This is a genomic window from Variovorax sp. PAMC26660, assembly GCF_014302995.1.
GTDB lineage: Bacteria > Pseudomonadota > Gammaproteobacteria > Burkholderiales > Burkholderiaceae_C > Variovorax.
In genome coordinates this window covers 7,281,718-7,337,266 of the sequence record NZ_CP060295.1, presented here as the reverse complement: position 1 = coordinate 7,337,266, position 55,549 = coordinate 7,281,718, and the positions used below count along the sequence as shown (strand labels likewise).

General features: G+C 67.0%; 50 protein-coding genes and 1 riboswitch (2 of these 51 running past the window's edge). Of the genes, 22 read left to right on the top strand and 28 right to left on the bottom strand.

The features are described 5' to 3' along the window. Both H7F35_RS34405 and H7F35_RS34400 read right to left on the bottom strand, forming a co-directional pair. A protein-coding gene (locus H7F35_RS34405) for a dienelactone hydrolase family protein (protein ID WP_187110933.1) crosses the window boundary here: on the bottom strand, positions 1-1,173 show its 5' portion. 42 nt of this gene lie to the left of the window's left edge; 1,173 of the gene's 1,215 nt are visible here — the first part of the coding sequence; it begins with the start codon at positions 1,171-1,173; its stop codon lies beyond the left edge, outside the window. 24 nt (positions 1,174-1,197) lie between these two features. Continuing rightward, positions 1,198-1,695, bottom strand: coding sequence for a GNAT family N-acetyltransferase (locus tag H7F35_RS34400; protein WP_187110932.1), 498 nt, complete (start codon positions 1,693-1,695; stop codon positions 1,198-1,200). A gap of 47 nt (positions 1,696-1,742) precedes the next feature. Between H7F35_RS34400 and H7F35_RS34395 the strand changes: the two genes are divergently transcribed. After that, on the top strand, positions 1,743-2,411 hold the full coding sequence (locus tag H7F35_RS34395) for a DedA family protein (protein ID WP_187110931.1): 669 nt from the start codon (positions 1,743-1,745) through the stop codon (positions 2,409-2,411). 77 nt (positions 2,412-2,488) lie between these two features. Here H7F35_RS34395 and H7F35_RS34390 read toward each other — a convergent pair whose 3' ends face one another. From H7F35_RS34390 to tsaE, 3 genes are all read right to left on the bottom strand, one after another. Then, positions 2,489-2,776, bottom strand: coding sequence for a glycine zipper domain-containing protein (locus tag H7F35_RS34390; RefSeq protein ID WP_187110930.1), 288 nt, complete (start codon positions 2,774-2,776; stop codon positions 2,489-2,491). A 153-nt stretch (positions 2,777-2,929) separates the two neighbouring features. Next, on the bottom strand, positions 2,930-4,456 hold the full coding sequence (locus H7F35_RS34385; protein WP_187110929.1) for an N-acetylmuramoyl-L-alanine amidase: 1,527 nt from the start codon (positions 4,454-4,456) through the stop codon (positions 2,930-2,932). Next, positions 4,453-4,959, bottom strand: a complete 507-nt coding sequence (tsaE, locus tag H7F35_RS34380) for a tRNA (adenosine(37)-N6)-threonylcarbamoyltransferase complex ATPase subunit type 1 TsaE (protein ID WP_187110928.1) — start codon at positions 4,957-4,959, stop codon at positions 4,453-4,455. Before tsaE ends, H7F35_RS34385 begins: the two co-directional genes overlap by 4 nt. On the opposite strand from tsaE, the gene queG reads away from it, so the two are divergent. Then, the gene (queG, locus tag H7F35_RS34375; protein WP_187110927.1) at positions 4,945-6,018 is read left to right on the top strand and encodes a tRNA epoxyqueuosine(34) reductase QueG; all 1,074 of its coding nucleotides are present in this window, start codon (positions 4,945-4,947) and stop codon (positions 6,016-6,018) included. The genes tsaE and queG overlap by 15 nt on opposite strands. Before the next feature lie 3 nt (positions 6,019-6,021). Here the strand turns inward: queG and arsC are convergent, their stop codons facing one another. From arsC to H7F35_RS34345, 6 genes are all read right to left on the bottom strand, one after another. After that, positions 6,022-6,402 (bottom strand): arsenate reductase (glutaredoxin), encoded by a 381-nt coding sequence (arsC, locus tag H7F35_RS34370; protein ID WP_187110926.1) that lies wholly within the window; start codon positions 6,400-6,402, stop codon positions 6,022-6,024. A gap of 26 nt (positions 6,403-6,428) precedes the next feature. Further along, positions 6,429-7,112 (bottom strand): glutathione S-transferase family protein, encoded by a 684-nt coding sequence (locus H7F35_RS34365; protein ID WP_187110925.1) that lies wholly within the window; start codon positions 7,110-7,112, stop codon positions 6,429-6,431. 32 nt (positions 7,113-7,144) lie between these two features. Continuing rightward, on the bottom strand, positions 7,145-7,657 hold the full coding sequence (locus tag H7F35_RS34360) for a 6,7-dimethyl-8-ribityllumazine synthase (protein ID WP_187110924.1): 513 nt from the start codon (positions 7,655-7,657) through the stop codon (positions 7,145-7,147). 97 nt (positions 7,658-7,754) lie between these two features. Then, positions 7,755-7,920: riboswitch (FMN riboswitch) on the bottom strand. A 98-nt stretch (positions 7,921-8,018) separates the two neighbouring features. Then, complete coding sequence (locus tag H7F35_RS34355; protein ID WP_187110923.1) at positions 8,019-10,199, bottom strand: TonB-dependent siderophore receptor; 2,181 nt, start codon at positions 10,197-10,199, stop codon at positions 8,019-8,021. 293 nt (positions 10,200-10,492) lie between these two features. Beyond that, positions 10,493-11,584 carry a DNA glycosylase AlkZ-like family protein gene (locus H7F35_RS34350; RefSeq protein WP_187110922.1) on the bottom strand — a complete coding sequence of 364 codons (1,092 nt, stop codon included), beginning with the start codon at positions 11,582-11,584 and terminating at the stop codon, positions 10,493-10,495. A gap of 356 nt (positions 11,585-11,940) precedes the next feature. Further along, positions 11,941-12,981, bottom strand: coding sequence for an AraC family transcriptional regulator (locus H7F35_RS34345; protein WP_261803468.1), 1,041 nt, complete (start codon positions 12,979-12,981; stop codon positions 11,941-11,943). A gap of 142 nt (positions 12,982-13,123) precedes the next feature. Between H7F35_RS34345 and H7F35_RS34340 the strand changes: the two genes are divergently transcribed. Beyond that, positions 13,124-13,924, top strand: a complete 801-nt coding sequence (locus H7F35_RS34340) for a crotonase/enoyl-CoA hydratase family protein (RefSeq protein ID WP_315970465.1) — start codon at positions 13,124-13,126, stop codon at positions 13,922-13,924. 6 nt (positions 13,925-13,930) lie between these two features. Here H7F35_RS34340 and H7F35_RS34335 read toward each other — a convergent pair whose 3' ends face one another. Both H7F35_RS34335 and H7F35_RS34330 read right to left on the bottom strand, forming a co-directional pair. Next, positions 13,931-15,343, bottom strand: a complete 1,413-nt coding sequence (locus tag H7F35_RS34335) for a GTPase/DUF3482 domain-containing protein (RefSeq protein ID WP_187110920.1) — start codon at positions 15,341-15,343, stop codon at positions 13,931-13,933. Then, a complete protein-coding gene (locus H7F35_RS34330) occupies positions 15,340-16,734 on the bottom strand; it encodes a DUF2868 domain-containing protein (protein ID WP_187110919.1) in 1,395 nt (464 codons plus the stop codon). The genes H7F35_RS34335 and H7F35_RS34330 overlap by 4 nt, the downstream gene beginning before the upstream one ends. Positions 16,735-17,183: 449 nt before the next feature. Between H7F35_RS34330 and tssE the strand changes: the two genes are divergently transcribed. Both tssE and tssF read left to right on the top strand, forming a co-directional pair. Then, positions 17,184-17,771 carry a type VI secretion system baseplate subunit TssE gene (tssE, locus tag H7F35_RS34325; protein WP_187110918.1) on the top strand — a complete coding sequence of 196 codons (588 nt, stop codon included), beginning with the start codon at positions 17,184-17,186 and terminating at the stop codon, positions 17,769-17,771. Between the two features lie 55 nt (positions 17,772-17,826). Next, a complete protein-coding gene (tssF, locus tag H7F35_RS34320; protein ID WP_187110917.1) occupies positions 17,827-19,707 on the top strand; it encodes a type VI secretion system baseplate subunit TssF in 1,881 nt (626 codons plus the stop codon). 329 nt (positions 19,708-20,036) lie between these two features. Here the strand turns inward: tssF and H7F35_RS34315 are convergent, their stop codons facing one another. Continuing rightward, entirely contained in the window at positions 20,037-20,633 is a 597-nt protein-coding gene (locus tag H7F35_RS34315; protein ID WP_187110916.1) for a TetR/AcrR family transcriptional regulator, read from the bottom strand. An 84-nt stretch (positions 20,634-20,717) separates the two neighbouring features. On the opposite strand from H7F35_RS34315, the gene H7F35_RS34310 reads away from it, so the two are divergent. After that, entirely contained in the window at positions 20,718-21,146 is a 429-nt protein-coding gene (locus tag H7F35_RS34310; RefSeq protein ID WP_187110915.1) for a VOC family protein, read from the top strand. A 7-nt stretch (positions 21,147-21,153) separates the two neighbouring features. Here H7F35_RS34310 and H7F35_RS34305 read toward each other — a convergent pair whose 3' ends face one another. Both H7F35_RS34305 and H7F35_RS34300 read right to left on the bottom strand, forming a co-directional pair. After that, complete coding sequence (locus H7F35_RS34305) at positions 21,154-23,010, bottom strand: ABC transporter ATP-binding protein (RefSeq protein ID WP_187110914.1); 1,857 nt, start codon at positions 23,008-23,010, stop codon at positions 21,154-21,156. Positions 23,011-23,095: 85 nt separating this feature from the next. Continuing rightward, positions 23,096-24,040, bottom strand: a complete 945-nt coding sequence (locus tag H7F35_RS34300; RefSeq protein ID WP_187110913.1) for a LysR family transcriptional regulator — start codon at positions 24,038-24,040, stop codon at positions 23,096-23,098. Between the two features lie 111 nt (positions 24,041-24,151). On the opposite strand from H7F35_RS34300, the gene H7F35_RS34295 reads away from it, so the two are divergent. After that, positions 24,152-24,979, top strand: a complete 828-nt coding sequence (locus H7F35_RS34295) for a DODA-type extradiol aromatic ring-opening family dioxygenase (protein ID WP_187110912.1) — start codon at positions 24,152-24,154, stop codon at positions 24,977-24,979. A gap of 341 nt (positions 24,980-25,320) precedes the next feature. On the opposite strand, the gene H7F35_RS34290 is transcribed toward H7F35_RS34295, so the two are convergent. After that, positions 25,321-26,793, bottom strand: coding sequence for a glycosyltransferase family 2 protein (locus H7F35_RS34290; protein ID WP_187110911.1), 1,473 nt, complete (start codon positions 26,791-26,793; stop codon positions 25,321-25,323). Positions 26,794-26,921: 128 nt separating this feature from the next. Between H7F35_RS34290 and H7F35_RS34285 the strand changes: the two genes are divergently transcribed. Next, a complete protein-coding gene (locus H7F35_RS34285; protein ID WP_187110910.1) occupies positions 26,922-27,482 on the top strand; it encodes a cytochrome b in 561 nt (186 codons plus the stop codon). After that, positions 27,479-28,339: an alpha/beta fold hydrolase gene (locus tag H7F35_RS34280; RefSeq protein ID WP_261803467.1), complete on the top strand. Its 861-nt coding sequence runs from the start codon at positions 27,479-27,481 to the stop codon at positions 28,337-28,339. Before H7F35_RS34285 ends, H7F35_RS34280 begins: the two co-directional genes overlap by 4 nt. A 10-nt stretch (positions 28,340-28,349) precedes the next feature. Here the strand turns inward: H7F35_RS34280 and H7F35_RS34275 are convergent, their stop codons facing one another. Next, entirely contained in the window at positions 28,350-29,354 is a 1,005-nt protein-coding gene (locus H7F35_RS34275) for a Bug family tripartite tricarboxylate transporter substrate binding protein (protein ID WP_187110909.1), read from the bottom strand. Continuing rightward, entirely contained in the window at positions 29,351-30,346 is a 996-nt protein-coding gene (locus H7F35_RS34270) for a Bug family tripartite tricarboxylate transporter substrate binding protein (RefSeq protein ID WP_187110908.1), read from the bottom strand. The genes H7F35_RS34275 and H7F35_RS34270 overlap by 4 nt, the downstream gene beginning before the upstream one ends. A 164-nt stretch (positions 30,347-30,510) precedes the next feature. Here H7F35_RS34270 and H7F35_RS34265 point away from each other — a divergent pair, with 164 nt between their 5' ends. The 7 genes from H7F35_RS34265 to H7F35_RS34235 all read left to right on the top strand — a co-directional run bounded on the left by H7F35_RS34265 (position 30,511) and on the right by H7F35_RS34235 (position 38,634). Then, positions 30,511-31,962 carry an FAD-dependent oxidoreductase gene (locus tag H7F35_RS34265; protein WP_187110907.1) on the top strand — a complete coding sequence of 484 codons (1,452 nt, stop codon included), beginning with the start codon at positions 30,511-30,513 and terminating at the stop codon, positions 31,960-31,962. A gap of 82 nt (positions 31,963-32,044) precedes the next feature. Next, positions 32,045-32,896: an IclR family transcriptional regulator gene (locus H7F35_RS34260; RefSeq protein ID WP_187110906.1), complete on the top strand. Its 852-nt coding sequence runs from the start codon at positions 32,045-32,047 to the stop codon at positions 32,894-32,896. Between the two features lie 52 nt (positions 32,897-32,948). Continuing rightward, a complete protein-coding gene (locus H7F35_RS34255; protein ID WP_187110905.1) occupies positions 32,949-34,244 on the top strand; it encodes an aconitase X in 1,296 nt (431 codons plus the stop codon). Beyond that, positions 34,241-34,696, top strand: a complete 456-nt coding sequence (locus tag H7F35_RS34250; RefSeq protein ID WP_187110904.1) for an aconitase X swivel domain-containing protein — start codon at positions 34,241-34,243, stop codon at positions 34,694-34,696. The genes H7F35_RS34255 and H7F35_RS34250 overlap by 4 nt, the downstream gene beginning before the upstream one ends. Next, positions 34,693-36,393 (top strand): dihydroxy-acid dehydratase, encoded by a 1,701-nt coding sequence (locus H7F35_RS34245; protein WP_187110903.1) that lies wholly within the window; start codon positions 34,693-34,695, stop codon positions 36,391-36,393. Before H7F35_RS34250 ends, H7F35_RS34245 begins: the two co-directional genes overlap by 4 nt. 118 nt (positions 36,394-36,511) lie before the next feature. Then, positions 36,512-37,639 (top strand): porin, encoded by a 1,128-nt coding sequence (locus H7F35_RS34240; RefSeq protein ID WP_187110902.1) that lies wholly within the window; start codon positions 36,512-36,514, stop codon positions 37,637-37,639. Positions 37,640-37,662: 23 nt separating this feature from the next. Next, positions 37,663-38,634, top strand: a complete 972-nt coding sequence (locus H7F35_RS34235; RefSeq protein WP_187110901.1) for a Bug family tripartite tricarboxylate transporter substrate binding protein — start codon at positions 37,663-37,665, stop codon at positions 38,632-38,634. Here H7F35_RS34235 and H7F35_RS34230 read toward each other — a convergent pair. Together H7F35_RS34230 and H7F35_RS34225 are read right to left on the bottom strand one after the other, a co-directional pair. Beyond that, complete coding sequence (locus tag H7F35_RS34230) at positions 38,621-39,448, bottom strand: aldo/keto reductase (protein ID WP_222621995.1); 828 nt, start codon at positions 39,446-39,448, stop codon at positions 38,621-38,623. The two genes, H7F35_RS34235 and H7F35_RS34230, sit on opposite strands and share 14 nt — an antisense overlap. A 163-nt stretch (positions 39,449-39,611) precedes the next feature. Then, positions 39,612-40,748 carry an ABC transporter substrate-binding protein gene (locus H7F35_RS34225; RefSeq protein WP_187110899.1) on the bottom strand — a complete coding sequence of 379 codons (1,137 nt, stop codon included), beginning with the start codon at positions 40,746-40,748 and terminating at the stop codon, positions 39,612-39,614. Positions 40,749-40,862: 114 nt separating this feature from the next. On the opposite strand from H7F35_RS34225, the gene H7F35_RS34220 reads away from it, so the two are divergent. Continuing rightward, positions 40,863-41,783, top strand: coding sequence for a LysR substrate-binding domain-containing protein (locus tag H7F35_RS34220; RefSeq protein ID WP_187110898.1), 921 nt, complete (start codon positions 40,863-40,865; stop codon positions 41,781-41,783). On the opposite strand, the gene H7F35_RS34215 is transcribed toward H7F35_RS34220, so the two are convergent. Both H7F35_RS34215 and H7F35_RS34210 read right to left on the bottom strand, forming a co-directional pair. After that, entirely contained in the window at positions 41,769-42,392 is a 624-nt protein-coding gene (locus tag H7F35_RS34215; protein ID WP_187110897.1) for a 2-hydroxychromene-2-carboxylate isomerase, read from the bottom strand. The genes H7F35_RS34220 and H7F35_RS34215 overlap by 15 nt on opposite strands. Next, complete coding sequence (locus H7F35_RS34210) at positions 42,389-43,222, bottom strand: CmcJ/NvfI family oxidoreductase (RefSeq protein WP_187110896.1); 834 nt, start codon at positions 43,220-43,222, stop codon at positions 42,389-42,391. Before H7F35_RS34210 ends, H7F35_RS34215 begins: the two co-directional genes overlap by 4 nt. A gap of 169 nt (positions 43,223-43,391) precedes the next feature. Between H7F35_RS34210 and imuA the strand changes: the two genes are divergently transcribed. The 4 genes from imuA (at position 43,392) to H7F35_RS34190 (ending at position 49,856) form a co-directional block, all read left to right on the top strand. Continuing rightward, positions 43,392-44,198, top strand: a complete 807-nt coding sequence (gene imuA, locus H7F35_RS34205) for a translesion DNA synthesis-associated protein ImuA (RefSeq protein WP_187110895.1) — start codon at positions 43,392-43,394, stop codon at positions 44,196-44,198. Then, positions 44,167-45,513, top strand: coding sequence for a Y-family DNA polymerase (locus H7F35_RS34200; RefSeq protein WP_187110894.1), 1,347 nt, complete (start codon positions 44,167-44,169; stop codon positions 45,511-45,513). The genes imuA and H7F35_RS34200 overlap by 32 nt, the downstream gene beginning before the upstream one ends. Then, entirely contained in the window at positions 45,506-48,862 is a 3,357-nt protein-coding gene (locus H7F35_RS34195) for an error-prone DNA polymerase (protein WP_187110893.1), read from the top strand. Before H7F35_RS34200 ends, H7F35_RS34195 begins: the two co-directional genes overlap by 8 nt. A gap of 73 nt (positions 48,863-48,935) precedes the next feature. After that, a complete protein-coding gene (locus H7F35_RS34190; protein ID WP_187110892.1) occupies positions 48,936-49,856 on the top strand; it encodes a hypothetical protein in 921 nt (306 codons plus the stop codon). 18 nt (positions 49,857-49,874) lie between these two features. On the opposite strand, the gene H7F35_RS34185 is transcribed toward H7F35_RS34190, so the two are convergent. From H7F35_RS34185 to H7F35_RS34170, 4 genes are all read right to left on the bottom strand, one after another. Beyond that, complete coding sequence (locus H7F35_RS34185; RefSeq protein WP_187110891.1) at positions 49,875-50,888, bottom strand: phosphotransferase enzyme family protein; 1,014 nt, start codon at positions 50,886-50,888, stop codon at positions 49,875-49,877. 69 nt (positions 50,889-50,957) lie between these two features. Continuing rightward, positions 50,958-51,554, bottom strand: a complete 597-nt coding sequence (locus H7F35_RS34180; protein WP_222621994.1) for a 2'-5' RNA ligase family protein — start codon at positions 51,552-51,554, stop codon at positions 50,958-50,960. Between the two features lie 36 nt (positions 51,555-51,590). After that, the gene (locus tag H7F35_RS34175; RefSeq protein WP_187110890.1) at positions 51,591-51,812 is read right to left on the bottom strand and encodes a hypothetical protein; all 222 of its coding nucleotides are present in this window, start codon (positions 51,810-51,812) and stop codon (positions 51,591-51,593) included. Between the two features lie 128 nt (positions 51,813-51,940). After that, positions 51,941-53,224 (bottom strand): SGNH/GDSL hydrolase family protein, encoded by a 1,284-nt coding sequence (locus tag H7F35_RS34170; RefSeq protein WP_187110889.1) that lies wholly within the window; start codon positions 53,222-53,224, stop codon positions 51,941-51,943. Positions 53,225-53,327: 103 nt separating this feature from the next. Between H7F35_RS34170 and H7F35_RS34165 the strand changes: the two genes are divergently transcribed. Then, entirely contained in the window at positions 53,328-54,245 is a 918-nt protein-coding gene (locus tag H7F35_RS34165) for a LysR family transcriptional regulator (protein WP_187110888.1), read from the top strand. Here the strand turns inward: H7F35_RS34165 and H7F35_RS34160 are convergent. Next, positions 54,238-55,549: the 3' portion of a DUF6351 family protein gene (locus H7F35_RS34160; RefSeq protein ID WP_187110887.1), read on the bottom strand. 932 nt of this gene lie beyond the right edge of the window; the window shows 1,312 of its 2,244 coding nt (coding positions 933-2,244); the start codon falls outside the window, past its right edge; the stop codon is at positions 54,238-54,240. The two genes, H7F35_RS34165 and H7F35_RS34160, sit on opposite strands and share 8 nt — an antisense overlap.

Genomic DNA, 55,549 nt, shown 5'->3' with positions numbered 1-55,549 from the left:
CTTGCGCGCCGTCTCGATGCCCGCCACCGGCAGCAGCTTGGCGTCGAGCAGGCCGACCTGCACCAGCACGCTGGCCTGGTCCCAGTAGATGTGCTCGTGATAGAGCTTGTTGCCGCGGAACTTGATGACCGCGAGCAAAGGAATTTCCACGCGCTTGCCGGTGGGCTTCACGCCCGGCAGCATCCACGGAATCTCGGTGGTGTGCGTGAAGCTGAAGAGCAGTTCATCAACCACCTGCGTGGCGCCCACGGTGCGCGAGATCGACGTGAGCGCGGTGTCGGGCGGGTTGCTGTTGACGAAGTGGTTCGTATAGAAGGCGTGCAACGCCTTGTAGCCCACGCCGCCGGTCATCGTCGGGATGTGATTGACGTAGGGCTCGGCCACCATGGTGCTCATGGTGTCGTCGACGTTACGCGTGCCGAACTCGTATTCGCAGTGCTTGTCCCACAGCGCCGACAGGTCGTAGTTCGGGCCGATGGCGTCCTTCAACGTGGCGATGCTGCGCTCGTGCGCCATCAACGCCGAGGGCTTGTGAAAGTGTTCGCCACCGGCACGCGCGAAGGCGTGGTCCATGCCGGGGTACACGTACAGCGAAACGCCCGGGCGGCCCTTGAGCGTCTGCACGATGCGGTCTCGCGCTTCGGGCGGGCAGAACTTGTCGAGCTCGGCCACGTGCAGCGTCAGCGGGCACTTGATCTTGTCGGCCTCGTCGAGCGCGGCATCGATGCCCACGCCGTAGTAGCCGACCACCGCATCGGCGTCGGTGCGGCAGGCCGACAGGTACGCCAGCTTGCCGCCCAGGCAGAAGCCGAGCACGCCGACCTTCTTGTCCGTCACTTCGGTGCGGCCTCGCAATGCATCGATGGCGGTCTGCATGTCTTGCATGCCCTTGGCTTCATCGAAGCCGCCGTACAGCGCGAAGGCGCGCTGCCAGTCGGCCTCGCTGTAGCCGAGTTCCACGTTCGGCTCCTGCCGCCAGAACAGGTCGGGCACCAGCGCCACATAGCCTTCTTCGGCGTAGTAGTCGGCCACCTCGCGCATGGTGTGGTTGATGCCGAAGATTTCCTGCGCGATCACCAGCCCCGGGCCGGTGCCGCCTTCGGGCAATGCGAGGTAGCCGCGAAAGCTGCCGCTGCCGTCAGCGGCTTTCATCTGGATGTATTGACCTGTCATCGTGTGTGTCTCCGGGTGGTTGTTTTATTGAGGTTGCAACTGCTTGAACATGACGAAGGCGTCCACGTAGCCGTGCTGCGGATGCCTGAATGCGCCGGGCAGGGTGCCGACGATGGCAAAGCCCATCTTGCGCCAGAGCCGCACGGCGCCTTCGTTGGTGGACACCACGAAGTTGAACTGCATCGCGCGAAAGCCCATGCGCAGGGCCTCTTGCTGCGAGTGTTCGCACAGCGCCGAGGCGACGCCCAGGCCGCGCGCGGCATCGGACACCACATAGCCGCAGTTGCTCACATGCGAGCCCTGGCCAGGCTGATTGGGCTTGATGACGTAGGTGCCCAGCACCGTGCCTGCTTCGTTGCAGGCCACGAAGGTCGCGGTGGGCACCTGGGTCCAGGAATGGCGCGCCTGCTCTTCGGTCACGTCGGTGGCGTAGGTGTAGGTGTCGCCACGGCGGAAGGTGGGTTCGAGGACGGCCCAGATGGCGGGCCAGTCTGCATCGAGGGCGGGGCGTATGTTCAACATGGGGGGATTCAGGGTGCGTTCGGGTTCAACAAGGATAATCCGCGCCCATGGAAATCATCAGCCTTCTCGTCGACTTCATCCTTCACGTCGACAAACACCTCGAGGCCTTCGTCATCGCCTATGGCCCGTGGGTCTATGCACTGCTCTTTTTGATCGTCTTCGTGGAGACGGGGGCGGTGGTGATGCCGTTCCTGCCCGGGGATTCGCTGCTCTTCATCGTTGGCGCGCTGTGCGGCGCGGGGCTCATGAGCTTTCCGCTGGCCTGCGGCATCCTGATCGCGGCGGCCATTCTGGGCGACCAGTGCAACTACTCGATCGGCCGTTACTTCGGGCCGAAGGTGTTCCATTGGGAAAACTCCCGCTTCTTCAACCGCAAGGCGTTCGACCAGGCCCACGGCTTCTACGAACGCTACGGCGGCATCACCATCATCCTGGCGCGCTTCATGCCCTTCATTCGCACCTTCGCTCCGTTCGTGGCGGGCGTGGCGGAAATGAATCGCGCGAAGTTCACCATGTTCAATGTGGTGGGTGCGCTGATCTGGGTGCTGGGCATCGCGACGGCGGGCTACTTCTTCGGCAATCTGCCGTTCGTGCGGCAGCATCTGGACAAGATCATCTGGGCGCTGATCTTCGTGCCGGGCCTGCTGGCCATCTATGGCGCGTGGCGTGCCTCGAAGGCCGAGAAGGCACGCGCGGCGCAGGTGCCGCAGGCCTGATCATCTTTTTCCGGTTCAACCCATGAAAAACGCGCCCGAGGGCGCGTTTCTTTTTGTGGGTTCAGGCAGCGAGCGGATCAGTAGTTCGGGCCGTTGCTCGGGTAGTAGCCGCTGCCCGATGGATAACGCTGCTGGTTGTAATAGTTGCGTTCGTCGGCGTTACGACCCACCTGGTTGCCGATGATGCCGCCGATGGCCGCGCCACCCAATGTGGCCCCGGTGTTCCCACCGATGGCATGTCCCACCAGCGCCCCGCCTACCGCACCGACGCCGGTACCGAGGTTCTGGTTGGGGCCGCTGGCGCAGCCCGCAATGGTCATGACTGAAGTGGCTGCAGCTGCAGCGATCCAGAGACGTGTGTTCATGAGGTCCACCTTTCGAGGAGTGATGGCTCATCATGTCCAAAAGCGCGGTGCAGCGGGTGTAGGAGCCTGCCGCGCCTGCCTGTGCGGTCTCGCGGGCCGGGTGGCGTGGGACAGCAGGGCGTACCTTCGCTTTACAAAGGCTGCCCGCCGCAATCAGAGCTGTCGGCTGCGTGCCAGCGGCGGGTTCTGCGCGAAGTAGCGCTGGATGCCGCGCATGAGCGCGTCGGCCAGGCTTTCCTGGTAGTCCACGCGCCGCAGATTGGCTTCTTCTTCAGGGTTGCTGATGAAGGCGGTTTCCACCAGCACGCTGGGAATGTCCGGCGCCTTCAGCACCGCGAAGCCGGCCTGTTCGACCTGGCCCTTGTGCAGCCGCGCACCGATGTTCTTGATCTCGCCCAGCATCGCGCCACCGAGCTTCAGGCTGTCGTTGATCTGTGCGGTGGTGCTCATGTCGAGCAGGGCGCGTTGCACCTGCGCCTCGTGGCCGCCGACGTTGACGCCGCCGACCTTGTCGGCGTCGTTCTCCTTGTTGGCCATCCAGCGCGCGGCGCTGCTCGACGCACCGCTCTGGCTCAGCGCGAACACGCTGGCGCCGCGCGCGGCGGGCGTGGTGAATGCGTCGGCATGGATGCTCACGAACAGGTCGGCCTGCACGCGCCGCGCCTTCTGCACGCGCACGCCCAGCGGCACGAAGAAGTCGGCGTCGCGGGTGAGAAAGGCGCGCATCGGGCTGCCGTTGACGCTGCCCGCGTTGATGCGCTCGCGCAGGCGGTGCGCGACCTGCAGCACGATGTCTTTCTCGCGCGTGCCGGCCGGGCCGATGGCGCCGGGGTCTTCACCGCCATGGCCGGGGTCGAGCGCCACGATGATGATGCGATCGGTGCGGCTCGCGGTGGCGCCGCTGCGCGCGACAGCCACGGGTGGTGGCGGCGCGACGGGCCTGACCGGTGCCGTGCCGACCACGGGCGGTGGCGGCGCCACGAACACGGGTGGAGCGGTCGGACGGTCGTTCCCCGCCACGACGGGTGGTGCCACGGTGGACGGGCCGGGGCGCGTCGATTGCTGCGCCATCAGTTCGCCCAGCGGGTCGCCGGCGGGCACGGCGGGGCGCACCGGGGGAGGTGCAACACCCGGTGGCGGTGCGGGCGAAGGCGAAATGCCCGCCACGGCCGTGCCGTTGTTGTTGCTGCCCGCGGTGGATTTGGGCGCGTCGCGCAGGCGCTCGGCGATCAGCGCTTCCATCGGGTCGATGGCCTGCTCGGGGTACAGGTCGAGCACCAGCCGGTGCTTGTAGGCGGCTACGGGCGCCAGCGAGAACACCTGCGGCACCACGGCCTGCTTCAGGTCGAACACGATGCGCACCACCTTCGGCGCGTTCTGCCCGACGCGCAGGCCGTTGATGAACGGGTCGCCGGGCTTGATCTTGCCGACCAGCTCGCGCAGTTCTGGGTTCAGGTCGATGCCCTCGATGTCGACGGCCAGCCGGGGCGGGCTGCCGACCACGAGCTGCTGCGAGTTGAGGCGGGTGTCGGACTCGATGGTCACGCGGGTGTAGTCGGCGGCGGGCCAGACCCGCACGGCGATGATGCTGGCACCGCGGGCGATCTGGTGCACGCCGAGCATCAGCGCGATGCTGCCGCCTTGCAGCAGCACGCGCCGTTTCAGGCCGGCCGCCTTCATGCGGCGATGCGCGCCAGCAGATCGCTGCCGCGAGGGGTGTTCGCGAGGAGGGTCACGCTGCGTGTGTCGTCAATCATTGCTTCTATTTTAATAGCTAGGTCGGCAGGTGGTGTGCGGCCCGCGGCGTTTTCTGGCCATTCGGCCAGCTTGAGGCCGGGGCCCGCGAAGATGTCGCGAAAGCCCGCGTCGTCCCATTCGCGCGGATCGGCGAAACGGTAGAAGTCGAAATGGAAGATCGCAAGCCCGTCGGGCGCTTCGTGCGGCTCGACCACGGCATAGGTCGGGCTCTTGATGCGGCCCTCGATGCCGAGGGCGCGCAGCAGGTGTCGTACAAAAGTGGTCTTGCCGGCGCCCAGGTCGCCTTCGAGCGCGATGAAGGCATCGCGCAACGCAGGCGAGGCGGCGAGCGATCGCGCAAAAGCATCGGTGTCGGCTTCGCTGCGCCAGCGCAGCATGCGGGCGCCCTTGGGCGTTTCTACAATCGGCAAGTGATCGTCAGCCATCCACTCGTTGTTCGTATTCAGGCATTGGCCCGGGAACTCGGATTCTCCCAAATCGGAATCGCGGGCGTCGATTTATCGAGCGCCGAGGACGGTCTGATGCAATGGCTGGCTCATGGGTTCCATGGCGAGATGCAATACATGGCAACGCACGGCACCCGCCGCGCGCGTCCGGCCGAGCTGGTGCCAGGCACGGTGAGCGTGATCACCGCGCGCATGGACTACCTGCCACGCGACACCGATCCCGAGTGGCAGGCCATCGAGTTCGACCGCCTTGAGCGACCCGGCGAGGCCATCGTGTCGGTCTATGCGCGGGGCCGCGACTACCACAAGGTGCTGCGCAACCGGCTCGCCAAGCTGGCCGAGCGCATCGCCGAAGAGGTCGGGCCCTTCGGCCATCGCGCCTTCACCGACTCGGCCCCGGTGCTCGAAGCCGAGCTGGCCTCGCGCAGCGGACAGGGCTGGCGCGGCAAGCACACGCTGGTGCTGGACCGCAACGCGGGTTCGATGTTCTTCCTGGGCGAGATCTACGTCGACATGGAACTGCCGCCGAGCGAGCCCGTGACCGCGCACTGCGGCAGTTGCAGCGCCTGCATCGACGTGTGCCCGACGCAGGCCATCATCGCGCCGCATCGGCTGGACGCGCGGCGCTGCATCTCGTACCTGACCATCGAGCACGGCGGCCCGATACCGCTGGAATTGCGGCCGCTGATGGGCAACCGCATCTACGGCTGCGACGACTGCCAGTTGATCTGCCCCTGGAATAAGTTCGCCAAGAAGAGCGAGCTGCCCGACTTCGACGCGCGCGAAGGGCTCACGGGCCGCACGCTGGCCGAGCTGTTCGCGTGGAGCGAAGAGGACTTTCTGCGCCGCACCGAAGGCAGTCCGATCCGGCGCATCGGGCATGAGCGCTGGTTGCGCAATATTGCGGTGGCGTTGGGCAATGCGGTGCGGTCGGGCGAAGACGGTGCGCAGGAAGCACTGGCCACACGCATCGCGCACCCGAGCGAACTCGTGCGCGAGCACGTCGCGTGGGGGCTCGCGCAGGAGGCTGTGGCCTAGTTGTCAGGCCGGCAGGATCTCGCGCACCCGCTCCCACGGCCGGCACATCAGCGTGCCGCGCGGCGACACCACGATGGGCCGCTGCAGCAGGATCGGATGCGAGACGATGAAGTCGAACAACTGGTCGTCGGTCCATTTCGGATCGGCCAGGCTCAGTTCTTCATAAGGCGTCTCCTTCGTGCGCAGCAGGTCGCGCGCGCCCATGCCCATGGCCTTCGCCAGTTCGCGCAGCTTCTTCTTCGAGGGCGGCGTTTCCAGGTACAGCACGATCTCGGGTTCCACGCCGCTTTCGCGGATGAGGCCCAGCACATTGCGCGAGGTGCTGCAGTTGGGCTTGTGGAAGATGGTCATCGGGTAGGCGGTGGTCGGGGTGCGTGCGGTCATGGTGTCGATGTTCAAAAGGTCGGGTGTCAGTTTGTCTGGGCGTTGTGGTCTGTCGTGAAGGGAAAGCGCGCGGCCCAGAAATCGGCCAGCCGCGGATCGGCATCCACGCGCCGCACCACCGGGGTCATGCGCGGCGCCACGCGGTAGAAGCGCCGGCGCTGCGGCGTCCAGCGCGACATCACGGTCACGTACAGGTCGAGCATGCTCAGTTTCTCGCCGAAAAGGTAGGGCGCAGGCTCGTCGATCTGCGTGTCCATCAAGTGCCAGCAGTGAGCGATGCGCTCTGCCGTGCGCTCGAGCATCGCGGGTTGCGCGGTGGGGTCGGGCACGAGTCGCTTCGGGTCGTCGCGCACCCAGAGCAATGAATAGATGGCGGCCGGCAGGTAGACCATCCAGCGCAGGTAGCGCGCGCGCATCGGATCATCCGGTGCGGGGCAGAGGCTGGCTTCCGGATAGCGATCGCCCAGCCAGATCAGGATGGCCGCGCTCTCTGTCATGACCTCGCCCGAAGGCAGCACGAGCGCGGGCACCTGCCGCATCGGGTTGACGCCGGCCATGCGTTCGCGCTCGGACTCGCTCTCCCATGTGGCGACGTCGACCGTGTCGACCTGCGCGCCGATCAGCGTCAGCGCGGCGTGGATCGGCGTGGCGCCCGAGCCGGGCGCGCCGTAGAGGGTGTAGCGGTCGCTGGCGGCGGATGAGGAAGTCATCCGTCCAGATTACTGCAGGCTTGCGCCTGTTGTCACGCCGCCAGCAGCGCGTCGACTTTCTTCAGGCCTTCGAGCGTGTTGAAGCAGGCCTCGGCCACTTCGGTGCCCTTGACCGCGAAATGGCGGTGGAAGTACTTGCGATGCTCCACATGCTCGTGGAAGTGATGCGGCGTGAGCACGGCCGAGAAGATCGGCACGTCGGTCTCCAGCTGCAGCGACATCAGCGTGCTGACGACAGTGCTCGCGACGAACTCGTGGCGGTAGATGCCGCCGTCGACCACCAGCGCGCACGCGACGATGCCCGCGTACTTGCCCGAGTTGGCCAGTCGCTTGGCATGCAACGGAATCTCGAAGGCGCCCGGCACATCGAAGATGTCGATGAGGTCGCGCGCCACGCCGAGCCGTTCCATTTCGGCAAGGAAGGCATCGCGTGCCTGGTGGACGATGTCGGAATGCCACTGCGCCTCGACGAAAGCGATGCGCTGGCCGCGCGGCGAATCCGATGCGGCAATGGCGGAGAGGGGAAGGTCGTTGATCTGACTCATGGTGTGCCTCTTGAAGCAGGTTTCCTGAATCAGGGCGCACGAAACCACAGGGCAACTCGCGCGCTCTGTGAAAGAAGCGCGCGGGCCGACCCGCATTTCGCGCTCTCTTTCATCCGGACTGTGACCGTCGGCTTCGGAATTGCACCGAAATCTGCTGACCCTTCGGCTTGCGCGTTGCAGCAAGCCAAAGGCGCTCGCGGGCTCGTGCAGCTTTCGCTGCCATTACCGCCGGTGGGGAGTTTCGCCCCGCCCTGAGAACGCTTGCCGTCCGGCGAACCGGACAACGGCGCGATTCTAGGAGCAGCCCCCGCGCACAAGATGTCGCCGGCGCGCCAGACCTTCGGCCGCGCGGGGATTTTCTTCAGAAGCGATACGCCGCATTCGCCGTCACTGTACGGCGCTGGCCGTAGAAGCAGTCGCCGCGCGCCAGGCAGGTCGTGATCTGCACCTTGTCGGTCAGGTTGGCGATGTTGAGCGACAGGCGCAGAGGGCCGTTGTCCCAGGCGACCATCGCATCGAACAGCGTGGCCGAGGGTGTGCGGATGCCGTCCATGCCGTCCCACGATTCACCGAGGTAGCGCACGCCGCCACCCACCGAGAAGCCGGGCACGCCGCCAATGGAGAAGCGGCGTGTCACCCAGGCCGAGGCCGTGTGCTTGGGCACGCCGGAGATGCGCTTGCCCAGGTCCGAGCCGTTGCTGCGCGATACGCGTGCGTCGGTGTAGGCGTACGAGGCGATCCAGTCCCAGTCGCGCGCGATGCTGCCCTTGTATTCCAGCTCCAGGCCTTTCACGTGCACTTCGCCAAGCTGCACGTTGTTGAGCGGATTGGTCGGGTCGGTGGTCTTGCGGTTGGTGTCGCGCAGGTCGTACACGGCGGCCATGAACGAGGTGCGCTGGCCTTCGGGCTCCCACTTGATGCCGGCTTCCCACTGCTTGCCGCGTTGCGGCTTGAAGGGCGTGTTGTTCAGGTCGACGCCACCCAGCGGCAGGAACGATTCGGCATAGCTCAGGTAGGGCGCCCAGCCACCGTCGGCCAGGTAGATCAGGCCCGCGCGCTTGGTGGTGGCCTTGTCGTCGGCCGTTGCAGTGGGCCGGCCTTCGGTGTTGGTGGTCGCCTTGTCATGGCGCAGGCCCAGCAGGCCGATCCAGCGGCCGTACTTGACCTGGTCCTGCGCGTAGATGCCGACCTGCTTTTGCACCACCTCGGGCGAGCGCGTGTAGCTGGTCGGCGGCGTGTAGTTGCCGTAGACCGGCGCGTAGACATCGAGCGCTCCGGCGCGCCCGCGGCCCGACAGCTTGGACGTGGTGTTGCGCTGGAAGTCGGCCCCGACCAGCAGTGTGTGCTCTGCCTCGCCGGTCTTGAAGTGGGCTTCGGCCTGGTTGTCGAGCAGCAGCATCTTGCCGCCGTTGATGTCGCTGCTCAGGTCGCGTTCGATGGTGCGCTGGTCGGCGTTGAACACCGGCCGCGCGGGCCGCCGGGTGAGGCGATTGGCGGTGAAGCTGGTGTACGACGTGTTGTAGATCACCTTGCTTTCGGTCGCGCGCAGGTTCTGCCGGAAGGTCCAGGTGTCGTTGAGGCGGTGGCTGAACAGGTAGCCGAGCGAGCTGTTGCGCGAGTCGTAGCGGTCGAAGCCCGGCTCGCCGGTGAAGGTCGAGGTCGGGATCGGCCCGTAGAGCGAAGGCTGCAGCGTGCCTTGCCATGGAAAGAAGCCGATCAGCGAGCCGCTCTTGTCCTTCTGGTAGAGCGCCTGCAGCGTGAGCGAGGTGTCCGCGCTCGGGCGCCAGGTCAGCGAGGGCGCGACCACGACGCGGTCGTCGGCCACGTGGTCGACCTGCGTGCCGCTGTCGCGCCCCACGGTCACGAGGCGATAGAGCCACTTGCCTTCGGTATCGAGCGCGCCGGTGAAATCGGCCGCGATCTGCTTGCGGTTGTAGTTGCCCCATTGCAGTTGCACCTCGCGCTGCGTCTCGGCCTGCGGCCGCTTCGAGACGAGGTTGAGCACGCCGCCAACCCCGCCCTGGCCGTAGAGCACCGACGAGGGGCCGCGCAGCAGCTCGACGCGCTCCAGCGTGTACGGCTCGGCTTTGGTTGTGTTGTAGACGCCGTAGCCGCGCTGCAGGCCATCGAGGTATTGCACCGCGTCGCCGCCGCGCACCTTGAACGAATCGACGCGGCTGTCGAAGTAGCTCGACACCACGCCGGCCGTGTAGTTGGTGGTTTCGCGCAGCGTGAGCACGCCCTGCGCCTCCATCTGGTCGCGGGTGACGACCGAGATGGCCTGCGGCGTTTCGATCAGCGGCGTGTCGGTCTTGGTCGCGCTGCCGCCGCGCTTGGCGACGAAGCCGGTCACGGGGCCGTGTGCGGTTTCGCCCGAGTCGCCCGACACGGTGACGGTGGGCAGCGCCCTGCGCGGCTCGCCGGTTTCGTCCTTGTCCTCGGCATAGGCCGGTGCGGCGGCGCTCAGCGCCAGTGCGGTGGCTGCGAGCGTGGCCCGGCGGCAGTGCGAGAGGCGAAATTGTTGGCGGTTTCTGGATGTCATGTGCAGCTTCTCCTGTGTCCTGCGATAGGGGAGTGGCTGCGGCACGCGCTCGCGGCGTGCCATGGCTTCTCGAATCAAATGATGAGTGCGACGCGCGCGACCGGTCGCGTGCCCGGGGTGGGCAAACGGCTGGTGTTGTGGGTCTTGTGGCGTCGCGGGGGAGGGTCAGCCACCGGTCGCGACGGCATGGCGTCGGTCCTGTGCGGCTGTCGTCTTCGTTCCTTCGAAGACGGCTGGCGGGCCCTTGTCGGGCGGCTGGCTGAGGGGCGCGATTATAGAGAGAAGCGGTCGCATCAGCGGCCGGCCAGGAACTGCGTCATGCGATGCAGTTCGTCGTCGAGCGCCGCGCGAAACGCCGCGTCGCGTGGCTTCTTGTCGACATAGCCGAAGGCCGGCTGCAGACGGCCTTCGGGCGCCGTCACGTTGGCCCAGCCGATCACGCGGTCGTGCCACAGCATCGGCAGCGCGTAGTAGCCGAACTGGCGCTTCGGCGCGGGCGTGTAGGCCTCGAACTTGTATGTCCAACCCCACAGCAACTCGAAGCGGCGGCGGTCCCACACCACCGGGTCGAAGGGCGCGAGCAAGCGCACCGCGTCGTCGGGTGCGTGGCGCCGCGAAGCGGGGTTTTCGTCGGCGGGCCAGTACCAGGTCGTGCCGTCGATGCGGCAACTGGCAAGTTCTTCGCGGGCCAGGCGCAGGGCGGCCTGCGTCTGCGTCGAAAGATGCGGGGCGCCGTAGCCCAGCAGGCGCACGAGATACGTCAGGCTTGCTGCGGGCAGCGGCGCGTACTTGCGCACCACCAGCGCGATCAGCGCGGCGGCGCGTTGTGCACGGCCGGCGGGGCTGTCGTCCGCGGGCTCGTGCGTCACCGCCTCATAGACGCGCGTGCCGCTGTCGCGCCGAACCACGCGCAGCATCCCCCGGTAGTGCAGGCCATCGAGCAGGTGCGTGGTCGCGTTGCTCGATCCGCCCCAGTAGTTCTTCACGCTGCCGTGAGCGAAATGCTGTTCGACCTGGCGCGGATGCACCGGGCCGTGTTCCTGCACATAGGCCAGTACTTCAGCTGCCTTGCGCCGCGTGTCGGCGTCCCATGCGCGCTTGGCTTCGCGTGGATGCATCAGCGCGAGATGTTCACGCGGCAGGAAGCCGTAGTTGACGAGGCAGTCTTCCTCGATGGCTAGCCGGGTGTAGCGGTTTTCGAGATCGCCAGCGCGGTAGTCCTTCACGCGGTGGCGAAGTGTCAGGTCTTGCGCGCGCGCCGGGGCCCGGATCGGGTCGGCTTGCACGAAGCCGAGTTGGCGGATTGCGCCCGGCAATGTGGTGGGCTTGAAGAGGGTGCGCGCTACCGCATAGCGGCGAAGGTCGTCTAGGGTCGGGTCAGCCATGGGGCGAATTGCAGCACAGGTGGCTGTTTTTCGCTTCGTCTTGCTGTTGTGTGTTTTGGGGCGCTGCTGTTCAGGGCGTCGCTCCCGCCGACACGGTGCTCTTTTTCGCGAATGTCCCCCGCTTCGCTCCTCCTTTATTTCGCGAAAAAGAGCCCCGTATCGGCGCGAGCGCTGGACAGAGATGTGGTTGATCGGCGGTACATCAGCAGCGCGTCCTGTGCGAATGACGCCGGGTGCTCCCCGCAGCGAAATAAAGGAGGAGCGAAGCGGGGGACATTCGCGGAGGGGAGCTCCCGGTGTCATTCGCACTCGCCCCGAATGAACCCGCTCCCAAGCAGCGTCAAAGAACGAATGCCTCAGACAGGCGAAGCCCGCCGCCGATAGCCGCGTGGCGTGCTCCCCGTCCACGTGCGAAAGGCACGATGAAAAGCCGGCGTGTTGTCGAACCCGACCGAAGCCGCGATCCGGTCGATCGGCTCGCGCGTCTTCACCAGCCGCTGGATCGCGAGGTCGCGCCGCACCTCTTCCTTGACCGCGCGAAAGCTCGTGCCCTCCGTGGCGAGCTTGCGTGACAGCGCGCGCTCCGACATGTGCAGCGACACAGCAGCCTCGCCCAGCGACGCGCCGCTCGCGAGACGCGCGGCCACGAAGTCGCGCACCTGCGATGTCGTCGTGTCGTGGTCGAAGGTCACGAAGATCCAGTCGTCCGGTGCCCGGCGAACGAAGTCGAGCAACTCGCCACGCGTGCGCCGGAAAGTCTGGCGCAGCACCGTCTCGGAAAAACTGACCGAGCTGGCGTCCTGGCCGAACAGCACCGGGCCCGGAAACAGCTTCGCGTATTCGTCGAACTTCGCGGGGCGAGGGAAGGCAAAGCCAACGCCTTGCACCGGCAACTGCCGCCCGAGCAACCACGAGGCGACGCCATGAATCAGCTTGACCATCAACTCATGGCCGAAGGGCGTCGGCGTGGTGCTGTCTTGCCGTGGCGCGATGGTGATGGTCGCCACGCCGTGGGCTCGCACCATGCGCAGGCGGTAATCGTCGAGCAGCAGGTTCCAGAAGCGCGTGAAGCGATACATCGCGACCATCAGCGAAGGCGCATCGAGCAGGCTGAGCCCGAGGTACTTGAGTGCGCCCGCGCGGATGGGCCGCGACCACAGGCCGAGCATTTCATCGCCCATGAAGAGCGCGATGCGCTCGTACATCTTCACGAACTGCTCGCGGGTGACGCGCGCACCGTCTTGCCGCAGCAGTTGCGGCGAGATGCCGGCCTGCGTGGCCAGCGCGTCGATGTCATGCGGGCTCAGGTGCCGGCGGGCGCCGCTGAGCATGTTCTGCAGGAAGCTGATGGGGACGGTGGAGCGCTCGTCCGCGGCCGTCGCCGGGTGTGGGGTCATCTTTGAAGGCGGGAACGATCTGGCGGATTTTGCAAATGAATGGGCGCGATCTGCAAGCTGGACTGGCGCGGCCGGCGATATCGTAGCCCTGAAGCACCGCCCACGTCGTTGGCGGAATCCGCAATATTCAAGGAGCTTTGCCGTGAGCCAGAAAAACGTCACCGTCCACATGGACGAAGAGGTCGTCGTCGTCACCCTGAACCGCCCCGCCAAGCGCAACGCCATCGACGAGGCCACGCTGGCCGAGCTGGACAGCGTGTTCTCTTCGCTGCCGCGCGAGGCCAGGGCCGTCGTGCTGACCGGTGCGGGCCCGCATTTCTGCGCGGGGCTCGACCTGAAGGAACACCACGACAAGGAACGCACGGCGGTCGACTTCATGCGCGTGTGCCAGCGCTGGCACAGCACCTTCGACAAGATCCAGTACGGCGGCATTCCGGTCGTCGCGGCGCTGCATGGCGCGGTGGTCGGCGGCGGGCTGGAACTGGCGGCCGCAACGCATGTGCGCGTGGCCGACCCGACCACCTACTTCGCGCTGCCTGAAGGGCAGAAAGGGATCTTCACCGGCGGCGGTGCCACGGTGCGCGTGGCGCGCATCATCACGCCGGGCCGCATGGTCGAGATGATGCTGACCGGCCGCGTGCTGACCGCCAAGGCCGGCATGACGCTGGGCCTTGCGCACGAGATCTCCGTGCCCGGCGAAAGCCTGCGCGCTGCGCTCGCGCTCGCCAAGCGGGTGGCGAAGAATGCCGCGCTGTCCAACTACGCGATGGTCACGTCGATCAGCCGCATCGCCGACATGTCGGCCACCGACGGCATGTTCGCCGAATCGTTGATGGCGGCAGTGGTGCAGACCGGCGGCGAAGTGCAGACGCGGCTGGGCGCCTTCGTCGACAAGTCGCTGGCCAAGGTCACGCCGCAGCATGCGGCCGTCGGTGCAGGCTGACGCGACTCAGGCCTCTTGGTCGAAGGCCCGCTGCAGTTCGTGCCCGAGGTCCGCAACCAGGGCTTCGCGTTGGGGTGAAGGGCGCCAGAAGCTGCGCACCACGCCGCCGGTCGATTCCCATTCGGGGTGATTGCGCGCCGGTTGCGCTACGCGCACCGCAGCCGCCGCGGCGCGCGTGGGTGCATCGCCGTCTTTCGGCGTCTCGGCGCTGATGCGCTGCGTGGCCGCATGGCCGCGCTGCTCCAGCGCCTGCGTGAGCTTGAGCTGCCATGCGACCAGCGCGAACAGCACGCCGTCTTCGACCGTGAGTTCGTGCACGTCGCGCAGCTTGTTGGCGATCTTGCGGCCCAGCGGCCCCCAGCCTTGCGAGACCGCACCGCCGATGGCGCCGCCCAGGGCCGCGCCCGCGCCGAGCGAGATGCCGGCCACGGCCAGGTCGGCGACCACGCCCACAGCGGCACCGATGACGGCGCCCTTGCCCAGTCGCAGGCCTGCGTCCTTCATGGCTTCGGGGCTGAAGAAGTCGAGCGTCCAGCGGCCTTCGATCATGGGCAGCGGTGCTTCGTCGGCGTCGCCCTGGCGGAAGCCGTAGAGCGCGAGCAGGTCGTCGGTGCAGCGCTGTGCCTTGTCGAACACGGCCTTCTGCAACGCGGTGACCAGCGTTTGTCGACGCGCCGTGTCTGCGAACTCGGTGGCAGAGACGGTGCGGCGCACGGCCGCGGCATCGACCAGCAAGGCGGCGATGCGTGCGCAGGCGGACTGCCGGCGCTGGCCGGCTTCGGCGTCCAGCGCATCGACCACGCCGCGCAACTGGTCGCGGCGGTCGCGCAGCAATGTGGCGAGGTCGTTGTACAGGTCCTGCTCCGCGCCGACGAAAGGGGCGGCCGCATCGAAGCGCACCTGCACATGCAGGCCGTAGGCGGAGAGCAGTTCTTTCCATGCTGCCTCGCGGCTGGCGGCGTCGCGCACGAAGTTCAGCACCGGCAGCACGGGGCGCGCGCAGGAGTTGAGCAGCTCGATTTCGTCGCGGAACTTCGGCAGCACCGGCTCGCGCACGTCGATCACGAGGAAGGCCGCGTCGATGTCGAGCATGGTGCGCAGCACCTTGGCTTCCTGCTCGAACACGCCGTGGGCTTCGGGGCCCTGCAGGAACTGGCGGATGCGCTCGGGCGGCGTGGCTTGCGCATCGAAGCCTGCGAGGTGTTCGCGCAGGGCGACGGCATCTTCCAGGCCCGGTGTATCGAAGAAGCGCACGGCGGCTTGCCCGTTCACTTCGAGGTCGACCGATTCGACATGGCGCGTGGTGCCGGGGCGCTGCGACACTTCGCCGAAATTGACGCGCCGCGTGAGCGTGCGCAGCAGCGAGGTCTTGCCCGCGTTGGTGTGGCCGACCACGGCGATGCGGATGGGTGACGTCATGCTGTGGGTCCCAGTCCCTGCAATGCGGTGTCGAGCTTGTCGCTGGCCGCGATGCGTTCGAGGCCACTGTCGCGCAGCCAGTCGAGCCAGCGTTGCGTTGCCGCGGCGCCGGGCGCTTCGGCCAGCCACAGCCGGCATTCGCCGCAATGTGCCAGCACTTCGCGCACGAAGCGTTCGGTGCCACGGTCGGGGCTCGATGCGGCATGGCACACCAGCAGCACGGTGCGCGGGTGCGCCTGCGCCAGTTGGTCGAGCAGCGCGCGACGTGCGGGGGCGCTGCCGTCGATGCGCAGCACCTGCGTGGCGTCGGCGGGCAGGGTGGCCGGCGGCCACGGCATGTCCGGCGGCAACTCGAAGCCGATGACGAACAGCATGTCCTGCTGTTCGGAAGCAGACAGCCCGGTGGGCACCGCACCACGAACGCGTCCGGGGTCGGCATCGACGATGGCAGCCGGCGCAAGGGCGGCGAAGCGGGCCAGCAGCTTGCGGTAGTACGGCTCGCGCCAGTCGGGTTGAAGCGCCTTGCTGCGGCGCTTCCAGATGGCTGCGCTGAGCAGCACCAGCGCCAGACGCGGCAGCAGCCCGTAGACCACGATGCAGCCGGTCAGCCACAACGCCCAAGTGCGCTGGCCCGCAGCGCCGGGCGCGGCAGCCAGCACGGTCGCGGCATCAGGCACCGGAAAGCCGAGTTGCGCCGGCGCCCAGCCCAGCACCTGGACCGCGCGCACGAAGAAGGCGGGATCGAGGATCGTCGTTTCCCAGCTCAGCGTGTAGCTGCGAAACGCGAGCGCGAACAGCATCGCGGCCAGAACGACGGCGAACGACAGCGACCAGATGCCGTGGCTCACGAGCCCGAAGGCCCAGGGCAGCAGTCGGGCGCGCGTCAGGAGGCCGGTGGTGGCGCGCACCAGCATCGGCGCCTGGCCGCGTTTGCCGCCGGCCACGCGGGCGGTGAGCGACAGCCAGATCCAGCCGAGCGATGCGGTGTTGAACGAGCCAAGGGGAAGCCACAGGCCGACCAGCCAGAGCAGCAGCGTCAGCGCATGCAGGCCCAGCAGGCTGACGAGCGCCACGATCACGTTGATGTGGCGTTCTCCACCGCCGACCACATTGCCGGCGAGGCCGAGGCCCGCGACAACGATCAGTGCCACCAGCCCGAGCAGCACCCACGGCGCCCATTGGCGGGCGCGTGCCAGTTCGGGTTGCAGGCCGAGGCGTTCTCCCAGTTGCAGTGCGCGGTCGGTGATCTGTGCCTGCCCGTCGGCCGCGCGAGTGGCGGCTGTGCGCATGGCTTGCGCGTCGTCGAGCGGGCCGTTCTGTTCGGCCCATCGGATCGCCTCGGTGATCACCGCATCCGGAAAGGGAGATTCGCGCAGCGCGGTGTTGGTCAACAGGGGCCCTTCGCAAGTAAAGCCCGGCGCAGCGGCAGGGCGCGCGAATTATGCCCGGCGCGCTGCGGGCGCCCATGACAAACGGGGCCGCGAGCGGCCCCGTTTGTCATGGCGTGCGAGTCGTTGACGCGTGCCCGGTCTCAGCGAAGGCCGAAGAACGAAAGCACGGCCACAACGACCACGACCAGACCGACGATGTAGATGATGGAATTCACGCGAGGACTCCGTTGTTGACGACAGCTTCAGCATCGCGCTGCAGGGGCGTTGCGACTGTCGGCAAGGGGCGGCGTGTGCTGTAGGCGCTTGCGAAGGGCCACCCCCATGACATATCCCCGGTTTGCGCGCCTTTCTCGCCCCTGGCTTCGTAGATGTGACGATTGTTTGCAATGCGCAACTGACATCCACGCAAGACTCTGGCCCTCCCCAGCCCGACCGATCTCCCGCTCCCCATGCGACTCACCGAGCAGTCTCCGTTCACCGGGTCCCATCCGGCCCACCCCGGCGCCCGTCCGCCCCGCCCGGCCGATGCCACTGCAGCACGGGTCAATGCACAGCTTCTGCCCACGCTGTTCGACCGTCTGCGCGACGAGGCGCCCAGTCGTACCTCGGAGTCGCCTTCGGACTACACCGTCACGCCGGCGCAAATGCGCGACATCGTGCAGCGCGACCTGGCCCATCTGCTGAACACCACCAACGCCGAAGACCTGATCGGCCGCACGCGCCATGCCGATGCGGCGTCTTCCAGCATCAACTTCGGCGTGCCGCCGCTGGCGGGCAGCTACCTGTCGGAGCGCAAGTGGGTGGACATCGAACGCATCATTCGCCGCGCCATCCAGGACTACGAGCCTCGCCTCATTCCCGAAACGGTGACGGTGGTGCCGCTCATGAAGGAGGGCGGCGCGGCCGAGGAATACAACGTCCTGCTGTTCGAGATTCGCGCCATGATCAATCTGCGGCCCTACCCGCTGGAGCTCACGGTGCAGAGCGCGGTCGATCTTGAAACCAGCCGCATGAGCGTGATCAGCACGGCGCGGTGAAGCGCCCGTCACGTCCCACGCCCCGCCCATCACTCTTCAGGGAATCGACGCATTCATGGAACCCCGACTTCTGGATTACTACAACAAGGAACTGGTCTACATGCGGGAGGCGGCGAGCGAGTTCGCCAGCTCGCATCCGAAGATCGCGCGCCGCCTGGGCATGCACGGCATCGAAGTGGCCGACCCGTATGTGGAGCGGCTGATCGAGTCTTTCAGCTTCATGTCGGCGCGCATGCAGATCAAGCTGGACGCGGAGTTTCCGCGCTTCACGCAGCGGCTGCTGGAGGTGCTGTATCCGAACTACCTGAGCCCCACGCCGTCGATGGCGGTGGCGCAACTGCACCCCAGCGTGAAGGAGGGCGACTTCACGCGCGGCTTCGTGGTGCCGCGCGGCACGGCCTTCCATGCGCGCGTGCCTACGGGCGAGGAAACGCCGTGCGAGTTCCGCTCCAGCCAGGACGTGACGCTGTGGCCCTTCGAGATCGTCGACGCCAAGCTCACCGGCGCGCCACCCGACATTCCCGCGCTGGAGCGCTATGTGCCGCCGCATGTGCAGGTGACGGGCGCGCTGCGCTTGCGCCTGCGCATCGTGGGCGAGATGGGTTTCAGCGCGCTGGTGGGACTCGACCGCCTGCCCGTGTACCTGCGCGGCAACGAGCAGGTCGCCTCGCACCTGTTCGAGTTGCTGCACACCTCGGCGGTGGCGACCTTCGTCGGCGAGCCCGGCAAGCTGATGGAGCGGCCGCACGTGGTGACAGATGGCGCGCTGGTGCATGAGGGGCTGGCGCCGGGCGAGGGGTTGCTGCCGCTGGCGTGGAACACCTTCCATGGTCACAACCTGCTGCACGAGTACTTCGCCTGCCCCGAGCGCTTCTACTTCTTCACGCTCACGCAGCTCGCGCCCGGTCTGGCGCGCGTGCCCGGCAAGGAGGTCGAGATCGTCGTGCTCCTGAGCAAGCCGCCGGGCGCGCTGGGTTCGCTGGTCGATGCGGGGCAGTTCGCGTTGTTCAGCACGCCGGTGGTCAATCTGTTCGAGCGGCGCACCGACCGCATCGAACTGAATGCGGCACAGCCTGAATTTCACCTGGTGCCCGATCGCTCGCGTCCACTGGACTTCGAGGTCTACTCGGTCCAGCGCATCGGGGGGCAGCAGGCGCAGACCACGGCGGAGCTGGAGTTCCGCCCGCTCTACCAGACGCTCAACGAAGACGAAGGCAACTACGGCCGCTACTTCTCGGTGCGGCGCGAGCCGCGGCTGGTGTCCGACACGGCGCGCAAGTACGGCACGCGCACGCCCTACATCGGCACCGAGGTGTTCCTGTCGCTGGTCGACCAGCACGAGGCGCCGTACCCCGACAGCCTGCGCTACCTGTCGGTGAAGGCGATGCTCACCAACCGCGACCTGCCGTGCCTGGTGCCGCGCAACGGGCATTCCGACCTGGCCGTGGCCGATTCGATCCCGGTGTCGGCGGTGGGCCTGATCCGCCCGCCGAGCACGCCCAAGTCGCCGTTCGCGCAGCGCGAAATCGCGTGGCGGCTGATTCGCCAGTTGGGCTTCAACCATCTGCCGTTGGCCGACATGCCGCATCGCGAGGGCGCGCAGGCGTTGCGCGACATGCTGCGGCTGTTCGTGACGGCCGACAACGACGTGCTGGCCCGCCAGATCGACAGCCTCGTCGGCTCGCGCATCCAGCCGGTCACGCGGCGCCTGCCGGGTGCGGGGCCGCTGATCTACGGGCGTGGCGTGCAATGCACGCTGAGCGTGGACGAAGAGGGCTTCTCGGGCACGAGCCCGTATCTGCTGGGGCTGGTGCTGGAGCACTACCTCGCGCGGCACGTGAGCATCAATGTGTTCACGCAGACGGTGCTCGAATCGATGCAGCGCGGGACTGTTGCCAAGTGGCCGGTGCGGATGGGTGGGCGTGGGATCGTTTGAGAGTCTGTGAGAGGGCTGTCGTGGGGATTCCGGTTAGCGCTGCTGTTCAGGGCGACGCTCCCGCCGACACGGTGCTCTTTTTCGCGAATGTCCCCCGCTTCGCTCCTCCTTTATTTCGCGAAAAAGAGCCCCGTATCGACGTGAGCGTTGGACAGAGCGGTTGTTGATCGCAGGTTCACCAGCAGCGTGCCCCAGTGCGAATGGCACCGGGTGTTCCCCGCAGCGAAATAAAGGAGGAGCGAAGCGGGGGACATTCGCGGAGGGGAGCACCTGGTGTCATTCGCACCCGCCCCGAATGAACTCGCACCCGCACCCGAAACAACAGCAGATCAGCGCTTTTTCTCCGCCCCGAGTGCCTGCTCCAGCAGCCAGCGCATCGCCGACCGCACCTCCTTGGTGTCGGCGCCTGCGTCGATTTCCAGCGCTGCCCGGTCGAAGGCGGCCGACAGCAACTGGGACAGCGCATCGACCGACACCTCGCCCCGTCCCATGTCGGCCTGGATCAAGCCCTGGCGCAGCGAGTTCGCCGCGTTCGCGTCGTCCATGGCCATGATCTCCGTCATGCCGAGCACTGCGGGGCCGTCAATAAGCAGCAGCCTGGTGCGGCCCGGCACAGTCATCGCGTTCAGGTAAGCCTCGCTTCCTTCGACCAGCGCCTCGCGCGGCGCAAGCTGCTCGGGCGTGGCCGCTTCGATGTCGGCGGCCACAGCTTCCGACTCGCGCACCAGCACCTGCCTGAACAGATCGCGCTTGTCGGTGAAGTGGTGATAGAGCGCCCCGCGCGTGATGCCTGCAGCCACCGCGATCTCTGGCGTGGAAGTGTCGCCATAGCCCTTGCTGACGAACAAAGTGCGGGCTGCCTCGATCAGCGCGAGGCGGGTGGTTTCGGTGCGTTCGCGGTTGGTGCGTGTGGGGGCTTTGACCATCGCCCTAATTTACATGCAGCCTGTTTGTGGATTAATATTTAACTTACATTCAGTCTGTATGTTTTATATGAAAGGAAGAGCGCCATGAAAGTAACGAGCTTCTACCCCGTGGTCATGACCCATGACGTCGCCGCAACGGCGGCCTTCTACCAGCAGCACTTCGGCTTCACGGCGCTGTTCACGAGCGACTGGTACGTGCATCTGCAATTGGAGGGCGACGCAGCGGTCAACCTCGCCGTGCTCGACGGGCGGCACGAGACGATTCCGGCACCCGCGCGCGGGCAGGCGGTGGGTGGCCTGCTGTTGAACTTCGAGGTGGACGACCCCGATGCGGTCCACGACCGGCTGAAGGCGGCCGGCCTGCCGATCCTGCTGTCGCTGCGTGACGAAGCCTTCGGCCAGCGTCACTTCATCACCAGCGACCCCAACGGCGTGCTGATCGACATCATCAAGCCGATCCCGCCGAGCGGGGAGTTCGTGCAGCAGTACGAGGCCGGCGCGCTGCCGACCTGACTGCCGATCAGGCGCGCAGCGCTTCGCCGTCTTCCGGGTCTTCGCCCAGGAACCCGCCGCTCTGGTGCGCCCACAGCCGCGCATACAGGCCGCCTTGCGCCATCAGCGTACGGTGATCGCCTTCTTCAACCACGCGGCCTTCGTCGAGCACGATCAGGCGGTCCATCGCCGCGATGGTCGACAACCGGTGCGCAATGGCGATCACGGTCTTGCCTTCCATCAGCGCGTACAGGCTCTGTTGGATCGCGGCCTCGACTTCGGAATCGAGCGCGCTCGTGGCTTCGTCGAGCAACAGGATCGGCGCGTCTTTCAGCATCACGCGCGCAATGGCCACGCGCTGGCGCTGGCCGCCCGAGAGCTTGACGCCGCGTTCGCCCACGTGCGCCTCGTAGCCGCGCCGACCGCTGGCATCACCCAGCGTCTGGATGAAGTCGTGCGCCTCGGCGCGCCGGGCGGCTGCCTCGATCTGCGCGGGCGTGGCGTCGGGCCGTCCGTAGGCGACGTTGTCGGCCACCGAGCGATGCATCAGCGAGGTGTCCTGCGTGACCATGCCGATGTGGCTGCGCAGCGAGTCCTGCGTGACATGCGCGATGTCCTGCCCGTCGATCAGGATGCGGCCGCTTTCCAGGTCATGAAAGCGCAGCAGCAGGTTCACCAGCGTCGACTTGCCGGCGCCGGAACGGCCGACCAGGCCGATCTTCTCGCCGGGCTTGACCGTCAGGTTCAGGTCTTCGATCACGCGGCGGCCTGCGTCGCCGTAGCGGAAGCTCGCGTGCTCGAAGCGGACTTCGCCGCGCGGCACGTCGAGCACGGTGGCGTCGGGCGCGTCGAGCACGGTGCGCGGGCGCGACAGCGTTTTCATGCCGTCCTGCACCGTGCCGATGTTCTCGAACAGGCTGGTCATTTCCCACATGATCCAGTGCGACATGCCCTGCAGCCGCAGCGCCATCGCAGTGGCCGCAGCCACCGCGCCCACACCCACCGCGCCGTTCGACCACAGCCACAGCGCCATGCCCGCCATGCCGGCGGTCAGGCCCATGCTCAGTGCGTGATTGACGATCTCGAACGCGCTCACCAGCCGCATCTGGCCGTAGCCGGTGTGCATGAATTCGCGCATGGCATCGCGCGCAAAGCCGGCCTCGCGCTGCGTGTGCGAGAACAGCTTGACGGTCGCGATGTTGGTGTAGGCGTCGGTCACGCGGCCGGTCATGAGCGAGCGCGCATCGGCCTGCGCCTTGCCGACCTTGCCCAGGCGCGGCACGAAATAAATGAGGGCGCAGATGTACAGCACGAGCCAGATCACGAAGGGCCACGCCAACTGCGCGTCGAGTACGCCCACCAGGATGATCATGGTCGCGACATACACGCCCATGGCCACCAGCACATCGGCCAGCACGAACACGGTTTCGCGCACGGCCAGCGCGGTCTGCATCACCTTGGCCGTGATGCGGCCGGCGAACTCGTCCTGGTAGAAGGCCATGCTCTGGCCCAGCATCAGCCGGTGGAAATTCCAGCGCAGGCGCATCGGCAGGTTCACCGCCAGCGTCTGGTGCTTGACGATGGTCTGCAGCGCCACCACGCCGATGCTGACCACCAGGAAGGCGGCCAGCCACAGCAGCGTGTCGCCACGCTCGGCCCACAGGCGCGAGGGTACCTGCCCGCCGAGCCAGTCGACGATGCGCCCGAGAATCGCGAACAGCGCGGCCTCGAAGATCGACATGACGGCGGTGAGCGCCGCCATCGCGGCGATCTTGCCGCGCACGCCGTGCGTGCAGGCCCAGAGAAAGGCGAAGAAGCCTTGTGGCGGCAGCGCGGGTTCGGCGGCGGGGTAGGGGTGAAGTAGTTTTTCGAAGAAGCGGAACAAGGCGAGCGGTCTCCCAGATAGCTCGCAACTTTAGCCGCGCATGCATGACCTTGCCCCGAAAAGGTGCGTTCTCTGAACGCTCCTTCTAGGGCCTGCGAGCTTTCTCTTCGGCAGGCACCGCCCGGGGCGCAGCCTTTGGTTGCAGGCCACCCAGCCGTTCGCTCAGGAAGTCGATGAAAGTACGCAGCTTGGGCGACATGTACTGCCGGCTCGTGTACACGGCAAAAAGCGTGACGGGTGGTGAATCGAAGTCGGGCAGCAGCCGCACCAGCTTGCCTTGCGCAAGGTCGTCGTCGATCAGCCACAGCGGCATGAAGGCGATGCCCATGCCGGCGCGCACCGCATGCAGCGTGAGCGTGGTGTCGTCGGAGCGCATGGCCGGTGTGAGGCGCAGCGGAAACATCCGCCCGCCCGGCCCCTTGAGCGCGAGGTTGTCCAGGTTCACGTAGCTGGGCACGATGGCGCCAAAGCGCGCCAGGTCGGCGGGCAGGTCGGGGTCGCCGCCCGCGCGCTTCAGGTACGCCGGTGTGCCCGCGAGGTAGAAGGGCACGCGGCACAGCGGCCGGGCGATCAACGCGGACGACAGTTCCTGCGTGGCGCGCAGTGCAAGGTCGTAGCCGTCGGCCGCGAGATCGACCTTGCGGTTTTCGAGGTGCATGTCGACCAGCACCTCCGGATAGCGTTCGCGGTAGTCGGCCAGCACGCGCGCAAAGCGCGGCGTGGCACACCAGACCGGCGCGCTCACCTTGAGCTGGCCGCGCGGCGTTTCGCTGGTCTGGCCGATGGCGGCTTCGGCCGCGTCGAGCAGGTCGAGCGCGCGGCGGCTCTGCTCGTACCAGGCGGTGCCGGCTTCGGTCAGGCTCAGGTGCCGGCTCGAACGGTGCAGCAGCCGCGCGCCGAGCGACTTCTCGAGCTGGGCCACGTGCTTGCTGGCCATCGGCGGCGACATGCCCAGGCGCCCGGCCGCGGCCACGAAGCTGCCGGCCTCGACGACTTCGCGGAACACGCGCAGGCTGGTCATCTGGTCCATGTGAGCCTCTTTGAAGATTTCCTGTGGGGAACTGATTCGATGCATCCTAGCTTGTCGATTTCCTGGGAGGAAATGTCTACAGTCGATGCAACGCCTTCAAGGAGCATCGACTTGACCCACGACAACACGAACACCTCACGCCTGCCGACCTACTTCATCTCCCACGGCGGTGGCCCCTGGCCCTGGATGAAAAAGGAAATGGGCCCGACCTACGACCAGCTTGCCGCCTCGCTCGCCGACATGCCAAGGCAGATCGGCCGCACGCCCAGCGCGATCCTCATGGTGTCGGCACATTGGGAGGCGCCTGCCTTCACGGTGCAGGGCAATCCGAAGCCTCCCATGATTTACGACTACGGCGGCTTCCCGGCCCACACCTACGAAGTGCACTACGACGCGCCGGGTTCGCCCGAACTCGCGCAGCGCGTGCAGGCGCTGATTGCCGCCGCAGGGCTGCCGGTGCAGATCGATCCCGAGCGCGGTTACGACCATGGCATGTTCGCGCCGATGGCCGCGATGTACCCCAAGGCCGACGTGCCGGTGGTGCAGTTGTCGCTGCGGCGCGGGCTCGACCCGGCCGAGCATCTGGCGCTGGGCCGTGCGCTGGCACCGCTGCGCGACGAGAACGTGCTGATCATCGGCAGCGGCCTGAGCTATCACAACCTGCGCAATTTCGGTCCGCAGGCACATGGTGTGTCGAAGGCCTTCGACGACTGGCTCGACGAGGCGGTGGTGCAGGGCAAACCCAGCGAGCGCAGCGAACAGTTGCTGAACTGGGCCGCTGCTCCTTCGGCGCGGATGGCGCATCCACGTGAAGAGCACCTGATTCCGTTGATGGTGGCGGTGGGTGCGGCCGAGGCCGATGCTGGGGAGCGCGTGTACCACGAGGACGCGTTCATGGGCGGGCTTGTGGTGTCCAGCTATCGCTTCGGGGCTGTTTGATATTTGTGTTGTCGGGTGTAATTCTTGGCGCTTGCTGTTCAGGGCGGCACTCACGCCGACACGGTGCTCTTTTTCGCGAATGTCCCCCGCTTCGCTCCTCCTTTATTTCGCGAAAAAGAGCCCCGTATCGACGTGAGCGCTCAGAGCGGTCGTTGATCGGCGATCACCAGCAGCGTGCCCCAGTGTGAATGACGCCAGGTGCTCCCCGCAGCGAAATAAAGGAGGAGCGAAGCGGGGGACATTCGCGGAGGGGAGCACCTGGTGTCATTCGCACTCGCCCCGAATGAACCCGTCTTGAAAAACAGTGCCCTGAACAACAGCGGCACCAAGAACAGACAAACCTAAGACCCGCGACGCCCAACCCCATCCGCATCGACCAGCCCCACGCGCGTCTGCCGCCCCCATGTGCCGCGCCCTGTCAGGAAGGTCCACCAGCCCCACGCAGCACCCGTGTGCCGCAGGATCTGAAAGGTGAAGGGCTCGATCAGCGCGGCGAGGACCGCTTGAACCATGTTGGCCTCGCTGTGCTGGCCGATCCAGCGTCGGTAAAGAAACACCGACCACAGATGAAAGGCGAGGTCGAGCACGATCTTCGCGCCGATCACGCCGGCCACCGGTGCGAGCACGCCGAAGTTGCCTCGCACCAGGTACATCAGCAAGAGCCCGAATGCGGCCAGCCCGTAGAGCGGTTGCAGCGTGTCGATCGCCTTCACCGGCAGCATCGCGATACCGAGCCAGCCATAGCGCCGGTCGCCCACCATCGCGCGATACCAGTACTGCGTCTGCAGGAAGCCGCCGAACCAGCGCCGGCGCTGACGCAGGAAGGCACCCGTGCTGCTCGGCGCGTCGGTGTGCGCCTGCGCATCGCCGAGCACGCGCACAGTCCACGGCAGGCCGTGCGCCTGGGCATGGCGATGCAGGCGATGGATGAGTTCGTAGTCCTCCACCAGGCAATCGGTGTCGAAGCCACCGACCGCGCGCACCGCGTCGAGCCGGAAGCCCGCGAAGGCGCCCGAGATCAGCAGGAGACCGTTGACGCGCATCCACGCATAACGCGAGAGAAAGTTGCGGATGTATTCGTAAGTCTGGAACCACTGGAAGCAGCGCCCCGCCAGCGTGCGGCTGCACACCGGCGTGATGACGCCCGTGGCCGCCACCAGGTTCGGCTCGGAAGAAAACGCATGGCGAACGGCGGCGATGGCCTTGTGGTCGAGCAGCGTGTCGCCGTCCACCGTGAGCACCGTGTCGGTGTCGATGCAGAGAATGGCCGCGTTCAATGCCACCGCCTTGCCGCCGTGCGGCAGCCGCAGCCATGTCAGGCCGGGGTGCGTGGTGCTGGCTGCGCTCAGTTCGCCAAAAGCCGGTTCGACGAGGCCATAGCGGGTGGTGAGCAATTCGGCGGTGCCGTCGCTGGAGCCGTCGTCCGCAATCACGATGCGGTCGGGCACGTCGCTCTGGCCGAGCAGCGCGGCCAGCGTCACGGGCAGCACCGCCGCTTCGTTGTGCGATGCGACGATCACACCCAGCGTGTTGCGGCGCATGCGGCCCGCTTCGGCCGGCGCAACAGGCACGGGCCGTGGCCGCAGGATCGGCAAGGTCATCCAGCCGACGAACAGCAGCAGCACGGTGTCGTACAGCACATAGGCCACGCCGACCGACCAGGCCCGCACGTTGCCGACGCGAAAGGCCATGGCGAAGAGCAGGGCCCACAGCACGAGCACGCCGCCGTGAATCAGCCAGCTTCGCAGCGGGGTGCGGGGGGTGGACAGGCGCGGTGATGCAGCCACGAAGGCGCGTTGGAGGGAATCGTTCAAGAGGATGTGCCCGGGCGACGAACGGTGATACGCGAAAAATCGGCCAGCGGTTTCAAAAGGCCCAGGACAAAGCCGGGACAATCGAAAGCGCCACTGACTGAGTCGGCCTCCGCCCGAAAATTCCCCGCATGCTTGCACAAACCCGCTACACCCGAACCGCCATTGCACTGCATTGGCTGATCGCGGTGCTCATGGCCATCAACATCGCACTGATCCTGCTGGTCGACCATTACCCCGACGACTGGGTGCGCCCCGCCGTCGACACCCACAAATCGATCGGCATCACCGTGCTGGGGCTCGTGATCCTGCGGCTTCTGTGGCGTGCCACGCACCGGCCACCGGCGATGCCCGGTTCGTACGGGCCGCTCGAACGCTTCGCCGCGCATGCGGCCCACGGCGTGCTTTACCTGCTGATGGTCTTGCTGCCGCTGTCAGGCTGGATGCACGACTCGGCCTGGAAGGACGCGGCCACGCATCCGATGCAGCTCTTCGGGCTGTTCGAGTGGCCGCGCATCGGCTGGATCATGGCCGTCGAGCCCGTCGCCAAGGAAACCTGGCACACCGTGCTTGGCGGTGTGCACACCTGGGCCGGCTATGTGCTTTACGTGATGTTCGGGCTGCATGTGCTGGGCGCTCTCAAGCACCAGTTTCTCGACGGCGAAGCCGAACTCCAGCGGATGCTGCCATGAGCGCCGGCACCATGGAACAGGCCCGCACCGAGATCGCGCGCATCGATGCGCTTTCCACGCACCACGACCCGGTGCACGAAGGCGTGCGCGTGCGCTGGCGCCGCTTCGGCACCGACACCTCGAAGCCGCCGCTGGTGTTGCTGCACGGCGGCCACGGCAGCTGGATGCACTGGCTGCGCAACGCCGAGGCGCTGTCGGCCGGCCGCACGCTCTGGCTGCCCGACATGCCGGGCTTTCACGATTCGGATGCGCTGCCCCGCGTGGCACCCGGCGAAGATTCGCTCCCGCCGCTGCTGAAGGCGCTCGGCGGGACGCTCGACGCGCTGATCGGCGCGGGCACGCCCATCGACCTGGGCGGCTTTTCCTTCGGCGGCCTGACCGCCGCCCGCTTCGCGGTGCAGCGCGGCGCAATCCGGCGCCTGGCGCTCATGGGCAGCGGCGGCCACGGCACGCTGCGTCGCATGACGGTGCAAATGATCAACTGGCGCGCCGCACCCGACCGCGAGGCGGAACGCGCCGCGCTGCTGCACAACCTGGGGGCGCTGATGCTGCACGACAAGGCGGCCATCGACCCGCTGGCCTTCGAGATCCACGACATCTCCTGCCATGGCACGCGCTTTCGCAGCAAGGAGGTGTCGCTCGCGGGCGGCCTGCAGACCGCGCTCGACGCGCTGGGCGTGCCGACGCTGCTGCTCTGGGGCGAATACGACGTCACTGCCGACCCGCGACCGCTGGTGGCGCAACTGGTGGCAGAAGGGCCGGACCGCGAAGGCACGGTGATCGACGGCGCCGGGCACTGGGTGCAGTACGAGCGCGCCGCGCAGGTCAACGCGCGGCTGCTGGCGTTTCTGGGCTGACCCCCGGCCCTCACTGCTTGGTGAGGCCCAGCTTGCGGATCGTGCCGGCCCACTGGTCGTAGGTCGTGCGTGTCAGGTCGGCCAGTTGCTGCGGGGTCGACGATTCGGCTTCGTAGGCGCCCTGCCGAAAGAAGTCGCGCGTGGCCGGCATGGCCAGCACCTGCGCCAGCGCGGCGTTGAGCTTCGCGACCACCGGCGCCGGCATGCGCGCCGGCCCGTAGAAGCCCAGCCAGCTCGCCATGTCGACGCCGCTCACGCCTTGCTCGGTCATCGTCGGCACGTCGGGCAGCATCGGGCTGCGTTTGGGCGCCGCCACCGCCAGCATGCGGACCTTGCCGGTGGCCGTGTTCTGGATGGCGTTGGGCGCCGCGTCGAAGTAGTACTGCACGCGGCCCGCCAGAAAGTCTTTCGCCGCATCGGCGCCGCCCTTGTAGGGCACATGCACCACGTCCAGCCCGGCCTGCCGCGCGAACGCCTCGCCGTAGATGTGCGACGAGGTGCCGGTGCCGAACGAGGCGTAGCTCATCTTCCCCGGATTGGCCTTGATGTAGGCCACCAGCTCCTGCACGTTGCGTGCCGGCACGCTGGTGTGTACGGTCAGCACCAGCGGCCCGCGTGCGCCGAGCGAGATCGGCGTGAGATCCTTGAACGGGTCGTAGCGCACCTGTGCCAGCGTCTGCGGGTTCTGCGCCACCACGGAAGAGGGCGCGTACATGAAGGTGTAGCCGTCGGGCGCCGCGCGGATCACCTCTTCCGTCGCGAGGATGAAGCTCGCGCCCGGCCGGTTTTCGACGATCACCGGCGTCTGCAGCACCTCGCCGAGCTTGTTGGCGACGAAGCGCGCCTGCGAATCGGAGGCGCCACCCGCCGCAAGGCCGAGCACGATGCGGATGCTGCGGCCCTTTTCCGGAAAGGCCGCGGGCTGGGCCGCGAGCGTGGCCAGCGGCAGGGCAGCGGCGCCCAGTGCGATCCACGCGGTGAGGCTGCGCCTGGCGATGAAAAAAGAGGGAGTCATTGCTTGGACAAGCCTACCTGCTGCACCAGCGCACCCCAGCGCTCATAGGTCGAGCGCGTGATGCCGGCGAATTCTTCCGGCGTCGTTGCGCCGGCTTCGTAGCCACCCGAGAGGTAGAACTCGCGCACCTGCGGCATCGCCAGCACGCGCGTGAGCGCCGCGTTGAGCTTCGCGACCACCGGCGCCGGCATGTGCGCCGGCCCGTAGAAGCCGAGCCAGCTCGGCAAGTCGAGCCCTGCATAGCCTTGTTCGGCGAAGGTGGGAACGTCGGGCAGCGCGGCGATGCGCGCGTTCGCCGCGATGGCCAGCACCTTCACCTTGCCCGTGGCCGAGGTGATGATGGCCGACGAAGCCGAGTCGAACATGTACTGCACGCGCCCGCCGATCAGGTCTTTCGCCGCGTCCGAGCCGCCCTTGTAGGGGATGTGCACCGCGTCGATGCCGGTCTTCTTCACGAAGGCCTCGCCGTAGATGTGCGACGAGGTGCCCGCGCCGAACGAGGCATAGCTCACCTTGCCGGGGTGGGCCTTCACGTAGGCCACGAGTTCCTTCACGTTGTTGGCTGGCACCGTGGTGCTGACCGACAGCACCAGCGGCCCGCGCCCGCCCATCGAGATGGCGGTGAAGTCCTTGAACGGGTCGTAGGGCACCTGCGCGAAGGTGTGCGGGTTCTGCGCCATCGTGGAAGAGGGCGCGTACAGCAGCGTGTAGCCGTCGGGCAGCGCGCGCGAGACCTCGTTGGCCGCCAGCATGGTGCTGGCGCCGGGCTTGTTGTCGACGATCACGCTGGTGCCCAGCACCTCGCCCAGCTTCAGCGCCACGATGCGCGCCTGCGCGTCGGTGCCGCCGCCGGCCGTGAAGCCCACGACGATGCGGATGGGCTTGCTGCGCGCCGGAAAGTCCTGTGCCATGGCCAGCGGTGCCAGGCCCAGCAGGGCCGCGGCGCCAAGCACCGAGCCGAACGCACGGCGGGTGCCGTCGAGTTTTTTCATCAATGTCTCCGTTGTTCTGTCTTCTTATATTGATTTAGAAAATCATAAAAATCCATATTAACTAGGGAATACCCCGAACAAATGGCTTTTTATGGATTATGTGTTTGACAAAATGAACATTGAAATCAAAATACGATGAAACAGCCCATCCAAGACACCTATCCATGAAAACTGTCGTCCGCACCGACGAGCGCATCCTGTCCTCCGACATCTTCGATCGCGACAGCCGCGTCAAGCGCCCTGATCACGGCAGCTGGGCCGAGCCCGGCAAGAACATCCCGGTCTATCACCGCTGCGGCGTGCTGGTGGTCGGCGGCGGTCCTTCCGGCACCGCGGCCGCCGCAGCCGCGGCCCGCGCGGGCGCCGACGTGGCGCTGCTCGAGCGCTACAACCACCTGGGCGGCCTCTCCACCGGCGGCCTGGTGATCTGGATCGACCGCATGACCGACTGGGAAGGCAAGCTGGTGATCCGCGGCTTCGCCGAAGAACTGTTCGACCGCCTGCCCGCCGACGCCATCGCCGGCCCCTCGCGCGAAGACTGGGGCTCGCAGGACACGGCCAAGGCCGCGCACTGGTCGCAGCGCACGGCCGCCTATCACGGCGTGGTCACCTGGTCGCCCACCATCGACCCCGAGCGGCTCAAGCTGCTGTCGCAAGAGATCGTGCTGGAGCGCAAGGTCAAGCTCATCTATCACTCGTGGGCCGCCATTCCCATCGTGCAGGACGGCGCCGTGAAGGGCGTTGTGTTCGAGAGCAAGGAAGGCCGCATGGCGATCATGGCCGACGTGGTGGTCGACGCCACCGGCGACGGCGACCTGTTCGCCCGTGCCGGCGCCGCCTATGTGAACGACATCGAAGAAGCCGACGTGCACCACTGCATGAACACCTCGTGGCTGTTCGGCGGTGTCGACATGAACCGCTGGATCGCGTTCAAGGCCGGCCAGCCCGATGCGTTTGCCGGCTTCATGGCGCGCGGACGCGAGCAACTCGGCCTGTTCGAGCGGCCCTTCGTCTCGTGGCGCAACGACGTGGCGCTCTTCATGGGGCCGCGCCAGTCGGGCTACTCGGCACTCGACGTGGACGACCTCACGGCCGTCGAAGTGCGCTCGCACCGCGCGATGGCCGCGCACCTGGACTACTTCAAGGCGCACGCGCCGGGCTTCGAGGACGCCTACCTGATGCTGAGCGCGCCGCAGATCGGCGTGCGCCATGCTCGGCGCCTGAGCGGTGTGGGCGCGGTGCTGCGCAGCCAGTGGCCCGACGGCGTGGCGCTGGCCGACGAGATCGGCGTGTCGCCCGCGGTGTCGCCCAAGTTTCCGAACATCTCCATTCCCTATGGCGCGCTGGTGCCGCAGCAGCTCGACGGCCTCGTTGCGTGCGGGCGCCACATCTCGTGCGACCGCAACTCGCACGGCTTCATGCGCGAGATTCCGCAGTGCTGGATCACGGGCCAAGCCGCGGGCGTGGCGGCGGCGCTGGCGTCGCAAGGCGGCATTGCGCCGCGCTTCGTCGACACCGGCGCGCTGCAGTCCGCGCTGCTGGGGCAGGGCGTGTACCTGCGGACGGGCGCTGCGCAGGGCGTCGGGGTTTCCGACACGGCCGAAGCCGGCGCCTGAGTGCTCTGCCATGAACCCGACGGACCTGCTTTCGCGAGCCTCTACATTGCAGAGTCTTGCAAAGCGTTCAAAGGGTCCCTTCATGTCCACTGACAAAAACGACAGCTCTCTTTCCGTGGCCTCCTCCGATGCCGTCGCAGATTCACGCGGCGAACGCTCCGACACCGTGAGCGCGCTGGAGCGCGGCATCTCGGTGCTGCGCTGCTTCAGCGAAGAGCGCCCGGTTCTCGGCCACGCCGACGTGGCGCGCATGACCGGCATTCCGCGCCCCACCGTCAATCGTCTGGTTGCGACGCTGCTCTCCATGGGCATGCTCAAGCCTGCGCAGGCGGCCGACCGCTTCATGCTCGGGCCGGGCGTGGTGTCGCTCTCGCGTGTGTTCCTCGGCAGCCTCGACGTGCGCGCCGCCGCGCGGCCCAGCATGCAGGCGATGGCGGAGGAGGTTGGTGCCTCGGTCTACCTGGCGGTGCGCGACGGCATGGAGATGGTGCTGATCGAGGCCTGCCGCCCGCGCTCGTCGATGCTCTCGGCACGGCTCGACGTGGGCTCGCGCGCGCCGCTGGCCAACTCGGCACTGGGCCGGTCGTACCTCTCGGCTTTGCCCGAGGCGCAGCGCAACCAGCTGATCGATTCGATGCGTCTCTTGCGCGGCCCCGAGTGGGACAGCATCGCACCCAACATGAACCGCGCCATTGGCGAATCGAAGCGGCTCGGCTACTGCCTGTCGCTCGGCGAATTCCACCGCGAGATCAACTCGGTGTCGGTGCCGCTCATCGGGCCGGACGGCGAAGTGATGGCTCTCAACGGCGGCGGCGCTGCTTTCGTATTTACCGAAGACAGATTGCGCAACGAACTCGCACCGCGCCTGCACGACATCGCACTCACCATCGCGCGCGACATCGGGGGCCACGTACCCACACCCTCGCCGGGCTAGCAGCCCGGCCGGGGACATTCCCCACGACGACAGAAGAACGGAGACACAGGTCATGCACCTGAGCAACGAAGAAAAAGCCATGTATGACGGCCGCGACGGACCGGCCGTACAGAAGGCGATGGACCTGCTGATGCGCTACGGCGAAGCCCTCGGCGCCGAGCGACTGGTCGAGACGCGCAACGTCTGCGCCACCATCACCTCGACCACGCCTTTCCAGCGCGACTTCGCGCTTGCCAAGGGCGGCGGCATGGACGCGGTGTTCTCCGAATTCAGCCTCGACAGCCAGGAGACTGTGGAGATTCCGAAGTTCAAGGTCTTCACCAGCCACCTGCAGCTGGGCTTCGACCCCGGCCAGCCCGAGCGCATGGGCGTGAGCGAGGAGATCGTCCAGTTCTACAACCGGAGCGAACGCCATGCGGCCGGCCTGGGCGCGCAGATCATGAACACCTGCACGCCCTACCAGGTCGGCAACATCCCGACGCGCGGCGAGCACTGCGCGTGGATGGAGTCGTCGGCGGTGGTGTATTGCAATTCCGTGCTGGGCGCACGCACCAACACCGAAGGCCGCGAGAGCACCGGCGCCGCCATGCTCACCGGCCGCATTCCTTACTGGGGCTACCACCTCGACGAAAACCGCCGCGCCACGCATGTGATCGAACTCGACATCGAGGTCGAGTCGGTGCAGGACTGGGGCCTGCTCGGCTACTACATCGGCGAGCACGTGCAGGAGCGCGTGCCGGTGGTGCACAGCAAGCGTGGCATCGGCCGCGTGCCCAACCTGCCGCGGCTCAAGCACTTTGGCGCAGCCGCGTCGTCGTCGGGCGGCGTGGAGATGTACCACATCGCCGGCATCACGCCCGAGGCGTTGACGCTGGAGCAGGCGCTAGGCGGCCGCGCACCGGTCGAGGTGCTGCGCTACGGCGAGGCCGAGCGCCGCGCCACCTACGAGAAGATCAACGTCACCGGCAAGGATGCGGAAGTGCAGTACGTGATGCTGGGCTGCCCGCACTACACCATCGAGCAGATCTGGGAGGCCACGCAGCTCATCGAAGGGCGCAAGGTTCACCCCGATTGCGAGCTGTGGATCTTCACGCCGCGCGCCATCAAGTCGCTGGCCGATCGCAACGGCTACACCAAGATCATCGAAGACGCGGGCGGCATCCTCATGAGCGACAGCTGCTCCGCCATGAGCCGTGCGGTGCCCAAGGGCACGAAGACGGTGGCGCTCGATTCCGCCAAGCAGGCGCACTACCTGCCCGCCATCCTCGGCGTGCAGGCGTGGTTCGGCAGCACGGCCGAATGCATCGATGCCGCTTGCACCGGCCGCTGGAACGGAGCCTACGCATGAGCGACGCCGTCATCACCGAACAAACCATCGTCATCCACGGCCGCAAGGTAGTGGGCGGCGTTGCCGAAGGCGAAGCGCTGGTCACGCGCGACCGCATCTCGGGCTGGGGCGGCATCGACCCGCGCACCGGCACCGTCATCGAGACGCGGCATGAACTGCGTGGCCAGAGCTTTGCGGGCAAGGTGCTGGTGTTCCCGGGCGCCAAGGGCTCCTCGGGTTGGTCCGCGATGTTCCACATGACGCGGCTCATGAATTCGGCGCCGGCGGCGTTCCTGTTCAACGAGATGACGACCAAGATGGCGCTTGGCGCGGTGGTCACGCACGCGCCCTCGATGACCGATTTCGAACGCGATCCGCTTGAATGCATAGCGACCGGCGACTGGGTGCGCGTGGACGCCGACCGCGGCGTGATCGAGATCACCAAGAAGAACAAGACCGGAGACCGCCCATGACACGCCCCCTGCGCAGCAACTTCCCGCGCGGCTCCTACCTCTGGTCGGTGCGCAATGCGCACTGGCGTGCGCTCGGCATTCCGGAAGAGGATTGCGAGAAGCCCAAGATCGCCATCGTCAACAGCTCCTCGGAGCTGGCCGCGTGCTTCAGCCACCTCGACAAGGTGGCGGTGGAAATCAAGGCGGCGATCCGCGCGGCGGGCGGCGTGCCCTTCGAGATACGCACCGCAGCGCCCAGCGACTTCATCACCGGCGCGGGTGCGCGCGGCGCCTACATGCTGGGCGCGCGCGACCTCGTCACCAACGACATCGAGGTGGCCGTCGAAGGCGCGCAGCTCGACGGCATGGTTTGCCTCACCTCCTGCGACAAGACGGTGCCGGGCCAGCTCATGGCGGCGGCGCGGCTCAATATCCCGACGCTGCTCGTGCCCTGCGGCTACCAGCCCAGCGGCGAGTACCGCGGCAGGCACATGGACATCGAGGAGGTGTTCATCGGCGCGATGCACGCGGTCACCGGCAACCTGCCGGTGGAAGAACTCGTGGGCATGAGCCGCGAGGCGATTCGCGGGCCGGGCGTGTGCTCGGGCCTGGGCACGGCCAACTCGATGCACATCGTCTGCGAGGCGCTCGGCATGGCCTTGCCCGGCAGCGCGCCGGTGGCCGCGCTGAGCCCGAAGATGATGGACGACGTGCGCGCGGCGGGCACGCGCATCGTGCAGATGGTGCTGGACGACCTGAAGCCGCGCGACATCCTCTCGTCCGGCGCTTTTGCCAATGCGGTGCGCGCGGTGCTGTCCGTCGGCGGCTCGCTCAACACGGCCAAGCACCTGCAGGCCATATCGACCGAAGGCGAGTGCGGCGTCGACGTGTACGGCCTCTTCGAAAGCCTGGGCCCGATGACGCCGGTGCTCGCTGGCGTGCGGCCCATCGGCGAGCATTCGATCGAAGCTTTCGAGGCGGCGGGCGGTTGCCGTGCGCTGATGAAGCAGCTCGCGCCGTTGCTCGACACGGGCGCGCTCACGGTGACTGGCGGCACGGTGGCCGACAACCTGCGCACCGCTGAAGTGGCCGATGCCGAGGTGATCCGCCCCATCGACCGCCCGGTCGCGCCGTTGCCGGCCATCGTGCTCCTGCGCGGCAACCTCGCGCCCGAGTCGGGCCTCATCAAGACCGGCATCGCCGAGCGCAAGGTGCGGCGCTTCACCGGGCCGGCCGTGTGCTTCTGGACTTCGGACGCTGCCATCGCCGCGCTGAAGAACAAGGAGATCGTCCCCGGCCAGGTGATCGTGATGCGCGGCGCCGGCGCGTGCGGCGGGCCGGCCATGGGCGGGGGCGCATCGCGCGTGGTCTTTGCCGTCGACGGCGCGGGGCTTGGCGACCAGGTCGCGCTGCTCACCGACGGGCATCTCTCGGGTCTCGTCTGCAAGGGCCTCGTGGTGGCCGAGGTGTCGCCCGAAGCCGCGCTCGGCGGCCCGCTCGGGTTGGTGCGTGACGGCGACGTGATCACCATCGACCTCGATGCACGCCGGCTCGACATCGCTTTGACCGACGCCGAACTCCAGGCCCGCCGCGCCGACTGGCAGGCACCGCCGCCGGCCTTCGACACCGGCTGGCTGCAGCAGTACCGGCGCAACGTGAGCCCGCTTTCGAAGGGCGCCGTGCTCGTGCGCACCGAACGCCCCCAGCCCCCCGGCTAGACCTTTTTCCCCGGCCTTCGCCAACCGGTGCGGACACCCGTTCGCACCCGGTGGCGCAGCCCTGCGCGTGATTCCAGAAGTTTTTCAACCCAAGAGAAGAAGCAGGAGACAAAAAACCATGAAGAAAATTTTGATGTGGTCGGCCATCGGACTGGCCAGCAGCAGCGCGGCGCATGCGCAATCCAGCGTCACCGTGTTCGGCGTGATGGACCTCGGTATCCAGTACACGAACGGCGTTGGAGGCGGCTCGGTCAAGGCGCTGTCCAACGGCGGGCTCTCGACCAGCCGGCTCGGTTTCCGCGGCACTGAAGACCTGGGCGGCGGGCTCAGCGCGGGCTTCTGGCTCGAAGGCAGCCTCAACCCCGACCTGGGCACCGGCCGGCCGAGCAACAGCAACAACCAGACGAGCGGTGCGGGCACCGCAGGACCGATCACCTTCGACCGCATGTCCTTCGTGAGCCTCGCGTCGGCCACGCTGGGCGAAGTGCGCCTGGGCCACGACTTCATTCCGACGCACTACAACAGCATCTACTTCGACCCCTTCAATGCCAATGGCGTGGCACGCGCAGGCAACCTCACGTTCGCGGGCGCGGGTACCGGGCCGCTGCCCACGGCCATCACCGGCAGCAACACGGTGAGCTACTGGCTGCCGCCCAAGCTCGGTGGCTTCTACGGCATGGCGATGGCCGGCACCGGGGAGAACATCTCCACCGCACCGAACCGCGACGACGGCAACTTCGCCGGTGCGCGTTTCGGTTTTGCCTCGGGCGCGTTCGACATCGCAGCGGCCGTCACGCGCTCGCATTTCAATACCACCGCCACCATCGGCAACTACACGCACGCCAACATCGGCGGCTCGTGGGATGCGGGCTTTGCGAAGTTCTTCGCGCTCTACAACAAGGTGACGGTGAAGCTCGCGGCCGGCACGGTGCGCAAGAACACCGCCGAGATCGGCGCGCACATTCCGGCCTTCGAGGTCGGCCGCATCCGCGTGAGCTATGCCTACCTGGACGACCGCAGCGACGACAGCCTGCGCAACGCCAACGGCATGCCGCGCAACCGCGACGACGCGCGCCAGTTCGGCATCGGCTACGTGCACAACCTCTCCAGGCGCACCGCGCTCTACGGCACCTACGCACGGCTGATGAACAGCGGGCAAGCGCGCTACGTGGTCAGCGGCGGCGTCGCGCCGGCGGGCGGCAAGCGCTCGTCGGGGTGGGAGTTCGGTGTGCGGCATCTCTTCTGATCTTCCGAACCAAGGAGGCTTTCATGCGACGCAGAAACCTGAACCTTGCGGCCCTTGCCGCTCTCCCGGCCGCGATGCTTCCGGGCGCAGCGGCCTGGAGCGCCGACGCCTATCCGAACAAGCCGCTGCGGCTGATCGTCGGCTTCGCGCCCGGTGGCGGCGCCGATGCGCTCACGCGGATCATTGCGGAGGGGCTGTCCAAGCAGCTCGGCCAGCAGGTGATCGTGGAGAACCGCCCCGGCGCCGACGGCGTGCTCGCGGCGCAGGCCACCTCGTCGGCCAAGCCCGACGGCTACACGCTGCTGATGGGCACCAACACCGCGATGGTGGCGGCGCCCACGCTGCGGCCGACCTCGCCCTACGACCCGTTCAAGGCCTTCACGCCGATCAGCTCGGCCGGGCAGTTCTCGATGTTCCTGGTGGTGCCGGCCAGCCTGCCGGCAAAGAGCGTGAACGAGCTGCTGGCGATGGTGGCGGCCAAGCCCGGCGACTACAACTCGGCATCGAGCAACAGCGCGTCGGAACTGGCGATGCTGCAGTTGCTGGGCGAGCGCAAGGTGGTCAACGCGCGCTACAAGGGCGACATGCAGGCCATGACCGACCTGCTGGGCGGGCAGATCCACATGATGTTCACCACCGGCACGCTGGCGCCCGGTTTCGTGAAGGAGGGGCGCATCCGCGCGCTGGTCACGCTGCTGCCGCAGCGTAGCGGCCTGCTGCCGGATGTGCCGACGGGCGGTGAACTGGGGCTGGGCAAGCTCACCATCACGCCATGGGCCGGCTTCTTCGGACCACCGGGCCTGCCGCAGGCGATCACCGACAAGCTCTCGCTGGAGTTGCAGAGCACGCTCAAGCGGCCCGACGTGCATGCGCAGTTGGTGCAGCAGGGCTTCGAGGGCTACGGCATGAGCCCCGCGAAGTTCGGCGAGTTCTTCCGCACGCAGTACGACGCCTTCGGCGCCACCGTGCGGGAGCACAACGTCAAGTTCGAATAGTGGCGGCCTCGCGGCGCCAGAACGCCGCGTCCGGGAACGTGCCCGCGCCGGCCGCGGCGTTGTCCGCCATGTGCTCGGCGCGGCTCGTGCCCGGGATCGCGCAGTTCACGGCCGGGTGGCTCAGCACGAACTTCAGCAGCACCTGCGCCCAGCTCGTGCAGCCGATCTCGCCGGCCCAGGCGGGCAGCGGCTTGTCGCGCAGCCGCCGCAGCAGGCCGCCGCCACCGAAGGGCAGGTTGACGATCACCGCCACGCCGCGCTCGGCCGCGAGCGGCAGCAGGCGTTGTTCGGCCTCGCGCGCATCGAGCGAGTAGTTGATCTGCAGGAAGTCGAGCTTCTCCGCGCGCAGCACGGCTTCGACTTCGTCATAGGCCGAGGCCGTGTAGTGCGTGATGCCGATGTAGCGCACGCGGCCCTTGTCCTTCCAGCCGCGCAGCGTGGCCAGGTGCGCGCGCCAGTCGACGAGGTTGTGCACCTGCATCAGGTCCATGCGCTCGGTGCGCAGTCGCGTGAACGACTGCTCCATCTGCGCGATGCCGGCTTCGCGGCCCGAAGTCCAGACCTTGGTGGCGAGAAATGCCTTGTCGCGCTGCCCGCTCGCGGCCAGCAGTTCGCCGGCGGTTTCCTCGGAGCGGCCGTACATCGGCGAGCTGTCGATCACCGTGCCGCCGGCTGCGAACAGGGCGTCGAGCACGCCGGGCAGGCGCCTGTATTCGTCGGTGCCGGGGCGCTGGTCGAAGCCGATCCAGGTGCCACAGCCGATCACCGGCAAGGCTTCCTGCGTGGAAGGGATGGGACGGGTGTTCATCTTCATCGCGGGTCTGCCTTGTTGCGCGAAGGAGGGAAGGGCGGCGCTGGCGCAAAGCGCCGCACCCAGCCGGAGCAACCGGGCGCGTGTGAGCGCGGGAAGCGGCAATGGCTGCGTGGAGGAGGTCACGAAGGAAATTCTCCTGCGGGCCGGCCGCGCCCGGAAGGGCTCAGCGCAGATAGCGCCCGTCGGCCTTGAGCATCGACAGTTCGGAGAAGGTCAGCCCGCGGTGCTCGCCGGGCCTGTAGGACACCGCAATGCCGCCGATGTCGAGCGTCTTGAACGATTCGAGGCCCTTGTGCAGCGTGTCCGGCGTGGGGTTCGGCCCCGCGCGCTTCAGGCCTTCGACCATGACCTTGGCCGTGACGTAGCCCTCCAGGCTCGCATAGCTGAACTCGGTCGCGCCGATCTTCTTCATGGCCGCCTGGTACTCGGCAATCACCGGCATCGCGCTGTTCCACGGGTAGGGCACGACCTGCGAGATGACCACGCCGGCCGCGTCCTTCTTGATGTCCTGGAACAGCTTCTGCCCGTTCAGGAAAGAGAACGAATAGAAGGCGGTCTCGCCACCCGCCGCGCGGTAGGCCGTGATGAACTTGGCCGCCACATCGTTGGTGGCCGACAGCACCACCGCCTTGGGTTTGAGCTTGGCCAGTTCGGTGGCGCGCTCGGCGGCGTCCGAACCGTCGTTCTTGATTGCCACGCTGCCGACCATCTTGTCGCCGCGCTCGGCAATGAATTTCTGCGTGCTTTCCATCGCCGAGCGTGCGCCCGGGTTGTCGTTGTGCGCAAAGGCGATGCGCGACAGGCCGATGGTGAAGAGGTGGTTCACGATGCGGCTGTACTCCTCGTCGAAGCTGATGCGCACCGGAAAACCGTATTCGGAAAACTTCACCACCGGGCCCGCGCCGGTGTACGGACCGACCACGGGCACCTTGAGTTCGTTGGCCGCCTTCAGCGCACCGACCGACGATGACGTGCCGATGGGCATCAGGATGCCGACCGCGCCGTCGTTGACGAAGGCCTTGACGTTCTCGGCGCCCTTGGCCGGGTCGTAGGCGTCGTCGAGCTGGCGCAGCTCGACCGGCCTGCCGTTGATGCCACCGCTCGCATTCAGCGCCGTGAACATGGCGCGAATGCCGATGAGCGGCTCGGTCGACAACGAGGCCAGCGGCCCGGTCTTCACGTAAGTCTGGCCGATCACGATGGGCTTGGTCTGCGCCTGCGCGGCTGACGACAGGCCAAGGAGGGCGAAGGCAAGGACGGCCAAGGCCGAAGCCAGCAGATGAATCTTTTTGTGTTTCATGGTCACAAACTGTTAATAAATCATCTTAAGGCGCGGCTCCCCGCGGGTAAATCGCTCTTTGGTTGCGGTGCGGCACCCGCTGGCCGAGAATCCGGCCTCATATTCATCATGGGAATGCCACTCTCGCTCCTTCGCATGGCCTCGCTCGACCTGGTGCGGGGCTTTGTCGCGGTGGGGCGGCGCATGAGCATCTCGCTCGCGGCGCAAGACCTGTGCGTCACGCAGTCGGCGGTCAGCAAGCAAGTGCATGCGCTCGAAGCGCAGCTTGGCGTGAAGCTGCTGGTGCGTGGCCATCGCTCGATCTCCTTCACCGCCGAAGGCGAGCGGCTTTTCCGCAGCGCCGACGGCGTCGTGCAGCAACTGCAGGATGTGATGGGCGGCATCCGCCAGGCCGGCGAGCAGCGCCCCGTGACCCTGAGCGCCAGCATCGGCATGACCGGGCTCTGGCTGCTGCCGCGCCTGGCCCATGTGCAGAAGCTGCATCCGGGCGTGGACGTGCGCGTCTCGTCCAACAACCGGCTGGCCGACCTGCGCAATGAAGGCATCGACCTGGCCATCCGCTACACCACGCCCGCGCTCGCGCCGGCTGGCGCGCTGCGGCTCTTCGGTGAAACGGTGGCACCCGTGGCGCATTCCTCGCTGGGCCTGAAGTCGCTGCGCTCGGCCGGGGCCGTGTCGGGCCTGTACCTGCTGGCATTCGACGATCCGCAGCACCCGTGGCTGCAATGGAGCGACTGGCTGGCCTCAGTGGGCTGGGCCGATGCGAAGCCACAGGCGGTGCTGCACTTCAACCAGTACGACCAGCTGATCCAGGCGGCGCTGGCCGGGCAGGGCGTGGCGCTGGGGCGGCTCGAACTGATCCAGCCGCTGCTCGATGAAAGGCGCCTCGTGCGCGTGGCCGCGCTCGAGCCGGTTCAGTCATCGGGGCATGCCTATTGGCTGATCCAGGCCGAAGACGAACCGCGTGAAGAGGTGCGCCATGTGGCCGCCTGGCTGGCGGCCCAGGCGCAGCAACAGCAGTCAGGCGGCGCCTGAGCCTGCTTCCTTGCAGAACGCCAGCGCTTCGTCGAGGCGGTCGTTGCCCCAGAACATCTCGTCGCCGGCAAAGAAGGTGGGCGCGCCGAAGATGCCTTTCTCGGCGGCGGTTTCGGTCTGGTGCCGCAGCCGCAGTTTGTTGGCGTCGGAGATGGCTTCATCGATGACCCGGTGTGCCGGCAGGCCAAGCTCGCTCAGCAGCGCGTGCATGATTTGCGGCGAGTCGATGCCGTGGTCTTCTGCGAAATTCATCGCCATCGCGCGACGGCAGAACTCGCCCATCCACGGCTGCGTGGCACCCACCAGCGCGATGCGCAGCGGCAGCACGGCCGGACGCGGAAAGCTCGTCGGCTGCTGCCACGGCAAGCCGTACTTGCGGCACTGGCGGGCCATGTCCTTCCACGTGTAGTCGCCTTTTTCCTTCTGCAGCACGAAAGGCGACGACTCCCAGCCGAACGACCGGAAGATCGGCCCCAGCAGGAAAGGGCGCCAGCGGATGCCGACGCCGTGGCGCGCCGCTTCTTCCTCGATGCGCATGACGCTCAGATAGCTGTAGTTGCTGCCGAAGTCGAACCAGAAATCGAGCAGGGGGCATGCGTGCGGCGTCATTCGAACACCACCAGGCAGCGGGCCTCGATGCTTTCGCGCAGCGGTGCGTCGGCGGGCGCATCGGGGTGGTCGAAGGCTGCGTGCGGCGTGTAGCGCGACACGCCGCCGAGCTGCGAGTCGTACTGCTTGAAGACCAGCGCCTCGTGCCGGTCCATTGCCGAAAAGTACGACCAGCGGTGCGAAGGCGAATGGGTCGCCAGGTAGATCTCGCCGGTGCGGCGCGGGTAGCGCACCTCGGCGCTGACCAGGTCCTTCGCCATCACCGAACGTGCATCGCACACGGCCAATGGCGTGTCGAGCACCGGGCCCTTGATCGAACGCCAGACGTTGACGATGCAGTAGCGCCGCACGGCCGCGGCTTCACCGGGGTCGGTCAGCACCATGGCCAGCCGGCGGCGACCGGATTCCTCGGTGTAGTCGTTGTGGATGCGGCCGTTGGCAGCGGCCTTGCCGTCGCCTGCGCGGCGGCCGAAGCTCAAGGCGGCGCGGTCGGCTTCGCGCCGGCGCACCAGATGGTCGAAGACATAGGCCCGTGCGCCTCCTGTCACCTGCAGCGCCAGTTCGGCCACCTCGCGGTGGTAGACGGCCGTGACCTCGGCGTCGTCGAGAAAGTCGGCAACGGCCGTGGGCGCGTCGCGCAGCACGAAACCTTCGCGCTCGATATCGGTGGGCATCGCGGCGGCACGTGCATCCGAGATCGGCATGGGGCGCAGTTCGTAGCTGCCGCCTTCCCAGGGCGTGCCGGGTGGTGGCTGGAAGGTGTAGCTGAACGGACGCAGCGCGGAAGGCTGCAGGTAGTTCAGGCCGGCGGTGACGGTGGGGTGGTTCATGCGGGGCTCCTTTGCCTGGCATTGGAGCGAAAGCGCGACCCCGGCTCAAACGACTTCTGGGCGCCTTGGCATGAGTGATGGGAATATGAAAAGGCAAGCGGGGAAGAAAAACATCTTCCTTCTTGCGACCCATGAAATACTGTATAAAAATACAGTTAACAGTTCAATCATGGGCCTCCCTTTCCTCGACTCCTTTTCCGCTGCCGCAGGCCGTGGCGTCTGGCATGCCGACGAACTCGGCCTGGCCGATGCGCAGGTCACGGCCACCGGCCATGCCGCGCTCGACGCACAGTTGCCGGGCGGCGGCTGGCCGGTCGGCGCCATGACGGAGCTGCTGCAGAGCACGCCCGAGGCCCATGTCTGGCGGCTGCTGCTGCCCGCGCTGGCGCAGGCGGTGGCAACGCGCGGCGGGCCGATCGTGCTGATCGGCGCGCCTTACGAGCCTTGCGGTCCCTCGCTCGCGGCGCAGGGACTGCCGGTGGAGGCCTTGATGTGGGTCAAGAGCGATGTCGCGCCCGCACGGCTGTGGGCCTGCGAGCAGGCGCTGCGCTGCGCTGACGTGGCCGCTGTCGTGGCCTGGCTGCCGCAGGCGCGCGTGGCCGAGCTGCGGCGGTTGCAACTGGCTGCTGCCCAGCATGAGGTGCTGCTTTTCGTCTGTCGGCCCGAGGCGGTGGCGCAGTCGGCCTCGCCCGCGCGGCTTCGCATCCAGGTCGAACGCTGCGAGAGCGACAGCGCGCAGATCGAGCTGCACATCCTCAAGCGTCGCGGTCCGCCGCTGGCTTCGCCGGTGATGCTGCCCGCGCGCAACGAGCGCATGACCGCGCTGCTGGCCGCCGCCCGGCTGCGGCGCAAGCTGCGGCTGCAGCAACTGGGCTCGGTGCCTGTGGGCGAAGCCGCATCGTCGGCCACCGTGGTGCGCATCGACGCGTGGAAAGGAGGCCCCAATGCACTGGATCGCATTGCGGTGGTCGCTTGACGCCGACGCGCCCGACGCACAACCGCTGCCCACGCCCGAAGCCCTGGGCTGGTGGGCGCTGCAGTACACGCCCCATGTCGCCTGGCAGGACGAAGCCCTGATGCTCGAAGTCTCCGCCTGCGAGCGCCTGTGGGGCGGGCGGCTGCAGATGATGCGGGTGCTGCTCGGCGCCAACCCCATCCCCGACGCACGCATGCTGGGTGCACAGGGCGCCACGAGCCTGATCGCACTGGCGCGGCTGCGCCTGTTCTCGCGCAACGAGGAACGGCCGAAGAACATGCCGGATGGCCTGCCGCTCGACACGCTGAGCGCCGCGCACGCTCACCTCGACCTGCTCGAACGGCTCGGCTGCCGCACCTGGGGCGACGTGGCCGCGTTGCCGCGCGGCGGCCTCACGCGGCGCTTTGGCGCGGGCCTGCGCGAAGCGCTCGACATGGCCTGGGGCCTGCGCCCCGAAAGCCACACCTGGCTCACGCTGCCCGACGTGTTCGAGCAGAAGCTGGAACTGCCCGCACTGGCCGAGACCGCGCCCGAGCTGATGTGGTCGGCCAACCGCCTGCTGACGACGCTGCAGTTCTGGCTGCGTGCACGCCAGCGCGGCGCGCGTGCACTCGAACTGCAGTGGACGCTCGACCTCAAGCGCTTCAACGGCGTGAACCTGCCTCCGTACCAGCAGGTCACGGTGCGCACCGCCGAACCCACGCAGGACATGGCGCACCTGCGCCGCCTGCTGTCCGAGAAACTGGCCCTCACCGCGCTGGCCGCGCCCGTAAGCTGGCTGAAGCTGCGCACCCTCGAAACCGATCCGTGGGCCGGCGCCAGCACCAGCTTTCTGCCGGAAGACAACCGCAAGGGCGACAAGCTGCACGAGATGGTCGAGCGGCTCAGTGTGCGGCTCGGGGCCCAGCAGGTGCTGGTGCCATCGGCGCAGGCCGACCACCGGCCGGAGCGCAAGCAGGCATGGCGGCCCGCGCTGCAGAAAGACAAGGTGCCCGAGAAGGTCCGCAAGGAGGCCAGGGCCGCAGCCTCGCAACCCGACGCGAGCTATCCGCCGTGGCTGCTGCCCGAGCCCTTGCTGCTCGACATGGACGGCGAGCGGCCGTGCTACCGCGGGCCGCTGAGCAAGCTGATCGGACCGCAGCGCGTCGAAGCGGGGTGGTGGGGCGACAAGGACGACGGCGGCCAGCCCGCGATGCGCGACTACTACGTCGCGGAAAGCCCCGAAGCCGGACTGGTGTGGATCTTTCGCGAGCGGCCTGCCACGCGCTTTTCTTCCGGCGAGGTGCGCTGGTATCTGCAGGGGTTCTATGCCTGACCTGAGCGACAGGCAACTGAGGGGGCGCAATTCGGCCAAGGTGCATGCGCTGCCGTTGCCGCTGCGCAGAAAGCCCGCGTTCGCGCTGCCGGACTACGCCGAACTGCACTGCCTGACCAACTTCAGCTTCCAGCGCGGCGCGTCGACGCCGGAAGAAATGGTGGAGCGGGCCTACCAGCTCGGCTATACCGCGCTGGCCATCACCGACGAATGCTCGGTGGCGGGCATCGTGCGAGCGCATGTGGGCTTGCGTGACTTGCCTGCGAAGCTGGATGAGTACGAACGCGAGCATCCCGATGAGCCGCCGATCCTGCGCTACCCCCATTTCCGCCTGCTGTTCGGCAGCGAGTTCCAGTTCGAGCGCTTCAAGCTCGTGGTGATCGCGAACGACACCGAGGGCTGGGGCAACCTGTGCGAGTTCATCACCGCTGCGCGCAACACCGAATTGCCCAAGGGCGAGTACCGCGTGGGTTGGGAGGAAAGTGACGTGGCCTCACTGCAGAACTGCCAGGTTCTTTTCGTGCCGCAGCGAAACCCCGGTGGAGCGGTGGACACGGCAACGCTGCATGAAGACCTGCTGGCCGCCAAGGCGCTTTACGCAGAGAACCTCTGGCTGGCAGTGGAGCTGTTCAACGAGCTTGACGACGATCTCTGGTTCGTCACGCTGATCCAGGCGGGCGAAGAAGTCGGCGTGCCATTGGTGGCGGCCGGCGATGTGCGCATGGATGTGCGTTCGCAGAAACCGATGCACGACGTGCTGACGGCCGTGCGCGAAGGCAAGACGGTGGCCGAGTGCGGCTTTGCGCTGCAGTCGAATGCCGAGCGGCATTTGCGGCAGCGCGTGCGGCTGGCCGAGCTTTATCTGCCTGAGATGTTGGCGAATACGCTGGTGGTGGCGCAGCGGTGCAAATTTGATCCGAGGATCATTCGGGAGACCTACAAGTGCCCGCTCGAAACGGTAGGAACCAATGAGACGCCGACACAGACGCTGGTGCGAAAGACGTGGGAAGGAGCGCAAGTCCGGTATCCCGACGGCGTTCCTGACACTGTGCGCGAGAAAGTCCAGAAAGAGCTCGACCTGATCCTTGAACTCGGATACGAGATGTTCTTCCTGACGGTGGAGGACATCGTGCGTTTCGCTCGCTCACAACACATCCTCTGTCAGGGGCGTGGCTCCTCTGCCAATTCAGTGGTCTGTTACTGCTTGGGAATTACTGCGCTCAGCCCTGAAAAGAGTCATCTGCTGTTCGAGCGATTCCTGAGTCGTCATCGTCACGAGCCACCCGACATCGACGTCGACTTCGAGCACCAGCGGCGCGAAGAAGTCATCCAGTACATCTACGACAAATACGGCCGCGAGCGCGCCGCCATCGCCGCCGTCGTCATCTGCTACCGCGCACGCAGTGCCTTGCGCGACGTGGGCAAGGCCATCGGCATCGACGAGCGGCTGATCGACGAATTCGCCAAGGACCACTACTGGTTCGACGACACCGTGCTCGGCGAGCAGTTGCTCCAGGCCGCCGCGCGCGTCGGCGTGGAAGAAGACGAACTCAAGCTGGTCCAGTGGATCGAGATGACGCAGCGGCTCAAGGGCTTCCCTCGCCACCTGAGCCAGCACGTCGGCGGCTTCGTGCTTACGCACACCAAGCTCACGCGGCTGGTGCCGGTCGAGAAGGCCTCGATGAAAGACCGCTCTGTCATCCAGTGGGAGAAGGACGATCTCGAAGCCATGGGCATGCTCAAGGTCGACGTGCTCGCGCTCGGCATGCTCAGCGCCATCCGGCGCGGGCTCGACCACATGAACCGATGGCGAGGCTCGGTGATGGAGATGCATCACATCCCGAATGACGACCAGAAGGTGTTCGACATGATCTGCGACGCCGACACCATCGGCGTGTTCCAGATCGAGAGCCGGGCGCAGATGTCGATGCTGCCGCGCCTGAAGCCGCGCACCTATGAAGACCTGGTGATCGAGGTCGCGATCGTGCGGCCGGGGCCGATTCAGGGCGGCATGGTGCATCCGTATCTCAAGCAGCGCGAGCGGGTAAGGAAGAAGCTGCCGATCGTCTACGAGAAAGACGAGCTTCGCCCGGCACTGGAGCGAACGCTGGGCATTCCGATCTTCCAGGAGCAGGTGATGCAGATCGCCATGATCGCGGCCAAGTTCACCGCCGACGAGGCCGACCAGTTGCGCCGCGCAATGGCCGCATGGAAGCGCAAGGGCGGCCTCGGCAAGTTCCACGACAAGCTCGTGAACGGCATGGTCGAAAACGGCTACAAGGCCAGCTTCGCAGAAGCCATCTTCAAACAGGTCATGGGCTTCGGCGACTACGGCTTCCCCGAAAGCCACGCCGCGAGCTTCGCCCTGCTGGTCACCGTGAGCAGCTGGCTCAAGAACTACGAGCCCGCCTGCTTCCTCGCGGCGCTGCTCGACTCGCAACCGATGGGCTTCTACAGCCCTTCGCAGCTCGTGCAGGACGCGCGCCGCCATGGCGTCGAAGTGCGGCCGGTCGATGTCACGTGCAGCGACTTGGACACCACCCTCGAAGCCCGCGCGCCGGATGCGCCGCGCATGCCGGGTGGTACCGACGCGCGCTATGCCGATCGCCTGGGCAACGACAACCAGCCCGCGGTGCGGCTTGGCTTGAATCGGGTTTCCAGCCTCAGCAAGGAGGGCGCCGAACGCCTGCTGAAAGCCCGCGCGCAAGCGCCTTTCACCAGCACCGAAGACCTCGCCCTGCGTGCCGAGCTCGAAGGCAAGGACATGGCGGCGCTCGCCGCAGCCGATGCGCTGATGCCGCTCTCGGGCCATCGGCGCCAGCAAGTCTGGGACGCCACCGCGCAGCATCGCTCGCCGGCCCTGCTCAAGGGCGTGCCGATCCACGAGCAGGCGCTGCTGCTGCCGGCCGCGCCAGAGGGCGAAGAGATTGTGGGCGACTACGCGTCCCTGGGCCTCACGCTGCGCCGCCATCCGCTCGCGCTGCTGCGCCCGCGCCTGGCCCGCATGAAGCTCATGAGCGCCGAGGAACTGCGCCCGCTGCCCAGCGGCCAGATCGTGCGCGCCTGCGGCATCGTCAAGGGCCGCCAGCGGCCCGGGACCGCCAACGGCACTATCTTCGTCACGCTCGAAGACGAGACCGGCAACGTCAACGTGATCGTCTGGAGCCACGTCATCGAGGCCTGGCGCGAGCCCTTGCTCAAGTCGCACCTGCTCGCGGTGCAGGGCACCTGGCAGCGCGACGACGACAGCGGCGGCAAGGTGCAGCACCTGATCGCCACCGGCTTCAAGGACCTGACGCCGCTCATGGGCCGGCTCGCGCAAAGCAACACCAGCCGGGACTTCCATTGAGTGCCATGCGCGAATGCAACCGATCGTTCCATGCCTCGCGCCCTCCATGACTTTTCGCTAACCTGTTCCTCCCATGCCCGAACTCGTTCTTCCTGAGCACGTTGTCGTCGTCGCCACGCCGATCGGTCCACCGCCGCCCGCGCCCGATGTGCCGACGCCCACCACGCCGCCATTGCCACCGGAGCCGCTGCCTGAGGGTGATCCGCCGCCCGGGGTTCCGCCGGTCACCGATCCCGGTATTGCGCCGCCGGTGGCGGACCCACCGCCCCTGCAGACGGCCGTGCCCTTCGGCAAGCTGCATGCGCGGCGCCTGCGCGAAATCTATCGCTCGGCCGGTTGGCCGTGCTGCGACGGCATCGAGGTCGAACTGCTCGCAGGCGGCTACCTCGAACGCGTACGCACCGTGCATGGCCACGAAACCTTGCGCGTGACCGACGCCGGCATTGCGCGCATAGCGACCACGCTCACCATCAACCGCGCGGCGCTGTCGCCCCATGAGGCGCTGGTCGAACGCGTGGCGCGCGAGATGACGCGCGGCGGCCGCATCGCGTGGCGCGGCCTCGGGCTTCGCGCGCGCCTGCCGCCGTTGGAAGAGGGCGGCAAGCCGCGCTGGTGCGTGGCGCGGCCCGATGTTTTCTCGATCCGCAACACCAGCGTCGAGGCCTATGCCCATCCCATCGTGCACGAGGTGAAGGTGAGCCGCGCCGACCTGCTGGGCGACCTGCGCAAGCCCGACAAGCGCGCGGCCTACCTCGACCTGGGCGGCGAGTGCTGGTACGTGCTGGGCAACGATGCCAAGGGCCGTTGCATTGCAACGCCCGATGAAGTGCCGCCCGAGTGCGGCGTGATGGTGCTCGAAGCAGAGCGCCTTGTGGTGGCGCGCGCTGCGGTGCATCGCGCCTTCGACCGCATTCCCTTCTCGGTCTGGCTGGCACTGGCCAAGGCGCAGCCCATCGCGGGCTTCGAGGACGATGCGCAGGACTTGCTGATCTGAGCCGGTCGGCTGGCCGGATCAGGTGATCGCTTCGTAGCTCCGGTGCGCGATGGCGACGACGTCGTTCGGCAGGAACTGGCTCGCGATCTGGCGCAGGCCTTCTTCGCGGTCTTCCACGCTCGCGGACGCATCGAAGATCTGGTCGCAGATTTCGAGCAAGTCCTTGGTGATCCGCTCGTAGCGGTAGTAGGCCAGCGCCATGGGATCGATGTCCGTCGGTCCATAGCCCTCGTAGAACAGCGCTTCTTCCTGCGGCTGGTTCCACAGGTTGCCGACACCGCCGCCGATGAACATCAGGTCGCGCTCTTTGGGCGCGAGGATCAGCGTGTCCCAGTCGACGACGCACAGGCGGTCGTTGTCGCCGACCAGCACGTTGCCGGCGTGGATGTCGGAGTGGCACAGCACCAGCGGCAACGACCGCTCCAGAAGGATCGAGGCGAGCTGTTCGCTTCGATACACGACCGTGTCGATCTCCTCGTCATGCGCTTCCCAGAAGGCAAGGAAGCGGCGAACGATGTCGTCGCCGGCCAGGCCGTTGATGAAGCGGCGCTGGTAGCGCCGCACGCCTTCGCGCCAGTGGTGTGAATAGCTTTCGCGCGCTAGGCCTGCGAGCAGGGTGTCGGGCAGTTCGGTACGGTGCACGGCGCCCAAGGTGGCGCCCAGCGTGATCCATTGCACGTCGGACAGGCCGCGCTCGAATCCGTTGTCGCCTTCGAAGAAGGGATAGAGCATCCAATCGAAGCCAAGACTGCGCACGCTGAGTTGGCGGTCCGTGGTCGGCAGCGGCGCCATCACGGCATCGATGCCCTTCTCGTGATGCAGAAAGGCGGGGATGGCGACGACGGATTGTTTGAAGTCATCCCGGCGCAGCTTGAGGAAGTACGTCGCCCCGCCGCCGGCATCGATGCGGAAGACGGCGGAATTCACGTCGGCGCCCAGCGGCAGGAATTCAGCGCGTGTGGTGTGCAGTCCATAGGCATCGGACAAGCACTGTTGAATGGATTCGGGGGCTAGATCGGGTGGAGTCAGCATGTGGCGTTCGTTTGGCGGACGTCGGAAATTGTCTCACCCGATATGACCACGGAGTCTGCTGGCCCGGTGTCAGACGTCGTCGTCTTCCTCGGGGCCATATGAGGCGAGAACCTCATGCCGAACAGGATGCGAGGTGAACGATCGCACAAGAAGAAAATTCTTCACAGTCCAGGGGATCGGCTGCAGGCTTCGAGGATAGAGCGCGCCCGTCGTTCTGCGCGCAATGGTGATGTGCGGTGTGAACTTGGTCGGGTGCACAGAAATCCCTGACTGTTGCACCGCGCGGACGATGTTCGCGCGCAGCACATGCAACCCCATGTGCTCCGCGGGTTGAATGACGGAGAGGTTGTTGTTCCATGTGCGGGAGGTGGCCAGCTTCAGCGCCATCGATTGCATCGGAACCCCGGAAAGTGCTTCATCCAGGTGATGGATGGCTTCCTGGCTTTGGTCTGCGAAGCATTGCAATGTCAGATGCAGGCGTGGGCCGGCAGGAAAGTAATGTCCCTTCGGCCAGATCCATGCCTCGCGGTGCTTTTCGATGGCAACTTGCACATCGGTGCTGGGGAAAAGGGCAATCAAAAGATGCCGTTTTGTTTCCGGATGCTCGGCGTCCCATTCAGGTTCGGGATCGCTGGGGGAGCTGTTGTCGCGCGTGAAGTCGTCCATATCGTTCTCCTGTTGAAGGCGAAGCGGAAAGGCGGTTCAGGATGCAGACGGCCACCAATGCTCGGCCGTCGTGCGGATGACGCGCGCCGCCTGAACGCGAACGTCGTCCTTTTCATGGGTGTCGTCACAGCCCTTTTCGCGGGCGACCTTGAAAGGCCAGGTCGAGATGCGGCCTGTGCGGGAGCGGGACTGCAACTGCTGCAGCCGGGAGAAAAAAAGAAGCTGCGCGGAGGGCGCAGGCGGGCTGGCGGTGGTCATTGAGGGTCGCCTCGACGTTGTTCTTGGAGACGACGAATTTTAGAGAAATACTGTATGTATGTACAGTATATTTAAGGGCTTCAAGACCATGGGGAAAGTCTCATCCGGGGCTTCCCCGTGGCCGTCCCTCAAGGCTGCACAGGGTTGCCCAGCAGCGCTTCGAGATCGATCGCCGCAGCCATCGCCTTGTAGCCGGCGTCACCAGGGTGCAGGTGGTCGCCCGAGTCCATCGCGGCCTTCATGCGGATCGGGTGGGCCGCATCGCGCAGCAGGGCGTCGAAGTCCACCACCGCGTCGAAGGCGCCGCTCTCGCGAATCCATTGGTTCACGGCCTGGCGTACCCTGTCCTTTTCAGGCGAGTGGTGGCCGACCAGCGGCGTGCCTTCGAGCCCGCGTTCGTTGGGCGCGATGGTGGCGCCCATGATGCGTACGTTGTGGGCATGGGCCATCTCTATCAACTGGCGGAACCCCTGAATGACTTCTTCCGCGCGCACAGCAGGCTCCTGAGGCGCGAACGCGCCGCCCGGCCAGCCGATGTCGTTGGTGCCCAGCATCACGACCATGGCGCGCACGCCGGGCTGCGAGAACACGTCGCGGCCGACGCGCTCCAGCGCGGCGCGGCCCATGCCGTCCTTCAGCAGGCGGCCGCCGGAGTTGCCGGCGTTGAGCACGCCCACGCCACGCCCGGCCAGGCGCTCGGCCAGCGCGTCGGGCCAGCGGGTGTTGGCGCCGGGCGTCGAGCCGTTGCCGTCGGTCAACGAATCGCCCAGGGCGACGACGGTGGTGGGCGCCCTGGGTGTTTCGACGATCAAGCCGCTCACGTAGACACGGGTGCTCCACTGCGTGGCGGTGGTGGGCAGGCGCGGGGCGCCGCTCAGGTCGCCATCGGCCACGTAGGCGGTCTGGCGGGCATCGAAATGAAAACCCGCAGGCTGGCTGGGCCTGGGCAGGTAGAGCGACACAGCGACTTCGCTGAGCGCGGGCAGTGGCAGGTCCACCGGGTCGCTGATCATCCGCGCACCGGGCGGCACGGTCACCTCGGCCTGGCCGCCGAAGCGCACTGCGCGATCGCTGCCCTCGACGATCGCCGAGCCTTCGCCGTGCCGGGCCACGCGGGCGGCGCCGATGTGCAGCGGCGACGTGCCGCCCTCGTTGCTGATCACCACGCGCAACCGGGCGCCGCCGATGCTCAGGCGCGCCACCTGACGAACCGTCTGGCGATTGAACTGGAAGGGAACGCCGGAAGGCAGCACGAAGTTGCCGTCCCACAGCGGCTGGGTGGCGGCCATCCAGCTCGGGCTCCAGTACGTGGGCGGCGCCGTGGTTTGTGCCGTGGATGCGGCGGCGACGCCCGCCAGCGTGAGTGCCAGTGCGCCCTGGCGCAGGATCGATCCGAGTGTCGATGCAGTCATGTGAAGTCCTTGAAATGAGTGGGAGGACTCGACTTTCATGCATTCACATAGAGATGAGTAGACGGCAGAATGGCATCTGATCCATTCCTGAATCGAATACACCATGGACACCCTGCGCGCGCTCTCGGCCTTTGTGCACAGCGTCGATCTCGGCAGCCTGTCGGGCGCCGCCCGCGCGCTCGACACCACCCAGCCCACCATCAGCAAGCTGGTCGCAGGCCTGGAGCGTTCGTTGGGCGTGCGCCTGCTGCGCCGCGCCGCCACCGGCCTGAGCCTGACGGAAGAAGGGCAGCGCTTTCACGAGCGCGCCCGCCGCATGCTGGAGGACTACGGTGACGCGGTGGCCGATGCGCGCGAACAGGTGCAGCAACCGCAGGGCCTGCTGCGTGTGAGCGCGCCGGTCACGCTCGGGCAGCGGTACCTCAACGCGATGGCGGTGGAGTTCCTGCGGCTGTACCCCGACATCCAGCTCGAACTGGTGCTCGACGACCGCTTCATCGATCCGCGCGAAGAGCGCATCGACGTCTCGCTGCGTGTGGGCGGCGCGTTGCCGCCGGACCTGGTTGCGCGCCATCTGGGCACATGGCCGCGCGTGCTGGTGGCGTCGCCGGACTACGTGGCCGCGCGCGGCAAGCCACGCAAGCCGCAGGACCTCGTGGCCCACGACTACCTGCGCTATGCGGCGGGCGATGACGGCGTGCTGCTCACAGGCCCCGATGGTCCGGTGACCGTGCCGGTGCGCAGCCGCTACCGTGTGAACAACGCGGTGGCCATGCTCGACAGCGTGCTTGCCGGCGCGGGCATTTCATTGCAGCCGACATGGATGGTGGCGGATCTGTTGGCCGAAGGGCGTTTGCTCCGCGTGCTTGGCCGCCACACCGGCCCGGCGCAAGAGCTGCATCTGCTCTACGCCCCGCGACGCCACCAGCCGCTGCGGGTGCGCGTGCTGGTGGACTTCCTCGCGGAGCGGGTGGCAAAACTGCCGGGTGCCGTCCGCAAGCCTTCTCTCCCGGTCAGTTGAGCGGCAGCCGCAGGTAGGTGCCGCGCAGCGGCTCCTGGCCCACGCCGGCCTTGTCCCAGTCGCACACGCCGCTCGGAAAGATCGTCTGCAGCCGCGCCAGGTCGGCACCGGCGATGGCCACCTTGTAGTCGGCGGCGTTGACCGGCTTGAGCTGGCACTTGAGTACGTCGTTGACCAGCGGCGAGCCGGCCGTCAGGCGCGGCGTGCTGAAGCGCGGATAGACACCGTTGCACTGGGCCGCCGGGTCGGTCGATGCCACTTCGTCGATGCGCGTGCCGCTTGTGTCCCAGCAGGCATCGTTGGCGCCCGCCGGTTTGTTGCGCACCACCTTGTCGGTGGACGCCGGCGCCGGATCGGCCCCCATGTTGTCCAGCCACTTGTTCAGCAGGTCGAGCGAGGCGGACATGTAGTCGACATTCGACTTGGAGCCCAGCGTCCAGATGATCTGGTTGTCGCTGCGGCCATTGGCGCGCTGCAGGCGGGCCCGGATGATCAGGTCCTGCATCGTGTCGTGGATGTCGCCCACCGCATCGGCGTTCCCGCGCTGCGTGATGATCGGGATGTTCGCAAGGCCCGGGCTCTTGAAGCCGTTCTTGAATCCGCCCGTGTAGGTGAGCCGCAGTGCGTCGGGGTCGGCTTCGGAGCGTGCGGCCTGCGTATTGCCGTCGCCGTCGAAGCCGCCGACCTTCTGGTTCAGGTCGAGAAACTCCGTCACCGAGATCGCACCGCTGTTCAACGCGCCCAGGCCGTATTGCACGCCGACGTTGTCGATCGGGCGCCGTGCCTCCTGCGTGCCGGCGCGCTTGCCGAGCAGGTTCACGTTGGTCTGGAACAGGTCGCAGCGGATACCGTTGGGGTTGGTGGTGCGGTTGAACACGTTCGACACATTGCCCGGTTCGAGAAAGCCGCAGCCCGCCGCGTTGTCGGACTTGATGATGCTCGCGAAGGCCAGGTCCCAGCTCGTGCAGGTGCCGGTGTTGAAGCCGTTCACCGCGTTCTGCTTGGCCGTGGTCCAGGTGGGTGCGTCGGCCTTGTACACGTTGTTGAGCAGCCGGCATTCCATCACCTCGGGCATCAGCGTCTCGGGGAACGACACGATGGGCTGGATGCCGTCGAGCAGGCCGGGGTAGAGCTGCGCGATCAGGTACTGCTGGATGGCACCGCCCGAGCCGCCGAAACCGGCAGTCCACTTGGGCACGGCGCCGAATTCCTCGATGACGTGCTCCTTCAGTATCATCAGCGTTTCGCCCTGCAGGTGCGGGTTGGCGTGCTGGTTGTTCCACAGCTCCGTCGAGTTCATGAAG

What these genes read in the sequence shown, in the direction of transcription:
- H7F35_RS34285 (WP_187110910.1), top strand. Translation starts at nt 26,922, where the DNA reads ATGCTTGCACAAACCCGCTACACCCGAACCGCCATTGCACTGCATTGG.
- H7F35_RS34335 (WP_187110920.1), bottom strand. Translation starts at nt 15,343, where the DNA reads ATGACGTCACCCATCCGCATCGCCGTGGTCGGCCACACCAACGCGGGC.
- H7F35_RS34275 (WP_187110909.1), bottom strand. Translation starts at nt 29,354, where the DNA reads ATGACTCCCTCTTTTTTCATCGCCAGGCGCAGCCTCACCGCGTGGATC.
- H7F35_RS34165 (WP_187110888.1), top strand. Translation starts at nt 53,328, where the DNA reads ATGGACACCCTGCGCGCGCTCTCGGCCTTTGTGCACAGCGTCGATCTC.
- H7F35_RS34365 (WP_187110925.1), bottom strand. Translation starts at nt 7,112, where the DNA reads ATGACTTCCTCATCCGCCGCCAGCGACCGCTACACCCTCTACGGCGCG.
- H7F35_RS34210 (WP_187110896.1), bottom strand. Translation starts at nt 43,222, where the DNA reads ATGAACCACCCCACCGTCACCGCCGGCCTGAACTACCTGCAGCCTTCC.
- H7F35_RS34360 (WP_187110924.1), bottom strand. Translation starts at nt 7,657, where the DNA reads ATGAGTCAGATCAACGACCTTCCCCTCTCCGCCATTGCCGCATCGGAT.
- H7F35_RS34190 (WP_187110892.1), top strand. Translation starts at nt 48,936, where the DNA reads ATGCCCGAACTCGTTCTTCCTGAGCACGTTGTCGTCGTCGCCACGCCG.
- H7F35_RS34355 (WP_187110923.1), bottom strand. Translation starts at nt 10,199, where the DNA reads ATGACATCCAGAAACCGCCAACAATTTCGCCTCTCGCACTGCCGCCGG.
- H7F35_RS34270 (WP_187110908.1), bottom strand. Translation starts at nt 30,346, where the DNA reads ATGAAAAAACTCGACGGCACCCGCCGTGCGTTCGGCTCGGTGCTTGGC.
- H7F35_RS34245 (WP_187110903.1), top strand. Translation starts at nt 34,693, where the DNA reads ATGACACGCCCCCTGCGCAGCAACTTCCCGCGCGGCTCCTACCTCTGG.
- H7F35_RS34345 (WP_261803468.1), bottom strand. Translation starts at nt 12,981, where the DNA reads ATGACCCCACACCCGGCGACGGCCGCGGACGAGCGCTCCACCGTCCCC.
- H7F35_RS34200 (WP_187110894.1), top strand. Translation starts at nt 44,167, where the DNA reads ATGCACTGGATCGCATTGCGGTGGTCGCTTGACGCCGACGCGCCCGAC.
- tssF (WP_187110917.1), top strand. Translation starts at nt 17,827, where the DNA reads ATGGAACCCCGACTTCTGGATTACTACAACAAGGAACTGGTCTACATG.
- H7F35_RS34215 (WP_187110897.1), bottom strand. Translation starts at nt 42,392, where the DNA reads ATGACGCCGCACGCATGCCCCCTGCTCGATTTCTGGTTCGACTTCGGC.
- H7F35_RS34220 (WP_187110898.1), top strand. Translation starts at nt 40,863, where the DNA reads ATGCCACTCTCGCTCCTTCGCATGGCCTCGCTCGACCTGGTGCGGGGC.
- H7F35_RS34310 (WP_187110915.1), top strand. Translation starts at nt 20,718, where the DNA reads ATGAAAGTAACGAGCTTCTACCCCGTGGTCATGACCCATGACGTCGCC.
- H7F35_RS34395 (WP_187110931.1), top strand. Translation starts at nt 1,743, where the DNA reads ATGGAAATCATCAGCCTTCTCGTCGACTTCATCCTTCACGTCGACAAA.
- H7F35_RS34260 (WP_187110906.1), top strand. Translation starts at nt 32,045, where the DNA reads ATGTCCACTGACAAAAACGACAGCTCTCTTTCCGTGGCCTCCTCCGAT.
- H7F35_RS34280 (WP_261803467.1), top strand. Translation starts at nt 27,479, where the DNA reads ATGAGCGCCGGCACCATGGAACAGGCCCGCACCGAGATCGCGCGCATC.
- tssE (WP_187110918.1), top strand. Translation starts at nt 17,184, where the DNA reads ATGCGACTCACCGAGCAGTCTCCGTTCACCGGGTCCCATCCGGCCCAC.
- H7F35_RS34180 (WP_222621994.1), bottom strand. Translation starts at nt 51,554, where the DNA reads ATGGACGACTTCACGCGCGACAACAGCTCCCCCAGCGATCCCGAACCT.
- arsC (WP_187110926.1), bottom strand. Translation starts at nt 6,402, where the DNA reads ATGACCGCACGCACCCCGACCACCGCCTACCCGATGACCATCTTCCAC.
- H7F35_RS34255 (WP_187110905.1), top strand. Translation starts at nt 32,949, where the DNA reads ATGCACCTGAGCAACGAAGAAAAAGCCATGTATGACGGCCGCGACGGA.
- H7F35_RS34400 (WP_187110932.1), bottom strand. Translation starts at nt 1,695, where the DNA reads ATGTTGAACATACGCCCCGCCCTCGATGCAGACTGGCCCGCCATCTGG.
- H7F35_RS34250 (WP_187110904.1), top strand. Translation starts at nt 34,241, where the DNA reads ATGAGCGACGCCGTCATCACCGAACAAACCATCGTCATCCACGGCCGC.
- H7F35_RS34170 (WP_187110889.1), bottom strand. Translation starts at nt 53,224, where the DNA reads ATGACTGCATCGACACTCGGATCGATCCTGCGCCAGGGCGCACTGGCA.
- H7F35_RS34185 (WP_187110891.1), bottom strand. Translation starts at nt 50,888, where the DNA reads ATGCTGACTCCACCCGATCTAGCCCCCGAATCCATTCAACAGTGCTTG.
- tsaE (WP_187110928.1), bottom strand. Translation starts at nt 4,959, where the DNA reads ATGGCTGACGATCACTTGCCGATTGTAGAAACGCCCAAGGGCGCCCGC.
- H7F35_RS34350 (WP_187110922.1), bottom strand. Translation starts at nt 11,584, where the DNA reads ATGGCTGACCCGACCCTAGACGACCTTCGCCGCTATGCGGTAGCGCGC.
- H7F35_RS34195 (WP_187110893.1), top strand. Translation starts at nt 45,506, where the DNA reads ATGCCTGACCTGAGCGACAGGCAACTGAGGGGGCGCAATTCGGCCAAG.
- H7F35_RS34230 (WP_222621995.1), bottom strand. Translation starts at nt 39,448, where the DNA reads ATGAAGATGAACACCCGTCCCATCCCTTCCACGCAGGAAGCCTTGCCG.
- H7F35_RS34175 (WP_187110890.1), bottom strand. Translation starts at nt 51,812, where the DNA reads ATGACCACCGCCAGCCCGCCTGCGCCCTCCGCGCAGCTTCTTTTTTTC.
- H7F35_RS34300 (WP_187110913.1), bottom strand. Translation starts at nt 24,040, where the DNA reads ATGGACCAGATGACCAGCCTGCGCGTGTTCCGCGAAGTCGTCGAGGCC.
- H7F35_RS34385 (WP_187110929.1), bottom strand. Translation starts at nt 4,456, where the DNA reads ATGAAGGCGGCCGGCCTGAAACGGCGCGTGCTGCTGCAAGGCGGCAGC.
- imuA (WP_187110895.1), top strand. Translation starts at nt 43,392, where the DNA reads ATGGGCCTCCCTTTCCTCGACTCCTTTTCCGCTGCCGCAGGCCGTGGC.
- H7F35_RS34240 (WP_187110902.1), top strand. Translation starts at nt 36,512, where the DNA reads ATGAAGAAAATTTTGATGTGGTCGGCCATCGGACTGGCCAGCAGCAGC.
- H7F35_RS34265 (WP_187110907.1), top strand. Translation starts at nt 30,511, where the DNA reads ATGAAAACTGTCGTCCGCACCGACGAGCGCATCCTGTCCTCCGACATC.
- H7F35_RS34315 (WP_187110916.1), bottom strand. Translation starts at nt 20,633, where the DNA reads ATGGTCAAAGCCCCCACACGCACCAACCGCGAACGCACCGAAACCACC.
- H7F35_RS34225 (WP_187110899.1), bottom strand. Translation starts at nt 40,748, where the DNA reads ATGAAACACAAAAAGATTCATCTGCTGGCTTCGGCCTTGGCCGTCCTT.
- H7F35_RS34235 (WP_187110901.1), top strand. Translation starts at nt 37,663, where the DNA reads ATGCGACGCAGAAACCTGAACCTTGCGGCCCTTGCCGCTCTCCCGGCC.
- H7F35_RS34390 (WP_187110930.1), bottom strand. Translation starts at nt 2,776, where the DNA reads ATGAACACACGTCTCTGGATCGCTGCAGCTGCAGCCACTTCAGTCATG.